This is a genomic window from Streptomyces sp. NPDC041108 (assembly GCF_055592645.1).
Genome location: NZ_JBVIYK010000004.1, coordinates 455,073 through 512,743, shown reverse-complemented (window position 1 = coordinate 512,743; position 57,671 = coordinate 455,073). Strand labels below are relative to the sequence as shown.

The window sequence follows — 57,671 nt, the reverse complement described above, 5'->3', positions numbered from 1 at the left end:
CGCGGAATCGCTCCACTGAGACGCCGCGGACTCTCGGGGTGTCCGGTCGGTACAGCCGGGTCGTCCGGCCATGGGTAGTGTGCTGAGCATCGCTAGTTTTACGAGCCGGAGGTTGTCCCATGGCCGCGCCCGCGAAGTCGCCGTCCTTCGACCCCGCCGATTTCCTCGGCCTCGACGAACTGCTGGACCCCGAGGACCTCGCCGTGCGGGACACCGTGCGGAGCTGGGCGGCCGACCGGGTCCTGCCGCACGTCGCCGACTGGTACGAGCGGGGGGAGCTGCCCGGCATCCGGGAACTGGCCCGGGAGCTGGGCGCGATCGGCGCGCTGGGGATGTCGCTGGAGGGATACGGGTGCGCGGGAGCCAGCGCCGTGCAGTACGGGCTGGCCTGTCTGGAGCTGGAGGCGGCGGACTCGGGGATCCGGTCGCTGGTCTCCGTGCAGGGGTCGCTCGCGATGTACGCCGTCCACCGCTTCGGCAGCGAGGAGCAGAAGCAGGCGTGGCTGCCGCGCATGGCCGCCGGTGAGGTCATCGGCTGCTTCGGGCTCACCGAGCCCGACCACGGGTCCGACCCGGCGTCGATGCGTACGTACGCCAAGCGGGACGGCGGCGACTGGGTCCTGAACGGCCGGAAGATGTGGATCACGAACGGGTCCGTCGCCGGGGTCGCCGTGGTGTGGGCGCAGACCGAGGACGGTGTGCGGGGGTTCGTCGTACCCACGGACACGCCTGGGTTCTCCGCGCCGGAGATCAAACACAAGTGGTCCCTGCGTGCCTCGGTCACCAGTGAACTCGTCCTGGACGACGTGCGGTTGCCGGCGAACGCCGTACTGCCGGAGGTCAAGGGACTGAAAGGCCCGCTGAGTTGTCTCTCGCACGCCCGTTACGGAATCGTGTGGGGCTCCATGGGGGCCGCGCGGGCCAGTTTCGAGTCGGCCGTCGCCTACGCGAGGACCCGCGAGCAGTTCGGTAGACCGATCGGCGGATTCCAGCTCACCCAGGCCAAACTCGCCGACATGGCGGTCGAGTTGCACAAGGGGATTCTGCTCGCCCACCATCTGGGGCGGCGGATGGACGCGGGACGGCTCCGGCCCGAGCAGATCAGCTTCGGCAAGCTGAACAACGTGCGGGAGGCGATCGAGATCTGCCGTACCGCCCGGACGATTCTCGGCGCGAACGGGATCTCCCTGGAGTACCCGGTGATGCGGCACGCGACGAATCTGGAGTCCGTGCTCACCTACGAGGGCACCGTCGAGATGCACCAACTGGTGCTGGGCAAGGCGCTCACCGGTCTCGACGCCTTCCGGTGAGCCGCGCCGGATGACCAGGGCACCGAGAGGCAGGGCCGACGAGCGGCCCTGCCTCAGCTCTGGTTGAAGAAACCGTCGACCGGACGGCTCGCGACCTCGCCGCTGACGATCTCCGTGTCGGCCGGGGTCAGCAGGAACACGCGGTTGGACACCCGCTCGATCGAGCCGCGCAGACCGAAGATCAGGCCGGCCGCGAAGTCGACGACCCGCTTGGCGTCGGCGGGCTCCATGTTCGTGAGGTTCATGATGACCGGGACGCCGTCCCGGAAGAGTTCGCCGATGTGCCGGGCGTCACGGAAGCTGTCCGGCGTGACCGTGCCGATCCGGCGGCCGTGGTCCTGCGCCGACTCGGACGCCACCTTGACGCGAGGGTCGGTGACCCAGGCCTCGCCGGAGCCGGCCTCCCGCTCATCGGCGTAGTCGTCGTCGTAGTAACGCTCGTCATCGTTGTCGTCGACGAGGCCAAGCCAGGCACTCGCCTTGCGCACCGATCCCATGGACGCCTCCTCTCGCAGCGGTCTTTCGTGCTTTCCGCATCCCTATCGTCGTCCATGATGCGGATGTCTCGCCAAGTGGATAGACGCCGCACGGGGGTTTCGTGACGGTACTGGTGCAGAACGAATTCGTCGAGAGTCCATGTGCCCCAAGGGCTCCGCTGTACACACCTGCTGACAGGGAGTGAAATAATATTGTTCGTGGCGTTTGGGTGAGTCGGGGGCCGTCCGGGTGAACGTTCCGGCGGCTACGATGCCGCGACGCCGGCGAGCGCGCGGCGACAGGGCGAGACACGGGGGAGTGTCGTGTTCGGAATAGTGAGGCCCTGCGGTCATCGCCTCGGCGAAGGGCTGCGCACCCAGTGGATGGCGCATCTGTGCGGTCTCTGCCTCGCATTGCGCACGGACCACGGGCAGTTCGCCCGGGTCGTCACCAATTATGACGGTCTGCTGGTCTCGGTTCTGACGGAGGCTCAGGCCGAGCGCGCCACCGCCGGGCGGCGCACCGCCGGGCCCTGTCCGCTGCGCGGGATGCGCACCGCCTCCGTCGCACACGGCGAGGGCGCGCGGCTCGCCGCCGCCGTCTCGCTGGTGCTCGCCTCGGCCAAGGTCCGTGACCACGTCGCCGATGGGGACGGACTGCTCGCGCGCAAGCCGGTGGCGCGCGCCGCGCGCCGGATCGCGACGAACTGGGGGCGCGCGGGGGCGCGTACGGGATCGGACATCGGGTTCGACACGGCCGTGCTGGTCGACGCGGTGGACCGGCAGACCGGCGTCGAGGCGCTGGCCGGACCGGGCACCCCGTTGCTCGCGGTCACCGAACCGACCGAGACTGCCACGGCGGCGGCCTTCGCGCACACCGCGGTCCTGGCCGGACGGCCGGGCAACGCCGAACCGCTCGCCGAGGCCGGACGCCTCTTCGGACGGCTCGCCCATCTGCTGGACGCGGTGGAGGACCGGGCCGCCGACGCCGCCGCCGGAGCCTGGAACCCGCTGACCGCCACGGGGACCTCTCTCGCCGAGGCCCGGCGGCTCGCCGACGACGCCCTGCACGGCATCCGGCTCGCCCTGCGCGAGGCCGACTTCGTCGACGGCGGGCTCGCCCATCTGCTGCTGGTGCACGAGTTGCGCAGGTCGGTGGACCGGGCGTTCGGGGCGGTGCCGGTGTGTGCGAGCCATCAGCACGGCGGGGTGCCGGGTCCGGGAAATCCGTACGCGGGCGGCGCCGGTGACCCGTATGCCGGAGCCGGCGGCAATCCCTACGCCGGCGGCGGTGGGAACCCCTTCGGCGGTGGCAGCGGTGGCGGGGGCGGTGGCTTCGGTGTGCCGCAGCCGCAACCGCCGCGGCGTCGGGGGCTCTGGGCGGGGTGCGGGATGTTCACCCTGCTGTGCTGCACCTGTCAGCTGTGCTGTGCGAAGGAGTACGAGGGTCCCTGGTCCCGGAAGAAGCGCGAGGGCTGCTGCCGGGACTGCGACTGTGACTGCTGCGATGCGTGCGAGTGCTGCGGTTGCGACTGCTGAGGAGAAAGAGGGAACGCGAGGGGAGGGGTGCGCGTGTGAAGGCCAAGAGGGAGAACACGAACGGCGCCCCTCGGGGATCGGGGCGCGCGGTGGGGTCGGCTCAGCTCAACAGGAGGAGGACCACACTCGACCGAGGTCGATGTGGGAGCGCTTGACCAGCCACTGCTGCGGATGCATGGAGCAAGTGGAACAGGCATCCGAAGGCGAGTCAACCGACCTGAGAGGTGACGCTCACAGTTCGGACACCCTTGACAGCGAGGGGAAAGACAGCCGTACTCTCGGCGCAGACCGCTGCTGAGGGGCTCGGTCCCCCGCGTCCGTCCCCTCGGACGCGCCCGTGTGAAGGCACCCGTGTTCGCCTCGGACATCACGGAGCCTTTCGCATGCCGTCTGCCTCTTCCTCTCACTCCCCCCTGCCCCTCCCGCGCCCCTCCCTGGTGATCGTCGGGGCCGGACCGCGCGCCACCGGACTGATCGAGCGGATCGCCGCCAACGCCGGTGCGGTGTACGCCGGCGCGGGCTTCGACATCCATCTCGTCGACCCGCATCAGCCGGGGGCCGGGCGTATCTGGCGGGCGGACCAGTCGCCGCTGCTGTGGATGAACTCGCAGGCCGAGGACATCACCATGTTCACCGACGAGTCGGTGCGGATGGACGGACCCGTCCGGGAGGGGCCCACGCTGCACGAGTGGGCGGGGCTCGACGGGCGGCTCTTTCCCGACCGGCGCATCCAGGGCGAGTATCTGCGCTGGGTGCACCGCAACGCCGTCGCCGACCTTCCCGAGGGAGTCGCGGTCCACCACCACCCGCGGCGGGCGCTCCGGGTGAGCGGACCGGCCGAAGGGCGTCAGCAGGTGTGGCTGGACGGGCACCCCCGCCCCCTGCTCGCGGACCTCGTCATCCTCGCGCTCGGTCACCTGGACGCCGAACTCGACGACGAGCAGCGGGAACTGGCGGAGTACGCCCGCGCCCACGGACTGGTCCACATGCCCCCGGACTTCACCGCCGACAGCGATCTGTCGCCACTGGCCCCCGGGGAACCGGTGCTCGTGCGGGGCTTCGGGCTCGCCTTCGTCGACCTGCTGGTGCTGCTGACGGAGGGGCGCGGCGGACGGTACGAGGGCGACGGGGCGGGGGAGTTGACGTACCGCGCCTCGGGGCGGGAGCCCGTGCTGTACGTCGGGTCGCGGCGTGGGGTGCCGTACCACTCCAAGATCGGGTACGACCTGGACGGGGAGCGGCCGCCCCTGCCGAGGTTCTTCGGGCCGGCCGAGGTCGACGAACTGCTGTCGCGGGCGGCCGGGTTCGACTTCCGGGGCGATGTGTGGCCGCTGGTGGAGAAGGAGCTGGGGTTCGCGCACTACCACCGGCTGTTCACGGCCCATCCCGAGCGGACGGCCATGGCCTGGGCGGACTTCGAGGAGAAGTACGCGGCGGTGGAAGCGGGGGAGCGCGCGGTGCTGGTGGCGTCGGCGGTGCCGGACACCGCCGACCGGCTGGACCTGGCCGCGCTGGACCGTCCGCTGCAGGGCGTGAGATACGCATCGCACGAGGAGTTCCAGGCCGGGCTGCGCGGCTATGTCGAGGCGGACCTGGCACGTCGCCACGACGATTCCTTCAGTGCCGACCTGGGGGTCTTCTTCGGACTGCTGTCCGTCTACGGGCAGTTGATCCGGCTCGGCGACGTCGGGACCTGGTGGCACGGGTTCTTCAGCTTTCTCGCCTCCGGACCGCCGGGTCCCCGGCTGCGGCAACTGCTCGCCCTGTCGCGGGCCGGTGTACTGAACTTCGTCGGCGCGGACATGGGGGTGGCCGCCGAGGGCGGGGTGTTCCGGGCGTCCAGTCCCACCGTGCCCGGGGTCTCCGTCGAGGCGCGGGCACTGGTCGAGGCGCGGCTGCCGGAGCCGACGGTGGCGCGGGTCCGCGACGGGCTGCTGCGCGAGCTGTACGACGCCGGGGGGATCGTCGAGACGGCGGAGGGGCTGGTCGCCGTCGACCCCGCGGACGGACGCGTGCTCGACCGGGCCGGACGCCCCCACCCCCGGCGCTTCGCGCTCGGGCCCTACACGAACAGCCGTACACCGGGGGCCTTCACCCGCCCGCGTACGGGCGGTCCCGCCTTCCGGCAGAACGACGCCACGGCTCGGGCCGTACTCGCGTTCCTGCGCGACCTGGAGTGCCGTGCGGCGGCGTGAGGGGGCCGGGGGTTTGTCGGGTGCGGGACGGCGGAGCAACGGAGAGGGGTCGGTCGGTATGGGGTCGTCGTACGGTCGGGGGCGGCTGCACCTGGCCGCTGCCATGGATCAGCGTCCGGGGCGTGACGCGGGGGCGTTCGTGGAACTCGCCCGGCTCGCGGAGCGGGGTGTGCTGGATTTCGTGACGCTCAAGGACATGTTCGGGCGGGCGGGGCCGGACGCGTCCGCGGTGCTGGCGCGGGTGGCGCCGGAGACGGGGCGGGTCGGACTGGTGCCGGCCGTGGCGACGGGTCACACCGAGCCCTCGCCGCCCCCGGACGCCGTGGCGACGCTCGACTGGGTCAGCCGGGGCCGCGCCGGGTGGTGGACCGAGGTGCCCGGCCCGCGGGAGGGGCCCCGGGCCGGCACCGGTGCCCGCGTCGACGGGAGCGGGCGGTTCGCCGGCCGGGAGGAGGCGCACCACCTCGCCTTCGAGGGTGCCGAGGGTGCCGACGGCTCCGCGGCTTCCGTGCGGTGGCCCTCGATGGTGCCCCGGTCGCCGCAGGGCCACCCCGTACGGGTCGTCGACGCGACCGAGGGGGAGAGCCGTGACACCGCCGCCCGTCACGCGGACGTGGCCCTGCTGAGGGTCGCCGATCCGGCTCGCGCCGACGCCGTACGGGAGGAACTGCGGGACATGGCGGTCCGGTTCGGGCGGGACCCCGATGAACTGCGGGTTCTGGCAAGTCTCGGAGTGGATCTCGGTGGCGGCGAGCACGCGGCCGTGCCGGGGCACGGCGGGGGAGGGCCGCGGCAGACCGCCGCCGGTCCGCTGTACCGGGGCGGGCCCGTCGACCTCGCCGAGCTGGTCGCCGCCTGGCACCGGGCCGGGGCCGTCGACGGCTTCCACCTCGTCCCCGTCGAGCCGCGCCGGGACCTGGAACGGCTCGTCAACGGGACGGTGGCGCTGCTTCAGCACCGTGGCCTGTTCCGGACCTTCTACCCGGGCAGCACGCTCCGCGAGCACCTGGGCCTGGCCCGGCCCGCGGACCGGTACGACGTCAGGGAGAGAGCGGCGGGAGGCGGGGCGGGGAAGGCGAGGGGGGCGGCGAAGGGCTGAACGGCCCAACGGACGACTTCCGGACACCCCCGGGCGGTGGACCCGCGTACTCCGACCGGGCGCCCCGGAGGGTGTCCCGCGCCGCGGCCGACGATAGTGGTGCTCGACGCTCCCGGGCCCTGCGGCCTGCTCCGACGACCCGTCATCCGGCCCCGCCGGGAGCCGATCAGGATCTGCACATAACCCGCACATATGGCCTGACGGGGTCAACTGGAGTGGAGGGCGCGCCGGTTGGGCTTCCGAGAGGCCGAAAGGCACCCTTGCGTGGGTCGGCGGTACGGCCGAATACTTCCCCCCAGCGCCTTGTCAGGGACACGGCGTGTCCGGAATCCGGACCGTCGCCCTGATCTGCGCCTCACGGGCCCCGACCCCACGCGGGCCCCCGACTTCCCTTTGGAGGGAACGAACAGTGAGGATCAAGCGCACCACCCCCCGCAGCGGCATAGCGAGACGTACCCGGCTGATCGCCGTGGCCACCGGACTCGTCGCCGCGGCCGCCGTCACGGTCCCCACCGCCAGCGCGGCAGGCACCCAGACGTTCAGCGCGTCCGAGCTGAAGAGTGCCAGCTCATCGGTGCTCAAGGCTGACATCCCGGGTACCGCCTGGGCGATCGACCCGGCGACGGACAAGGTCGTCGTCACCATCGACAGCACCGTCTCCCAGGGCGAGCTGGCGAAGATCAAGGAGGCGGCGGGCGGGAACGCCGGCGCCCTGACGATCAAACGGACCCCCGGCAAGTTCAACAAGTTGATCAAGGGCGGCGACGCCATCTATGCGAGTAGCTGGCGCTGCTCCCTCGGCTTCAACGTCCGCAGCGGGAGCACCTACTACTTCGTGACGGCAGGTCACTGCACCGACGGCGCGGGCACCTGGTACTCCAACTCCGGCCGCACCACGGTCCTCGGTTCGACCGCCGGGTCGAGCTTCCCGACCAACGACTACGGTCTCGTGCGCTACAGCAACACGTCCGTCGCCAAGGACGGCACCGCGGGCAGCGTCGACATCACCAGCGCGGCCACCCCGAGCGTGGGCACCAACGTCATCCGCACCGGCTCCACCACCGGTACCCGTACCGGACGTGTGACCGCCCTCAACGCGACCGTGAACTACGGTGGCGGCGACATCGTCTACGGCATGATCCAGACCACGGTCTGTGCCGAGCCCGGCGACTCCGGCGGTCCGCTCTACGGCAGCAACGGCGTGGCGTACGGTCTGACCTCCGGCGGCAGTGGCAACTGCACCTCCGGTGGCACGACCTTCTTCCAGCCGGTCACCGAGGCCCTGAGCGCATACGGAGTCAGCGTCTACTAGGCCGAACGGGATCAGGCCGAACGCAACCGGCGCTCTTCCCCCCGGCGCCGGACCCCCCACCCGGCGGCAGCCGGCGACAGGCGAGCCCCCGCACACCATGTGTGCGGGGGCTCGCCCTCGTTCGGGCGGCGGAGTTACCTTCGAGATGCGTGCGGGACGCGTGCGGACGCGCGCCGAGGCGTGAGCGCCGCCCACGAGTACGTCCTCCCGTGCGCCCACTTCGGACCCTGGGGGCCGTGATGGTCGAGGAGCTGGTGACGGCGGGGGTGGCCCTCGTGTCCGTCGGCGCGGTGTACGTGGCGTCGGCGGCGCGGGTCGTGAAGCAGTACGAGCGGGGGGTGGTCTTCCGGCTCGGCCGGCTGAGGCCGGCGGTGCGTGGGCCGGGCTTCACGATGGTCGTGCCGTTCGTCGACCGGCTCCGGAAGGTCAACATGCAGATCGTGACGATGCCGGTGCCCGCGCAGGAGGGCATCACCCGGGACAACGTCACGGTCCGGGTGGACGCCGTCGTCTACTTCAAGGTGACCTCGCCGGCGGACGCGATCGTGCGGGTGGAGGACTACCGGTTCGCCGTCTCCCAGATGGCCCAGACCTCGCTGCGGTCCATCATCGGCAAGAGCGAGCTGGACGATCTGCTCGCCGACCGGGAGAAGCTCAACCAGGGGCTGGAGCTGATGATCGACAGTCCGGCGGTGGAGTGGGGCGTCACCATCGACCGGGTCGAGATCAAGGACGTGTCGCTGCCCGAGACCATGAAGCGGTCCATGGCGCGGCAGGCCGAGGCCGACCGGGAGCGGCGGGCCCGGGTCATCAACGCGGACGCGGAGCTGCAGGCGTCGAAGAAGCTCGCGGAGGCGGCCAAGGAGATGTCCGAGCAGCCTGCCGCGCTGCAACTGCGGTTGTTGCAGACCGTGGTGGCGGTGGCGGCCGAGAAGAACTCCACGCTCGTCCTGCCGTTCCCGGTGGAGCTGCTGCGGTTCCTGGAGCGGGCCCAGCAGCAGGCTCCGCCGGTGGGTGAGGGGCCGTCCTAGGCAGGGGTCGTCCGCGGGCGGGGGGGCTTCTCGCGCAGTTCTCCGCGCCCCTGAGAGGCAGGGGGTGCGCCCCGCGCCTTCCCCGTTCTTTCCCCCTGCTTTCCCTCCGCTTTTCACCCGGCCCGCACCGGACCCGCGGATGAAGGAAGCGATGCGGAAGCAACTTCCGCCCCGTCCGGCACGTTCCCATCCGGACTCCCGTAGGGCGAATTTCAGACAGGACTAGACCTCGCTCGGTGCGAAGGAGGTCGTTGCTTCCTGTGTTTGCAGTGTGAATTCCCGTGTGTGCGGGGTGGTGCGTTACCGGACGGTAATGACATAGGGGGCGTGCGCCCTCGTGGTGCGGGCGGCCGGAAGTCGACCTTGTGTGCCCCCTGTGCGCCTAGGAATAGTGGGCGCCGCACAGTTGGCATGGACGCGGCGTTTTCCTTCGTTCACCGCCTCCTTGCCCGCATGAATTCCGGCCGAGCCGGGCCCCCACGCCCGTCTCGGTCAACCCCCCACAGGAGGACACGAGTTGAAGCACCGACGCATATCCAGGCGCCGTGCCGTCGTGACGGGTGCCGGTATCGCCGCACTGGTCGCCGCGGGAGTGACCTTCCAGACTGCGAACGCCAGTGAGACCGCGCCGACCGTCGAGCCGAAAGCGCTCTCCGTTCTGGCGGCCGGAAAGCTCGCCCGGACGCTCGGCACGGACCTCGGCGCCGACGCGGCGGGAACGTACTACGACGCGAAGAGCAAGCTCCTCGTGGTGAACGTGCTCGACGAGGCCGCCGCCGAGACGGTCGAGGCGGCCGGCGCCAAGGCCCGCATCGTCGAGAACTCCCTCGCCGAGCTGAAGGGTGCCCGGACGACCCTCAAGGCGGACGCCACCATCCCCGGCACCGCCTGGGCCACCGACCCGACCACCAACAAGGTCGTCGTCACCGCGGACCGCACCGTCTCCAAGGCCGAACTGGCGAGACTCACCGAGGTCGTGGACGGCCTCGGCGCCAAGGCCGAACTCAAGCGCACCGAGGGCGAGTACAAGCCCTTCGTGGCGGGCGGCGACGCCATCACCGGTGGCAGCGGCCGTTGCTCCCTCGGCTTCAACGTGGTCAAGGGCGGCGAGCCGTTCTTCCTGACGGCCGGTCACTGCACCGAGGGCATCTCCACCTGGTCGGCCGGCGGACAGGTCATCGGCGAGAACGCGGACTCCAGCTTCCCGGGCGACGACTACGGCCTGGTCAAGTACACCGCGGACGTCGACCACCCGAGCGAGGTCAACCTCTACGACGGTTCCACGCAGGCCATCTCCGGGGCCGCCGAGGCGACCGTCGGTATGAAGGTCACCCGCAGCGGCTCGACGACCCAGGTCCACAGCGGCACGGTCACCGGTCTCGACGCCACCGTGAACTACGGCAACGGCGACATCGTCAACGGCCTCGTCCAGACCGACGTCTGCGCCGAGCCCGGTGACAGCGGCGGCTCGCTCTTCTCCGGCGACAAGGCCATCGGCCTCACCTCCGGCGGCAGCGGCGACTGCACCTCGGGCGGCGAGACCTTCTTCCAGCCCGTCACCGAGGCACTGTCGGCGACCGGCGCACAGATCGGCTGACAGCCGGTCAGCCGACCGGCCGACCGGATGCCGGCGGATCCGCCGGTCTCCTCTTCAGGGCCGCCATCACCACGGTGATGGCGGCCCCCGCCACTGCCCAGGCGGAGAGCACCAGAAGCGGGCCGGTGGTGTCGTTGCCCTCGAAGTAGGCGATCGAGCGGGCGACCCAGACACCCGCGCCCGGGGGCAGCGCCGGGCCGATCGCCGCCCAGAACGGTGGCAGCAGCGGCGGCGGCAGCGCGCCGCCGGCGCTCGGGTTGCCCGCGATCACCACCAGCAGGACGGCCACGCCGATGCCGGCGATCCCGAAGACGCACTGGAGCGCCAGCGTGGCCGCGCCCACCGCGAGGACGACCAGCGCCCCCAGTCCCCACAGCGCCGCCACGCTGCCCGGCAGGGCGGTCAGGACCGGCCCGGCGATGACCGCGCCGCCGAGTCCGCCGACGATCGCGAACACGGCCAGGGCGGCCAGCCGGATGATGCCGCGACGGATGTTGGTGGGCCGTGCCCCGGCGCTCATCGCCAGCGCCGACGCGCACAGATAGCCGCCCACGCACCAGCCCACGACCAGGTAGAAGGACGTGAGCCCGTTGGCGTCCCCGGTGTCGGCCGGGGCCACGTCCACCGTGCGCAGGGTGCGGCCCTCGGACCGCTCCAGCGCGGTGACGAGCGTGGCCAGTGCGGTGGCGAGGGTGCGGCCGCCCCCGGAGGCGACCAACAGGGTGTCGGTGGTGCCGGCCGGGTCGATCAGCAGGGCGCCGTCGATCTCCCGGTCCAGGATCCGTTCACGCGCCGCCGCCCGGTCGGTGACCGCGCGCGGGTCCAGCGGCTCGCCCGGCAGCCGCTCCAGCCGGTCCACCGCCTGCTCGGCCGCCGCGGCCCGCGGCGCGACCACGCCGAACGGCACGTCCCTGAGCTTCGGGTTGTGCAGTGCTCCCACGTACGAGGCGATGAAGAGCAGTTGCAGGGCGGGGACCCCGACGACGAGCAGAGTGGCCCGCGGCGTGATCCCGTCCTTGAGTTCCTCGACCAAGGATCTGGGGGCGGGACCGGCCGTCTGTGTCATGTCCCCACGGTCCGGGGCGGGCGGTGTTTGCGCAGGTGGGACGGGGCCGAATGGTTGTCGTACAGAAGTTCGAAAAGTGGTCTATGGTGGAGGCGAGGGAGCTGTGAACTGATGTTCGAGTCGAGTGGCTGACCAGGGACCGGGCGAGTGGCCGGTCGAGTGGTGGACCGAGTGCGGGAGGTGTGTGTGCCGGGGTTCACGCATCTGCGCACCGCCTCCGGGTTCTCGTTGCGCCACGGGGCCTCGCATCCGGAGCGGCTGGCCGAGCGAGCCTCCGAGCGGGGCATGGACGCCCTCGCGCTCACCGACCGGGACACCCTCGCGGGTGCCGTCCGGTTCGCCAAGGCGTGTGCCGGGGCCGGGATCCGTCCGTTGTTCGGGGCGGAGCTGGCGGTGGAGGTGCCCGCGGCCGCCGTACGTCGGGCGCGGCGGCGCGCTCCCGTGCGCGGGGGCGCCTTCATCGACGAGTCGACCCCCCGGGTGACGTTCCTCGCGCGCGAGGGCGCGACCGGCTGGGCCGAGCTGTGCAGAATCGTTTCAGCGGCGCATGCGGACAGCCGCCCGGGCGGCGGCGGGAGCGAGGTCCCGCCACTGCTGCCCTGGTCGGAGTCGGCCGCCGAGGGCCTGACCGTGCTCCTGGGCCCCGCCTCCGACGTGGGGCGCGCGCTGGCCGCCGGGCGCCCCGACCGTGCCGCGAAGCTCCTGGTGCCCTGGCGGGAGAGGTACGGCGACGCGCTGCGGCTGGAGGCGGTGTGGCACGGCCGCGAGGGCACCGGCCCCGGTTCGCTGCGGCTGGCCGCCCGGACCGTCGGCTTCGCCGCCGAGCAGCGCGTACGGCCCGTGCTCAGCAACGCCGTCCGGTACGCCGACCCCGGCATGGGCCCGGTCGCCGACGTCCTGGACGCGGCCCGGCGGCTCGTCCCCGTCGACCCCCGGGGCGAGCTGGACTCCGGCGAGGCCTGGCTCAAGGGCGCGGACGCCATGCTGGGCGTCGCCGAGCGGGTCGTCGAGGCCGCCGGGTTCCGCCGCGACACCGCGCACCGGCTGCTGGAGCAGACCCGGGCCACGGCCGCCGAGTGCCTGGTCGACCCGGAGGACGACCTCGGACTCGGCACCGTCCACTTCCCCGAGCCCCACCTCGTCGGCGCGGCCCGCCGCACCGCCCAGCGGGCGCTGGCCTCACGGGCCGCGGCCGGGATGGTGCGGCACGGCTACGGCGCCCGGCGCGCCTACTGGGAGCGGATGCACCAGGAGCTGGACGTGATCGCCCACCACGGCTTCGCCTCCTACTTCCTCACGGTCGCCCAGGTCGTCGACGACGTACGGGGGATGGGTATCCGGGTCGCCGCGCGCGGCTCGGGCGCGGGCTCCCTGGTGAACCACCTCCTGGACATCGCGCACGCCGACCCCGTCGAACACGGCCTGTTGATGGAGCGGTTCCTGTCCAAACGCCGGGTCGCGCTGCCCGACATCGACATCGACGTGGAGTCCGCGCGCCGCCTGGAGGTCTACCGCGCGATCATCGGCCGCTTCGGCACCGAGCGGGTCGCGACCGTCGCGATGCCGGAGACGTACCGGGTCCGCCACGCCGTCCGGGACGTGGGCGCGGCCCTCTCCCTGGACCCCGCCGACATCGACCGGATCGCCAAGTCCTTCCCGCACATCCGGGCACGGGACGCGCGGGCCGCGCTCGAGGAGCTGCCCGAACTCAGGCAGCTGGCGGGCGAGAAGGAGCGGTACGGCCGGCTGTGGGAGCTGGTCGAGGCACTCGACGCCCTCCCGCGCGGAGTCGCCATGCACCCGTGCGGGGTGCTCCTGTCCGACGCGTCCCTGCTGAGCCGCACGCCGGTGATGCCGACCAGCGGCGAGGGGCTGCCCATGTCCCAGTTCGACAAGGACGACGTGGAGGATCTCGGGCTGCTCAAGCTCGATGTGCTGGGTGTGCGGATGCAGTCGGCGATGGCGCACGCGGTGGCGGAGGTGGCGCGGGCGACGGGGGAGCGGGTCGACCTGGACGCGCTCGACTTCGAACGCGGCGAGGGCGACCCGGCGACGTACGAACTCATCCGCTCCACCGAGACGCTGGGCTGCTTCCAGATCGAGTCGCCGGGGCAGCGGGACCTGGTGGGGCGCCTCCAGCCCGCCACCTTCCACGACCTCGTGGTGGACATCTCCCTCTTCCGGCCCGGTCCGGTCGCCGCCGACATGGTGCGGCCGTTCATCGCGGCCCGGCACGGGCGGGCGCCGGTCCGCTATCCGCACGACGATCTGGCGGAGCCGCTGCGGGAGACGTACGGCGTGGTCGTCTTCCACGAGCAGATCATCGACATCGTGCACCTCATGACCGGCTGCGGCCGGGACGAGGCGGACCGGGTGCGGCGCGGGCTGTCCGACCCCGGGTCGCAGGGGCGGATCCGGGTCTGGTTCGCGCAGCACGCGGCCGCGAAGGGGTACGACGCCGAGACGATTCAGCGGACCTGGGAGATCGTCGAGGCCTTCGGGTCGTACGGCTTCTGCAAGGCGTTCTTGGGGCACTTCAGATCTGTCTCACCGGTTGCCGCGTGACTCTTTCGGGTGACTGCGGGGTCGGTTGCCTCCCTGCTTCTCTACTGCTCAGGGATGTCGCAGGAGAGGAGCAGGCATGCACTTGTTCGCAGTTGACTCGGGGGTGGTCCGAGCTGACTTAGACAGCCCGCTGTTGACTGGTGAGGACGCAGCGGCGTTGCTTGAGTACCGCGCGATCTCGGATGGCACGCCGGTCTTCCTGGACGACGAGACGATGATGCCGGTGGAACCCCTCTGTTCCTGGGGCCGCGGACTGTCCTATGCAGATCTGGCTGAGGGGACGCTCAAGGAGTACGGCCGCATCTTGGCCCGCTTCGCCCTCCACCAAGAGAAGCGCGCTGGGGACGTCGTGGCAGCCACCGAATCGGACGTCGTGGCCTACAAGAGGTTCCGCACCGAGGAGCAGCGCAGGCCGGTCGGCGTATCGGCGTGGTCGAGGGAATCAGGGCTGCTCGATCAGTTCTTCGGGTTTCTGGTCGAGCGCGGGCATCTGGCTCGTCGACCAGTGCGGGTGGCTTCCAGAGGGCGTAACGCACTCACTCCACGGCTTCGGCGAACCATGGATATCCGGCACCTGACGTTCGACCAGTTCAGGTACTTCCGCGACGTCGGGCTTGGCGGCCAGCACCCTGATTCCCGGGTCAATCGTTCGTTCCGGGGCAGCGCTCCGCACCGAGGGCGGGCAGCGGCTGATCTCGCTCTGGGAACAGGGATGCGCTGGCGGGAGTGGGCAACCCTGCTTCTGCCGGAGCTGGGGTTGGGGCTGGGACGCCCAGGAGAGGCCTGCGAGTTCACGGTTCAGGCGTGCGCGAAGTACGGCAAGGCACGCACGATCTATGTCCCCGAGGACTCCATCGACACGGTGGAGACCTATTGCCTGTTGGAGCGTCCGGAACTGGCCCAACAGTCAGCGGCGAATCTTGGTCGGCGTAAGCGGGACCTGTTCGTGGTTTCGCAGGTCGAGCCCGAGTCCGGCGTACTGCGCGGTGAGCTCGACGGCGTAAAGCGCGAGTTCATCATGGCGGCGATGCCGCCGAAGCTGCGGCGGATCACTGTGTGGGAAGGGGAGTTCGGTCTCGAGGCACTCACGGTGTTCATCTGCCGGGGTGGCCTCATGCCAGGGGCGGATTCCTGGAAGCGCTATCGGCACGCCGCCTGGCGGCGAATGCTGGACCTTGCGGACGACACCACGCCGCGCTTGCCGGCGAAGAGATGGCGCTGGCACGACCTGCGGCACACATACGCACTCCAACTGCTGAGCTACCTGGAGCGACAGTTGGACGGGCACGAGCCTGAGTACGAGGCCCGCGCACGACGACACCGCTCCTACCTCACGGGCCACATCCGCTACAACCCGTTGCTGATCGTCAGCCGTCGACTGGGGCACTCCAGTCCGCAAACCACGTACGCATACCTTGAGTACACGGACGACCTGGTGCACGAGTTCGAGGAGGCCTTCAGCGGTTGGTTGGGCGAAGACGGTGAGGCGGCGACATACGCGCAGATTGCCGCGCACGCATTTAAGGTGGACCGACCTGCGTTGAACGGAGGCCGGTAATGGCATCGCGTCCTTACAGTGAAGAAGCACTGCAGCGGGCACTCAACTCACCTGGTCCTGCGGGTCGGCTGGGCCTGCGGGTTGTGAGCGCACCGACGGAGAATGGTCGATACTCGTTGCACTATCTCGCCCCGGCGGATTATCGATGCTCGCGTTTGGTTGCTCAACTGGCGGATGAGTGGGTCGAGTATGTTGCGGTGACCAATATTACTCGCGCACCGGTGGCTACTTATCGACGTGCAGTCGACCGGTTAGGCAAGTTCGTGGACGCCGCGCCGGAGGTGTCTTCGGATTCGCTCTCGTTGGAAAGTGAAGGGATGGTCCGGCTGTTGGCCAGATGGGAGCGGAGCCTGCCTGAAAGCTACTCCGATCGGTCGAAGTGGCCAAGTTCCTGGCTGACGCAGTGCGAATCTTGATCGTGTGGCGTGATGACCACGCGGAGCGTGGCGTGGAGGCAGGGCTAGCCAGCTTCGTCCGGGGTAAAGCACTGATCGCCGCTGGTGAGTCTGCGGAACGCGATGAGTTCACTTTCGCGGAGAAGCGCGCGATGGTCCGTGCAGCGTGGAATGCGGTGATCATGCTGGAGAAGCGACTGGCTGAGGGCTGGGCCATGGCTGGTCGGGGCCGTCACCCTGATCAGGGGAGTTGGTCCAGTGTTGCCGATCTGCTGTGGGGGCTTTCGCGCCGCGAGATCGATCTCAAGGACATCAGTTCTGCCTTACCCGTGCTCGAAAAATGGCCTCCTGAACTGCAGGCGCTAGTCCAACGCGAGGACGGCTGTCCCGTTTACCCGAGAACAGCGAAGCTCAGACTCAATTCGAAATTGGTTGCCCAACTTTATCCTACGACTCAGGACCTTCACGCGTTCCGCGTTCTTCTGGTCGACGCAACCGGCCGCGCGTCGGAGGAGGTGACCTCCTTCGGTGAAGGCGATGTGGAATTCCTGCCCCACGGAGTGCGGCTCACCCTTGTGAAAAAGCGGGCCGGACTGGTGCGGCACCGCGCTTTCCGTGACAGCGCTACTCCACCCGCTGCGGAGAGCGGCGCAGACGATCAGGCGAGTACGTACGACATCACGGATAGGCCGCGATGCGAGGCCAGTGCCGTCGTGCGACGCCTACTTGCCGTGACAGCAAAAGCCCGAGAGAGGGCCCCGCATCTCAATGGCACATTGTTCGTAGCGGCCAGAGTGAATGCAGGCCACTCCTTGGTCATTGATCGCTGGGCCCCCAACGGAGGGGCCAGCGCAACGTTCGAGGGTTGGCTGACCTCGGTCGGAGTGGAGGTGGCCGGCGAGAAGCACATCGGGCGACTGCGCAAGTCCACCAAGGTCGAGAAGGCCATTGCCTCGGGAGGCAGGATCAGCGCGGCTGCCGACGACCATGTGGAGGAGACCTTCGCCGGGCATTACGCCCAGGGGACGACTCTGCGCATCCTGTCCGGGCAGGTGATCGCCACAGCCCAGGACCACTGGTTCCACAAGGCGGTAGAAGGGCCGACTGTAATGGCCGCAGACGCTCACGACAGTCTGCAGGACAAGCAGGCGCTGCAGTCGTTGGGGCTGGAAGAGGAGCAGGCAGAAGCCATCATCCAGGGAGAACTCGACATGGGTGTCTCGCATTGCAAGGACCCCTACGACTCGCCGTTCAGCCCTCGGGGAGAGCTGTGCGCGGTGGCACCGCTGCGGTGCCTGGAATGCCGCAACGCTTGGATTTTGCCAGGTCAGTTGCCGCAACTGCTGTTGTTCGAACGGCATTTGGAGAACTTGAAACGCCGCATGCCACCGAAGAGCTTCACGGCCGTGTGGGGCCAGAGCTACGTGAATCTCCGCGCGGTGCTGGCCGCCCGGAGCGACCAGGAGATTGCTCTCGCGCGGGCGAGCATTGAAGTTGGCCGGGCGGAGCTGGATCTACCGCTGACGGCGCAAGTGGGGTTCGACCAATGATTATTAACGATCCCGCCGGGCGCCCCACTTCGTTGCTGTTCCGAGACGACGAACCGGTCTTGCAGGGACGTTCCCTGTTGAGTGCGGCTCGCCGGCCCGACGCCCGCGTTCCACTCTTCGGTGACACCGAATCCTGGGATTGCAATGGTGTGCTACGGCGGCCTGCCAACCTCAAAGCCAATGAGTGGCAGGTTCCCTTCACGGTGGAACTGGCAGACCCGTTCTGGAATCTGTTGGCCAGAGAGATGGCCATGGTGATGGCCAATCCGCAGCACGAAGCGCTGCAGGAAGCGGGCATTTTCCTGGGCGATACCCCGGCCTCGGTTACAACGTTGCGAGGGGCGGTCTACCAGCTGCGTGCCGTGATCAACTGGGCCGACGAGGCAGGGCTCCCGCCGAATCCGCAGAGGTGGACATCGAATGACTTGAAGCGCCGCGTGAAGACTCTGGACGCCTCGCTGAGCGCAGCCAGTGTCATCGGAACTGTGTCCTTCATTCGCAGGATGGTACGGATGAGCCCAGCGCTGAGCGGCGGATGGCCCGCAGAGGAACCTTGGCCGGGGAAAAGCGCCAAAGCTGTGGCCAAAGCAACCAGAACCGATGCGGTCTCGACCAAGCCCATCCCGCCCAAGATCTGGTTCGCACTGGTGCGCGCGGCATGGGCCTATGTCCACACGTTCGCCCCCGATGTGCTCCGCGCGATCCGGCGCCGGGACGAACTCCTCCAATCGGCCAGGGCATCCATCATTGACGCCTCACACACTCTCGATACCTGGCTGGCCAATCCAACCAACCAGGTCCCGGTCTACTACGCACGGGACCTGGCCGCAGGTCAGCCACCGGCCGTCAACTGGCCGCTGATGACGCTGTACCTGGGAATCGCCTCGACGCTTCAAGGAGCCGTCTTCGGAGCGCGCCAAACTGTCCTGGCTCGGAGTAGGCGAGCGGCCGTGCTCGAGGCGGTGGAGCAGGGGCGGTACACACACCAGGGGTTGGTCGAGGATCTCGCCCAGGTCACTCGATCCGACGGCAGTACAGGGCCTTGGCACCCCGGCATTCAGCAAGGTCACATCGAGCCCCTTCGGACCGCGTTGCGGAATGCTGCGTTTGTACTGGTCGCAGCGTTGTCGATGATGCGAGACTCCGAACTTCACGAGATCGGGAGGGGGTGCATCGTCGAGCACTACAACACGCCGGCCGTCGCCTCCACTCTGCAGAAGGGCCATCCGAACCGGCCCCGGAAACACTGGTGGATCACCGAGCCGGTGGTCGAGGCCATCGAACTTGCCGAATCCCTCTCTCTGCACGCCGAGCGAGTCTTCGCCCCGTTCAAGAAGCCCAAGACCAGCGAAGCCATCGATGGCGCCCTGATGATCGATTCCTTCACCCGCTTCGTCAACGCCCACGCCGCATGGGCGGGACTTGAGCCGATTCCCACAGGCAGGGTCAGACCGCACATGTTCCGTCGCACGATGGCCATGCTCACCGACCAGTTCGCCGGCTCCGAGATCGCGCTTGGCATCCAGCTCAAGCGCATCGCTACCCGGGCCTTGGCCAACCGCTCCACTCGTGGATACGCGGCCCCCGACGAAGCCTGGGCCAAACATCTGGAGGGGGCAATTGAAGCCGCTCGCTTCCGCCGCCTACGGACCCTCTACAACGAGCACAAGGATGGCAAAATGATCGGATACGGCCCCGGCGCCGACCGTGTCAAAGCGACCTTCGACCATGTCAAGGACACCGTTCGAGCTCGTGGAGGGGATGCCCGCGTTGAGGAGGACCTGCTGCGCAAGGCCCGAATCACCATCCGTTTCGGGGCCTTGAATAACTGCCTCTTTGACCCGGCAAACCCTTCAGGCGCGGTCTGCCTGGAGAACACGGTTGTCCCCGAGGGCCATACAGGCCCGTTGGACTGGCGCTGCCGGCCCGACCGCTGCCACAACTCCATGATCGGCGTGGAGCATGTCCCGCTTTACGATGCGCACCGCCGCACACAACTGAAGTTGTTGCAGACGCCGGGGTTGCCGACCGTTCGCAAGGAGCTGATTTCGCGGGAGCTCGAACGCGCCGAGGACGTCTTGAAGTTGACCTCCCAGGAGCGGACATGAGCAGCGATACGCACGCTGTCGAGGACCGCGTCTCCCTCAAGACCGCGCTGGCTCTGGAGTCCGCGATGGAGAGGCTGTTCGCCGGTAAACCTCAACGGACCGACGGGCGATTGACGAAAGAGAACCTATGGCGGGAAGCCCAGGTCAGCCGGGCCACCATGAACAGAGCTGCTGGCATCCTCGCGCGGTGGGACGAACACATCGCCCAATATGGGAAAACCACGCCCGGAGAGGCTCGCCGCGACGAGGAGATCACCAGCATCCGCCGAAAACTCGCGGACAAGAACCAGGAATGCACCGCACTGAAACGCAAGCTCCAAGCTGCTGCCACCGCCATCGCCGCCCTCCATCACGACAACCAAGCCCTGCGCGAAGAACTCGGAAGGCATGGGGGCACCGTGTTGCCGCTGCGTCGAGGGGACCCGTGAGAGAAGCAGTCCCAGCAGCAGTCCTGGCCGTCGCTCGGAGATCTGCAGTTATCGCGCCGTGTGGCTCTAAACCTGCATGCCAAGTCGGCGCGCCTCTGAGTTGATCCAGGCCGCTCGCCGACCTGCCTCGACAGCACAGTCGTACGCATCGCCACTCAGATGGTCCGGGATGGGGAGCGGACGTCCCCAGCTGTCCAGAAGCAAGCTGGCTTTCCACGGCAGCGGGTACAGGTCCGCGGAGGCGTAGCAGTCGTCCCACGATATCCAGTGGCCTCGTGGCGAGCAGACGCGGTCCGCATGTGCGGTGGCGAGGAGGTGGTGTGCTTCCTCGCCACCGAGGGCTTCCTCATGCTGAGGACTCTCCAGAATGCGGCTCACGAACTTGGCCGAGCTGACTTGGTGATGGTTCATCAGTTCTCCGCGAACTGTCAGGCCCCGCGCTCTCTAGCAACGGTAGGGCCATCTCCGTGGCCGAGTTGAGTGAGGAAGCTCACACTTCGCCCTCGTCGCCACCATGAGATGAGTTCTGACGCCCACAAGGATGGTCGTCGATCCACGACAGGCCACCGAGGTCCAGCTGATGTCGGGCGCGGGTCACGGCGACGTAAGCCAACCGAGCGTCGGCGTCTCGGACGGGTTCGGGGACCGGATGCCCATGGTTGTCGAGTTCGTGGCTGTCCTTGGGCGGCGGAAAGTCGTCCGCGATTCTGACGCTGGACCATTCCCGGCCCTTGGCCTTGTGGGCGGTGGAGACGGTCACGTCGGCGGAGGATTCGTCGCTGAGCTGATCCACTGCGCCGAGGATGGCCTCCGTCCCGTGCTGGTCGATGAGATCGATCAGCGGCTGCAGATCGCTGCCGGCGGGGTCGTACTCGGCGTAGTCCTGGAGATCGCCCCAGGAGGAGAAGAGCACAAGCTCGGGATGGGCGGTGCGGCGTCCCTCTTTGAGGTCTCGGGCGGCCAGGGCCAGGGCGCGGAGGGCCTGACCGCCGCCGACAAGCGCGACGCGGTGGCCGTCTGCGAGCAGGCGCATGACCTCCGCCATGGCTCCCACGTTGGTGCGGCTCAGCACCGCCTTCGGGAGGGCGACCGTTCCGATGTCCGTGGTGATGGCCTCGGTGCCGGACAGGCGGATCGGGGCGTCGGCGATGGCGAGCCAGCGGTTGGCCTGTTCGGCGAGGTGCGGGCCGAACCTGAACGAGCGTGTGAGGGTGAGGGGCACGCCGTCGAAGCGGGACATCACGTCCCGCGCGCCTCGCCAGCCGTAGATGGCCTGGGCGGAGTCGCCGACCATGACGAGTTGGGCGTGGTCGCGCTGGGACGCGAAGACCTGTTCCAGAACGGGGTTGGTGTCCTGGGCCTCGTCGAGCATGAGGAAGTCAGCCTCGATTTTCGGGTCCTTGAGGGACCAGATTTTCAGGTAGTGGTCGTGTTCGAAGCGCACGACCCCCTTATCGGGGTTCTGTAGGTCGGACCAGGCCCGGGTGGCAAACGGCAGGATGAAGCCGACGAGTTGGTTGTGTGAGGACTGCGATTCCAGTCTCCTCAGCGGTGGTACGTGATGGCCAGCGAGAACCCTTTCGGCGGAGTGGCAGAAGCGGGTCACCGTGCGCAGCATCGTGTGGGATAGCGTCCGGTGGCTGATGTTGTGGTCACCGATGCGTACGGAGCGGGTGATGCCCAAGTTTTCGCCGATTTTCCAGGCGGGCTGACGGGGGCTGTTGAGGCGGTTGGCGTAGCGGTGGCCGACGGCGGCGTATGCCGTGGCGTGGGCGGTCGTGCACCGCACGGTGCGAGGAAAACGGGCAGCGGCGTCCCGGGCGATGACTTTGTTGAAGGCGAGGTAGCGACCGCGGCGCTCCGTGCTGGCGGCGAGCAGGGTGAGGGTAGTGGTCTTGCCGGTGCCGGCACCGGCCTGGAGAACCAGGTGGTGCCCGGCGTGGAAGGCGTCGGCGGCTGCGGTCTGTTCGTCTGTGAGCGTGGTCAACAAGGGCTCCGCATACGTGAAGGCGGTGAATTAGGTGGTGGGCTCAAAGACCGCTATGGCTGTGAAGCCGTGCTAGCGCGGTGGCTGCCCCTGAGGATGTCGGCTGCGGTCAGCAGCACCTCTTCGGCAGTGTTCTCGGTGAGCAGGCTTTCCAGTCGAACCCTGAGGTGTCGGAAGCGTTGGTGCTCATGGCGGTCGACGGCTGCGGTTACTGCCTGGCTCAGGAAATCCTGGGGCCGTTGTCCCAGAGTTGCCGCGTTGTGCTGGATGGCCCTACGGACGGCGTGGCTGAGGGCCACGTTGAGCAGGATCTGGCCGCGCCTGTCCGGGTAGTGGGTGGTCATGACGTCGATGGGCAACTGCGTGTCCAGCAGGCGGCGGAGGGTCTGGAGAGCCCGGCCAGGGCTCTTGGCCGGCTGTACAACCAGGAGCCGGGTGAAGTTGGCGTTCGTGGCCAGAGGAACGCGACGGCCGGCCCGTTGCAGTTCGCGGGGCGTGGCCGGCCGGGTCAGCGTGATCTCGACGGCGTGGTGACGTGTCACGGCTGGTCGGCCCTTCGACAGGTGCCGCTGGGCCGGGTACGCCGGACCGCTGTGGGCAGGCGGCAGTAGATGTGCTCATGGTGAAGGAGCGGGTCGAACACCTCCCACTCTGCCACCGCCATGTCTCCGGCCGTAGGCAAGGCGGCGTGCTGTGGGCACCGCTGGGCTCGCCAGCGCAACTGTTCCCCGTAGGGCAGGCCGGTGAGGTCGTACACGGCCATGACCTCTGCGGGCAGGGCGAGTTGGCCGTGAGCTCCCGTGGTGGGCATCAGGGCCCAGGTGCCGGCGGGCGCATTCGGCGAGAGTAGTGCGTTGCCGCAGCGGTGCCTCCGCCTGGTCTGCGCCACGCATCGGATCTCGTCGACGGGCTGGGCGGCGAGGTAGCGGATGTAGAGGAGCTGCACGATAGGGCGGCTCGGACGGCAGTTGACCGGGGCCGAGACCTCGGCATCGGAGGTTGTCGAAGACGGAGTGAAGGCGCCGGCGTCAAGCAGGCGGCGAGTATTGAGGGCCAGAGCGCGGCGGAGCGGGACCAGTTCGGGCGAGGCTGGCGAGGTCCCGCGGGTGGGGCACACGACGGCATGCGGCATGCGGCACCAGCACGTGCCGTCGTCCGACGGATACGCGACGCCTGAGCTGACGTGCCAGCGGCAGGTGACGGGAACGCGTGAGGTCGGCAGTTCCTGGGGGTGCAGACGGATGGGCCGGCTGTCACTGCGGTGATACCACTCGATCCGGTTGCCGCAGTCACGGCATCGGTCGTTCTGGCCGCAGCGCAGCAGTCGGCTGACGCCGTCGGGTGTGACGCGGAGGGAGCGTCGCGTTCGGACGTCGGTGTGGCTGCCGTCCCAGCGGCGCCTCGGGGGCGGAGGTGTGGAGTGCATGCGGGCGAACCTGCCAGCCAACACGCCGCAGCAGACGTATCGCTGCTGTGATGTCCCTCGGTCAGCCCTACCAGGGCCTACTGGAGTACGAGTGGGCGCTCATGTGTTCGGGTGTGCGTCGCCGGTTCGGGTGGTCGCCGAGGGACATTCCGCCCGGGCTTCAGCTCTGGGTCTCCCCGGGCGGCTCGTGCCCGCGGCACAGGTTGCTGAAGAGCGCGTCCAAGGGGGTGTCCAGTGCGTGTGCGAGGGCGTGCCACGTCTTCAGGGTGCCGACGGTGCGGCCCTGCTCGATCTCGATGAGTGTGCGTCTGGCCAGGCCGGTGCGGGCGGCGAGCTCGTCGTACGTCCACCCTCGCACCGCCCGCAGGCGCGCCAGCTCCAGGCGCAACGCCTCGAAGTGCGGGTCGGGCGGCAAGATCGTCATCCCACCATTCGGCGGTGCAGACCCCTGCCCTGTCAGTGCAGGCCTCTGCCCTATTTCCGCAGATGGCGGTGAGAGCGAGAGGGCAGACATCTGCACTACCGTTTGCCGCCGCCCCCGCTCTCGGCGGTCGGCGCTGAACACGATGGGAGGACCAAGAGCCTGATGAGGCTCCGCACAACATGCCCCGCGGTGCGGCGCATCTGGACGGTCGAACTGCGCCCACAGGCTGGTGGGCCAGTGCTTGTTTGCCAGCAGTGTCCGGCGACCAGCAGACCTCTTGCTGCTGGAGCCGCCCGCTCGGCGGTCCTGGCTCACCTTGCCGGGCATGCTCGGTGTGATGTCTTGCCGGTGCACATGCGTACCTGTCAGTGTCACGAGCGCGGCTGTCGATGGCATCCCCGCCATCGCGGGTGCGCCGGCCCCATCCGGTTGCTTCTGGCGCGGGAGTGTGGTGGTCGGGTGTGGCGGCTCGCTGATTCCTGCGCTGCTTGCGCCGCGGCCACGGACCAGGCAGCCGTCGTACCCGATACGATCTTGTCCGCGCCAAAGCCATGGCTTTCCGGATCCGGCCGCAGCCGTCGTGGACGGCTTCCTCGTGGGCCAGGTGAACAAACTCGGGTCCGGGAGATGCTCAGCTACCTTGCCGCCGCCCTGCCGGCGGACACAGGGGCCGCCGCCCGCCTCCTCGCCCTGCAATGTGCCTTGCGGATGAACGCGGCCGCGGATGTCCGAATGCCGACGGGGTTGCTGCGTGGTCTTCGCCTGGAGGACCCCTCCGATCCGTGGCTTGAGCTGGAGCAGGCTTGTTGGCTGCGCAGAACTCCTAATACGGCGGTGGCCGACAACGCGGCAGTTGTCGCCCGGCTACTCGATGCCGCGCTCATGACTCAGTCCCCAGCACGCCCCGACCGCCGCCGCGCTGCCGACTGGGCTTTGCGTTCGGCCCGTCTCGGTCGAGTTGCTGCAGAGGGGGCGCTGGTCCAACTGGTTGCTGTCTGGGTGGCTGCGTACACCGGGAGGGAAGGCCACGGCCATACGGAATCTGACCGGATGGCGCGCGAGTGTGGTCTCGATGTGGCTGTTGTGCCGGATTGGCTCGATCAACTCGTGACAGCAGGGCTAATCGTGTCGTGGAGCTTGTGTCCGGACTCCGGAGATCTGCATTGGGGGGTGGCTCAGCAGCGGCTGACGGAGTGGCGGTCGGCTTCACCACACCGAGCCTGAGGGTCTGGGCGAGTAAGGCACGGAAGGCAGACGACCGGCGTCGAAGAACGGGGAGCGCGCCGGTGACGACGAGCGCCGCGAGGTGACCGGAGTGCTCGACGAGACGGTGTTTGCCACCAAGCCGCAACTGGCCGGCGGCATGCTCGCCGCCGCGCACGCCGCGGGCATCCGCACCGCCTGGGTCGCGGTGGACGAGGTCTACGGCGGCAGTGCCCTGCGCCGCCGGATTCGCACGCTGGGCTACGGCTACGCGATCGCCGTGCCCACCAGCCACCGTGTCACCACGCCAGGCGGCGGAAAGGAGAAGCTCACCGCGCTGATTCAGCGGGTGCCGAAGCGGGCCTGGATGCGGATGAGGACCGGGAACGGGACCAAGGGCGCGCGGCTCTACGACTGGGCGATGATCGACATGAGGGCCGACGACACCCCGCCGGGACAGGACGCCGGGCACAGCCAGGTTCTGATCCGTCGTCACCGCCGTACCGGCACCCTGTCCTTCTATCGCACCTGGCACCCCGACCCACAGCCGGTATCGGTGCTGGTCAGCGCGGTTTGCCGCCGCTGGCGGGTCGAAGAGGACTTTCAAGGAGCCAAGGGCCTCACCGGCCTCGACCAGGGCCAGGTCACCTGCTGGACCTCCTGGCACCGCTGGAGCCTGATGTCGATGATCGCCTACGCGCTCCTCGCCGTCGGAGCCCTCCGCGAGCGGCAGCGCACCACCTCCGGCGAGAGCGACGACGAGCTGGCCATGGTGCCCGTCAGTCCGCGTGAACTCCTCGCCCCGCTCCGGGTCTTCGTCCTTTACCGGCCCGCCAGGACGCCGATCCCGCGCACGCGCTCCACTGTTCCCACTGGCGCCGCCAACACCAGCAACGCGCAGCCGACTACCACCGCCGATGGAACAACGTCACGGCAGCAGCCGTCACATGACAGGGCAGGAACCTCACTGCTCACCAACTACAGTTGCCATGTCGGAACTCGCACGAATCGCCCGGTTATGTGCAGGTCGGCCTCGATGTGAGCAGCCGTGGCCCGCAGTTCCGGCAAGATGGTCGTGACGCACTCCGCGGCGGGGCGGCGACCGCTGTGCATGGTGACGTTGATCGCCGCCATGAGGCCGCCGTCGCGGTTACGTACCGGTACGGCGATCGAGCGAAGCCCTTCTTCCAGTTCCTCATCGACCAGGGCATAACCGTCCTCACGGACTCGGTCGAGAATCAGTTCGAGGTCGGTGGGCCGGGTGACGGTGCGAGCGGTCAGCGCCCCCATCCGCACGCGCGCCAGCCGGGGAGTGCGCTCCTCGGCCGGCAGCCCCGCCAACAGCACCCGGCCCGTGGAGGTCGCATAGGCGGGCACGCGCGCGCCCACGGCGATATCAGCGTCCATGATGCGCCCCGCGGCGACCGAGGCCGCGCACTGAACATCGTCACCGGCGAGCACTGCCAGGGACGTCGAGTCCTCCACCTTGCGGGTGAGGGCGGCGAGGTGGGGGTGCGCGATCCGGGTGAGTGTCGTCTTGGACAGCGGCGGGAAACCGAGGGCGAGGACGCGTGGAGTGAGCCGGAAGACCCGTCCGTGCCGCGTGACGTGACCGAGGTATCCCAGGGTTATCAGGGCACGGCGAGCCGTGGCGCGGGACAGCCCCGTGGCTTCGGCGACCTCGGTGAGGGTCAGCTCTGCACGGCCCTCACCGAACGCGGTGACCACGGTCAGGCCGCGGGCCAGGGATTCGATGAACTCCCCGCCCAGTTCCTGTTTGGACGCGCTCGTCCAGGTGGCGAGCCCGACGGGAGTGCTCTTGCTCGGCGGCTCCGGAGGCGGAGCGTCGGCCAACTTCCGCTCCATGACGGTCACGGCAGTACGGAGCCTGGGGAGAAGGGCGTCGCGCAGCGAGTCCGCGCTGTGCCGACTGGTATGGCTCACGACGCTCGCCACACAGGCGATCCGGCCGTCGGGGGCGCGAACCGGAACGGATGCGGCGACGAGCCCCGGCTCGATCAACTGGTCGTCCATCGCCCAGCCATGGGCGCGCGCCCGTTCCACCCGTTCTTCGAAGTCTGTCGTGGCGGTACGGTGCGATCGAGGGGGGACCGCCGCGAAGCCGAGGTCCTCGGGGTCGGCGTCCTGCCGCTTGTGCCACCGTGCCCAGTCCTCCGTGCTCCACTCGGTTGCCAGCAGCGGGCCTGGCGCGGTGCGTTCGGCGGGCAGCAGGTCGCCGATGCGGAAGCTCAGCGACAGGGCGCGGCGGCGGATCGCTTGGTGGATGAAGCGGATGCCGTCACCGTCCGCCACCGCGAGGGACACCGACTCGTCGAGTTCCTCAGCGAGGGTATCGGCGTGCGCACTCAGCAGCGCGGGAAGGCGCAGGGCGGCCAGGTATGCGTTCCCCAGCTCCATCAGGCGGGGGGCAAGGACGGCGTTGCTGCCGTCCATCCGCATGTACCCCATGTGAGCGAGTGTTCCGGTGACCCGGTCGATGGTGGCGCGGGCCAGGCCGGTGGCCCGTCCCAGATCGCTGAGGCCGGCCGTCCCTCCGGCGTCGGTGAGCTCGCGCAGCACGGCGATACCCCGGATGAGAGGGGCCACGGCTTCCTCGGGTGGCGCGGGAGCCGCCATGGGGTCGGTAGGCGTCAGGGCGTGGGGCGATGTCATGGGCTCTCCGCGGCGACTGGCTCAGCACTGCAGTGAATGATGCCTGGTGGGGGCAGAGAGCCGACAGGTCTGGGTGGCCGTGACGAGCCCACGGCAACGCCCGTCGCGCGGGGCGGTGTGTTCCGGCCGGTCGCCAGGGCCGGTGCTGCTCCGTGCTGCCGTCGCGGGGGCACGGCATCAGGACCGGCTAGCCGGGGACCTTCAGCTCGGCCTCGATGTCGGCGGCGGTGGCCAGGAGCGGCGGCAGCAGATCGTGGCGTATCGAGTCCGGCGTTCGCCGGCTGACGTGGGTGGAGAGGTTGATGCCTGCCACCACCCGTCGTGCTTCGTTCCGGATGGGTACGCCGATCGATATCAGGCCCTGTTCCAGTTCCTGGTCCACCAGACACCAGCCCTGTGCCCGCACGTGTTCCAGTTCGGCGGCGAGTGCCTCCCTTGAGGTGATGGTGCGGGGGGTGAGCGGCTTGAGGGAGGCGGTGTCCAGGTAGTGCCGCAGCCGGGGCTCGTCGAGGTGGGCGAGCAGGACCCGGCCGAGGGAGGTGGCATGGGCGGGGAAGCGGGTCCCGATGCTGATGGAGACCGTCATGATCCGCCGGGTGGGTACCCGGCTGACGTACACCACGTCTTCGTCGTCGAGCACCGCCACCGACGAGGACTCGTGGACCTCGGCGACCAGTTGCTCCAGGTGGGGCTGGGCGATCTCCGCCAGGGACATGCTGGACAGGTAGGCGTAGCCCAGTTCCAGGACCCGGGGCGTGAGGCGGAAGTGGCGGCCGTCGGTGGCCACGTACCCCAGGTCGGCGAAGGTGAGCAGGAAGCGCCGTGCGGTGGCACGGCTCATGCCGGTGATCCTGGCGACCTCCGAGAGGGTCATTTCGGGTGTGTCGGCGGTGAACGCACGGATGACGGCCAGTCCTCGTTCGAGGGACTGCACGAAGTACCGCCCGGGTTCGTTGTCGTCCATGTGCTACGGCCCTTGTGTCGGACGGTGTGTCAGGACTCGGACTTGTGCAGGGCGAGCTCGTCGCTGCGGTCGGCCACTGCTGCATGCGTGTCGCCGTTGTGGTGCTTGGCGCGCTGGATCTGCTCGTAGACGTGGGCGCGCAGTTCGGCGAAGCGGGTGCTGGAGCGGGTGTGCAACTGGTCGCGCTCGTCGGGGAGATCGATCGTCAGATCCTCCAGCACCACGGTCGGTGAGGTGGACAGGATGATGGTGCGCTGGCCGAGATAGACGGCTTCGTCGATGTCGTGGGTGACGAACAGGACGGTGACGCCCAGTTCGCGCCACAACCGCCGGATGAGGTCCTCCAGTTCGGCGCGGGTCTGCGCGTCGACGGCGGCGAACGGCTCGTCCATGAGCAGCACCTTCGGCTCGAAGGCCACGGCGCGGGCGATGGCGACGCGCTGCTGCATTCCGCCGGACAACTGCCACGGGTAGGCCTGGTGGGCGTCGGCGAGCCCGACCACCTCCAGCGCGTGGTCGACCAGTTCCTTCTCGCGGGCCTTGCCGAGCTTCTTGCGGCGCAGGGGGAGGGCGACGTTGTCGCGTACGTTCATCCAGGCGAACAGGGAGCGGCCGTATTCCTGGAAGACGACCGCCATGCCGGGCGGGGGTCCGTCGACCGGGCGGCCGTCCAGGCGTACTTCGCCGCTGGTCGGGGTGAGCAGTCCCGACATGCACTTCAGCAGCGTGGTCTTGCCGCACCCGGAGGGGCCGACCAGGCACACGAGTTCGCCGGCGCCGATGTGAAACGTCAGGTTCCGCAGTGCTTCGACGTTGCGGTTCCGTCCGGTGTAGATCTTCTGCAGGTTGCGTACGTCGAGCATCGACGTCTCCTTCTCAGGTGTTGCGCTGTGCCCGGCGCAGGCCGTGGTACCAGGCCAGGACCCGGTTCTCGGCGATGCGGAAGAGCAGGGAGAGGGCGAATCCGAGCAGGCCGAGCAGCAGGACACCGCTCCACATCTCGGGGATGGCGAAGGAACGCTGGAACTGCACGATGGTGAAGCCGAGTCCGTTGCTGGCGGCGAACATCTCGCTGATGACCATGAGAATGATCGCGATGGAGAGGGCCTGGCGCATGCCGGTGACGATCTGCGGGCTAGCCGAGCGCAGCACCAGGTGCCACAGCCGGGACAGGCCGCTGATGCCGTAGGAGCGGCAGGTGTCGCTGAGCACTTCGTCGACGGCGCGCACGCCTTCGACGGTGTTGAGCAGGATCGGCCACATGCAGCCGCTGACGATGACGATGACCTTCATGGTGTCGCCGATGCCCGCGAACAGCATGATGACGGGTACGAGCACCGGGGGCGGGATGGCCCGGAAGAGTTCCAGGACCGGCTCCAGGACGTCCCGCACGCCACGGTGCATGCCGACCACCAGGCCGAGTCCGACACCGACGGCGACGGCGAGGAGATAGCCGGCGAGCAGGCGGACCAGGCTGGGTACGACGTCCGACAGCAGTCGTTCGCCGGTCCACACCTCCCCGAACTTGCCCAGGATGGTGGACAGCGGCGGGAAGTAGAAGTCGGTACTGCTCGCGGTGGCGAACCACCACACGGCGAACAGGACCGCGGGCAGGCCCAGGACCAGCCCGGTCCGCCGGGCTAGTGTGAGGACGGTCATCGCTGTCCCTCCCTGCGCATCGATTGGTGCCAGTGCAGTGCCCGCCGCTCGACCGCCCGGGCCACCAGGTTGACCGCGACCCCGAGGAGTCCGGTGACCAGGACCAGGGCATAGACTCGCGGTACGGCGCCGGAGGTCTGCGCGACCGCGAGCTGGTTACCCAGGCCGGGCGAGCCGATGACGAGCTCGGCGGTGATCGTCAGGACCAGTGCCACGGTCGCGGCCAGCCGCACGCCGGTCATCACGTACGGCAGCGCGGTGGGCCACAGGACGTACCGCACCCGCCCCCAACCGCCCATCTGGTAGCTGCGGGCGGTGTCCTCGGCGACCGGGTCGACGTCCTGCATGCCTGCCAGGACCTGGACGAGCACCTGCCAGAAGGAGGCGTACACGACCAGCAGTAGCTTCGACTCCAGGTCGGTGCCGTACAGCAGCACCGCCACCGGGATCAGCGCCACCGACGGGATGGGGCGCAGGAACTCGATGGTGGAGGCGGTCACCGCCCGCAGCACCGGCACCGATCCGATCACCAACCCGGCCACCACCCCGGCCACCACCGCGATGGCCAGGCCCAGGCCCCAACCGGTGAGGGTGTCACCGAGCGCGGTCCAGAACGCGTCTTCGCCGAGCAGCTGCCACAGGGCCCGGCCCATCTCGGAGGCGGGCGGAAGGTAGTCGGCGGAGACCACACCGATGTGCGGCAGCACCTCGAGCAACACCACCAGCCCGGCCAGGCCTGCCAGTCCGCGCAACGGGGTGCGCGCTCTGTCCAGAGTGCGCCGCACGCGGCCACCGCCCACCCCGCCGGGACCTGTCGCGATCCCGGCGGGCTTCGTCAGCACAGGAGTGCTCCCGGACGCGCTCATGAGAACAGGGCATCCAGGTCGGGCTTCTTACCGCCGAAGATGCCGTCCTGCTCGCCGAGCGAGGCCAGCTTCTCCAGGGAGGCCATGTCGTACTCGGCCGGCCAGGTCGGCAGCGTCAGCTTCGTCAGCACCTCACCGTCGATCTTGGTGTAGGTCGTGACGATCTGACGTGCCTCGTCCGGGTGCTCGGAGGCGTATTTCAGCGACTCGGTCACCGCCTCGGTGAACTTCTTCACCAGGTCGGGGTTCTCCTGGGTCAGCTTGGTGGAGGCGAAGTACGTCGCGATGGTGAGGTTCGGGTCGGTCTCGGCGAACGGCGACGCCACGACACGGGCGCCCTGGCCCTTGGCGATGGTCAGCGCGGGCTCGCCCACCCAGGCGGCGTCCACCTGTCCGCCGTCCAGCGCGGCCGGCATCTGGTCGAACGGCATCTCGACGAACTTGACCTTCGAGGGGTCGCCGCCGTCCTTGCGCACGACCTCACGGACCGTGGTGTCCCCGATGTTCTGCAGGGTGTTCACCGCCACCGTCTTGCCGGCAAGTTCCTTGGCCGACTTGATGGGGCTGTCCTCCTTGACGGCCACCCCGCTGATGTCCTTTCCGGCGTCACCGGTGGAGGCGGTCCCGTTGACCACTGACTTGATTGGCACACCCTTGGTCTGGGCGATCATCAACGACGTGACGTTGCTGAATCCGAACTGGAACTGGCCGCTCACCACGCCGGGGATGATCGCGGCGCCGCCCTGGGCGGTCTCCATCTTCAGGTCGATGCCGCGGCTGCTGAAGAACCCCTTCTTCTGCCCCAGATACAGGGGGGCCACATCGACGATCGGGATGATCCCCACTTTGACCTGGGTGGTCTTGTTCCCGGCCGAGGAGGACGCACCACCGGTCCCGGAAGAAGATCCGCATCCGGCCGCGGCTGCGACCGTCACTACCGCTATGGCAAGCCCGAGAACGCGCCTTTGCATGGGGGCCTCCTGAACAGAAACGAGTACGTGCGCATTGCGAACATTCGTCCGCGTGCCGAACAAATGCAAGCGGAGATTATGTCCCTGCCCGAATCGCGTCAATAGGTTGCGCCGAGGCCCCTCCCGGAACCGCGCCCTGCCGCCTTCTCCAGATCCAGACATGTTCCGACGGGTGCACCCCGGCGGCAGCAAGCCTGAAGCGCGGACGCGTGCAGCGAAGACCCAGGAGTCCTGCTGCACGCCGCGGTCGACCACCTTGGTCACCCGCTCGTGGGGGTCCTCGCCCCGGGTAGGCCGGATACTTGTCGGCGTGGTGCACGCCCGCGCCGAGGACGTTCGTCACGGCGTCGGAGTTGTCGACCCGCACCTTGGTGTTCGTGCCCCCCCGACCGAGCCGCAGACCGTCGACGGCACGTGGGGCGAGACATACCCCTACCCGGTCACCCCGCACCCGCTCCCGCCGATGACCGGCGCCGACACCTTCGAGGGGACGGCGCTGGCCCCGTACTGGGAGTGGAACCACAACCCCGACACCGCCGCGTTCACCGTCAACAACGGGCTCACCCTCAGGACCGCCACCGTCACCGACGACCTCTACAACGCCCGTAACACCCTCACCCGCCGCATCCAGGGCCCCGCCTCCACCGCGATCGTCGTGCTCGACTGCTCCGGGATGGCGGACGGCGACCCGGCCGGGCTGGCGATGCTGCGGGACTCCTCCGCCTGGATCGGCGTCACGCGGCAGGGCGGCGTCAGCAGGCTGGTGATGTTCGACGGCCTGACCATGGACGCCAACTGGAACACCAGCAGCACCGGCACCGAGCAGGCCCGCGTCGACCTCCCCACGTCCGGCAGCCGCGTCTGGCTGCGCGCCACCGCCGACATCGGCCCGGGGCCGGGCAGCCAGGCGACGTTCTCCTACAGCACCGACGGCACCACCTTCACCCGGCTCGGCCCGGCCTTCACCATGAACGAGAGACCTCATTTCTTCATGGGCTACCGCTTCGCCGTCTTCAACCACGCCACCAAAGCCCTCGGCGGCAAAGTGTGGGTGGAACGCTTCGAGTTGCGCGCGTGCGCGCCGGCGGCGCAACCGGGCACTGTGGACACGAACGCCTGGTACGTCGTGGTCAACCGCAACAGCGGCAAGGCACTGGACGTGGCGGGCGTGAGCTCCGAGGACGGCGCCGCGGTCACGCAGTGGGCTCGGATCGACGGGACCAACCAGCAGTTCCAGTTCGTGGACTCCGGTGACGGCTACTACCGGTTGAAGGCGAGGCACTCCGGCAAGCTGCTGGACGTCTCCGGCTGGTCGACGGCCGACACCGCCGCCATCAACCAGTGGAGCGACCACGGTGGCGCGAACCAGCAGTTCCGGTTGGCGGACCTCACCGGACGGATACGTCCGGTTGATCAACCGCAACAGCGGGAAGGCCGTCGAGGTACCGGGCTTCTCCTCCGCCGACGGGACCGGCATCGTCCAGTACTCGGACTGGGGCGACGTGAACCAGCAGTGGAAGCTCGTCCGCGTCGGCTTCGCGGGCTCGCGCTCCTGCTGACACCGGTATTCGGTTCGAGCCCACCGAAACTCCCCTTGCCTCGCGCTGGACAAGGGGAGTTTCGGTCTGCGTGCGCCCGAGGTCGCACGGCCGACAGCGTCGTCCGAGAGGAGTGCTTTCAGGCGGCGAAGAACGAGTGCGGCTTGGACCAGTACGAGGTCCGTCGTTACATCGGCTGGTATCGGCACATCACCCTGGCATGCTCGCCCACGCCTACCTCGCGGTCATGGCGGCCGACGCGGCGAAAAAGGGGATGCAGATCCTTCGAGGTCGTGCGCGCCAAGCGAACGGGTCGGCACCGGCAGCTTCCACCTGACCGGCCCGACCGCGACCCGCAGCACAAACTGCCGGTGGTCGAGCAGCTGGAGGCCGCGCTCTGCACCGACGCCCTGGTCACCCTCGCCCCCACGCGCACCCTCCCGCCGAAGTAGCCGCCCCTCGGGGACGCTGATGAGCGCCATGCATCACGGCGTCCCCAACCGGCATTGGACCAGCCCGGAGCCGATCACCAATAGTGCTGGGCATGGGCGCAGACGCCGTGACGGAGGTTCACCGATGACCATCCCCCCACCACCCGGACCACCCGGAACCGCCGAGCCGGCCCGTGCCGCCTCGCCGTTGTCGATCAGCGAGCAAGGCGCGTTCTGGGTCGGTGTCGGGCGCAAGCCGACCGAGGCCGGGACCGCCGCCGAGGCCGCGATGTACGTCCAGTACCAGATCCCGGCCGATCTCCGGCATCCGCTGCCCGTGGTGATGGTCCACGGGGGCGGCGGCCAGGGCACGGACTACCTGTCGACGCCTGACGGGCGCCCCGGCTGGGCCACCCGGTTCCTCCAGGCCGGTTACGCCGTGTACGTGGTCGACCGTCCAGGTCACGGGCGCTCCCCGTACCACCCCGATGTCCTCGGGCCCATCGAGGGCGCGGCGCCGACGTACGAGTTCATCCGCTGGCTGTTCTGCGACGGGGCAGGACGACCTGGCAGCCAGTGGCCCGGCAGCGGCGAGGTCGGCGACGACTGCGCGCTGGACCAGTTGATGGCGAGCCAGGGCCCGACGCTGCCCACCTTCGCCGAGAACGAGGAGCAGATGCGGCGCTGCGGGGCCGAGTTGCTGGACCGTATCGGACCGGCCGTGCTGATCACCCACTCCATGGGGGCGCCGTTCGGCTGGCTGGTCGCCGATGCCCGGCCCGGGCTGGTGAAGGCCGTCGTCTCCATCGAGCCGATGGGACCGCCGTTCATCGAACTGCCCGGCCTCGGAAAGCTGGAGTGGGGGCTCACCGCGGCCCCGATCACTTACGAGCCGCCGGTACGGACCCCGGAGGAACTGCGCCTCCGGCTGCGCGAGGCGGGGGGCGACGGGCTGCAGGACTGTCTCGTCCAGGACGAAGAGGCAGGCGCCGTGCGGTCCCTGCCAGGGCTCCAGGGCTTCCCGATCGCCGTGGTCGCGGCCGACACCTCGCCGTTCGCGGCGTTCCAGCACGGTGTCGCCGACTACCTCGCCCAGGCCGGTGCGGACGTCGAGTTGCTGCGCCTGGCGGACCTGGGGCTCACGGGCAACGGTCACCTGCCCATGGGCGAGAAGAACTCCGACGACGTGGCCGAGGCACTGATGACCTGGCTGGACAAGCGGCTGACGGATGTGGAGGAAACGTCCCGATGACAACCGTGCCGACCGTGCCGACCGTCGAGACCGATGTGCTCATCGTGGGAAGCGGGCCCGCGGGAGCGAGCGCCGCACTGGCGCTGAGCACCTATGGCGTGCCGAACGTCATGGTCACCCGCTACTCACGCCTCGCGGACACGCCCCGGGCGCACATCACCAACCAGCGCACCATGGAAGTGCTGCGTGACCTGGGTGTCGAAGAGGATGTGATCGCCCAGGCCACCCCGCAGCACCTGATGGGCAACACCGTCTTCTGCACCGCCCTCGCGGGCGAGGAGCTCGGCCGGCTGAGGTCCTGGGGCAACGAACCGCTCGTGCAGGCCGCGCACGAGCTGGCGAGTCCCACCCGCATGTGCGACATGCCGCAGCACCTCATGGAACCGGTGCTCGTGAACGCGGCCATAGCGCGCGGAAGCCAACTGCGGTTCGGCACCGAGTACCTGTCGCACGAGCAGGACGCCGACGGCGTGACCGCCACGGTCCGCGACCGGCTGCGCGGCGACACGTACACCATCCGCGCCAAGTACCTGATCGGCGCGGACGGCGGCCGCAGCAAGGTGGCCGAGGACGCCGGACTGCCGATGGGCGGCCAGATGGGCGTGGCCGGCAGCATCAACATCGTCTTCGACGCGGACCTCAGCAAATACGTGGCGCACCGACCGGCCACCCTCTACTGGGTGCTGGCGCCCGGCGCGACCGTGGGCGGCATCGGCGCCGGCCTGGTGCGCTGCGTACGGACGTGGAACGAGTGGCTGATCGTGTGGGGCTACGACGTCGACGCCGGGCCGCCGGACCTCACCGAGGAGTACGCCCTGTCCGTCGTCCGCAAGCTGATCGGCGACGACGAGATCCCGGTGACCGTCAAGTCGTCCTCCGCGTGGACGGTCAACGAGATGTACGCCGAGACGTACTCCAACGGCCGGGTGTTCTGCGCGGGCGACGCCTGCCACCGGCACCCACCGTCCAACGGGCTGGGCTCCAACACCTCCATCCAGGACTCCTACAACCTGGCGTGGAAGCTGAAGCTCGTCCTGGACGGCACCGCGTCCCCGTCCCTGCTGGACACCTACAGTGACGAGCGGGCACCGGTCGGCAAGCAGGTCGTCACCCGGGCCAACCAGTCCATCGGTGAGACGGCACCCGTCTTCGAGGCGCTCGGCGGCCTGGCGCCGCAGACCCCCGAGCAGCTGTGGCGGAACATCGCCGCCCGCAAGGACGCCACTGCGGAGGCCGAGGAGCAGCGGGCGCGGCTGCGGGAGGCGATCGCCCTCAAGGCGTACGAGTTCAACGCCCACGGCGTGGACCTCAACCAGCGCTACACCTCCGCCGCGATCGTCCCGGACGGCACCGAGGACCCCGGCTTCGCACGCGACCCCGAGCTGCACTTCCAGCCGAGCACCCGCCCCGGCGCCAAGCTCCCGCACGCCTGGCTCTCCGCGGGCACCCGCGATCCGTCCACCCTGGACCTGGGCGGCAACGGCCGGTTCACCCTGATCACCGGCATCGGCGGCGAGCCCTGGACGGAGGCCGCCCGCATCCTCGGCAAGGAGTTCGGCCTGGAGATCGCCACGGCGGTCATCGGACCCGGCCAGGAGTACGAGGACCCGTACGGGGACTGGGCCCGGCTGCGGGAGATCGGCGACTCGGGCGCGCTGCTGGTGCGGCCGGACAACCATGTGGCCTTCCGCCGCCAGGACGCCTCCGGTGACGTCACGGCCGCACTGGGCGACGCGCTGCGGCAGATCCTCGGGCGGGGCTGAGCGGCCATGGACCTCACCGCGAAGACCACGAAGACCACGAAGACCACGAGTTCCGCGAGTTCCGCGAATTCCACGACGACGGCGGTGCTGGAAAGCTTCGCCCACACCTCCGATCCCCGACTGCGCGAGGTGCTGGCCTCCCTGACGCGTCATCTGCACGATTTCGTACGGGACATCGAGCCGACCCAGGCCGAGTGGGAGCGGGCGATCGACTTCCTCACCGCGACCGGACACATGTGCGACGACACCCGGCAGGAGTTCATCCTGCTGTCGGACGTCCTGGGTGTGTCGATGCTCGTCGAGACGATCAACGACCACAAGGCGGCCGCCGCGACCGACTCGACGGTGCTCGGCCCCTTCCACATGACCGAGTCCCCGGTCCGTGAACTCGGGGCGAACATCGATCTGGTCGGCGGCGGCGAGCCGTGTGTGATCAGCGGACGGGTCGTCTCCGTCGGCGGCACCCCGCTGCCCGGTGCGACGCTGGACGTGTGGCAGGCCGACGACCAGGGCTTCTACGACGTCCAGCAGCCGGAGAAGCAGCCGCCGGGCAATGGGCGCGGGCTGTTCACGGCGGACGCGGAGGGACGGTTCTGGTTCCGCTCGTGCGTTCCGAGCCCGTATCCGATTCCGACGGACGGGCCGGTCGGCTCGCTGCTGGAGGCGACCGGCCGTCACCCCTACCGTCCCGCCCATGTCCACTTCATCGTGGGCGCCGAGGGGTACAGCCCGGTGACGACGCACATCTTCGTGGCGGGCAGCGACTATCTGGAGTCGGACGCCGTCTTCGCCGTGAAGGAGAGCCTGGTCGAGGAGTTCGTCGAGGTGGACTCCCCCGCGGAGGCCGCGGAGCTGGGCCTGGCCAACCCCTTCCGCCGGGCGCGCTTCGACATCGTGCTGCAACCGGTGATCCTGTGAAGGGCGAGGCCCTGGACTTCACCCACCAGGCACAGCCGATGCGCGTCCTCTTCCGGTCGGGTGCCGTCCCGGACGCGGTGCCCGACGAGGTCGCGCTTCTCGGCCTGCGCCGCGTCCTCGTGCTGTGCGACGACCATGGCCTGGACACGGCCCGTGCCGTCGCCGCGTCTCTCGGCGACGCCTGCGCCGGGCTGCACGCGGGAGCGGTGACGCACGTCCCGGTGGAGGTCGCCGACCTGGCCGTCGAAGCGGCTCGCGAAGCCCGGGCCGACGGCTGCGTGGCGGTCGGCGGCGGTTCGGTGACCGGTCTGGCCAAGGCCGTCGCGCTCAGGACCGGCCTGCCGATCGTCGCCGTCCCGACGACGTACGCCGGGTCGGAGATGACACCCGTCTGGGGCCTGACCGAGGGCGCGGTCAAACGCACCGGGCGCGACCCGAAGGTGTTGCCGCGCAGCGTCGTGTACGACCCGCTGCTCACGCTCACCATGCCGCCCGTGGGGTCCGCGACGAGCGGCATGAACGCGATCGCGCACGCCGTCGAGGCCCTGTACGCCCCGGACTCCACTCCGATCGTCTCCCTCATGGCGCAGGAGGGTGTGCGGGCGCTGGCCGCGGCCCTTCCCGAGATCGTCGCCGACCCCTCGGGGCATGACGCGCGCAGCCGCGCGCTGTACGGGGCGTGGCTGTGCGGTGCCTGTCTCGGCGCGACCACCATGGGGCTGCACCACAAGCTCTGCCATGTGCTCGGCGGCACCTTCGACCTGCCGCACGCCGAGACACACGCCGTCGTCCTGCCCCATGTGCTGGCGTTCAACGCGCCGGCGGTTCCCGACGCAATGGCGGCACTGCGCCGGGCGCTCGATGTCCCGGATCCGGTACGGGAGTTGCACGAGCTGGGCGAGCGGCTGGGCATCCCGCGATCGCTCGCCGACCTCGGCCTGACCGCCGCCGACGTGGACCGTGCGGTCGACGTCGCTCTCGGGGCGCCGTACGCGAATCCCCGCCCGGCCTCCGCCGACGATCTGCGCGCCGTCCTGCACGCGGCCTGGGCGGGCGAGCCGCCGTACGGCGGCTGACCCCTCCTACCGGGAGATCTCGGCGTACGGAACGCCGCTCGCACGTCGGGCCACCCGGCGTGCGACCTCGGCGAACGCCGGGGCGGCGGGCGAGTGACCGGCCTCCGGATAGACGACCGCGGCCACCGCGCCGAGGGACTCTTTCGGAGCGACGGCCTCCACTCCCGGGTGTGGCGGGAACATCCGGGCGCCCGACAAGGGCATCAGTCCCACCATGTGCTGGTAGGCGATCTTCAAGGACATGTCCAGGGCCGAGCGGGCGTGGGAGCCGACCCTCGGGGCGTCGTGGTCCCCGTGGCGTCCCCCCACCCACAAGTCGTCGCCCGGGTGGGGGGTGACCCAGGGCTGGTCGTAGACCTCGGTCACGTCCACCGCGGCGGCCGAGGCCAGCGGATGCCCCTTCCACAGCGCGAGGGAAACGGGCTCGGTGAAGATCGGTACGCGTGTCAGGCCCGGCATGTCGACGTTCAGACACAACAGCGCCACGTCGCACTCGCCGGCCAGCAGCGGGGCTTGCCCCTGGTGGAAGTCCGCTTCGTGCACCCGGATCGTCGCTCTGGGATACCGCTCGCGGAACGCCTCGATGACCGGATGCGTCAGCTCCGCGAGAGCCACCCCGTAGAGCGCGACCCGCACCTCGTCCCGCCGCCTGGCCCTCATGGCGCCCGCGGCGGCGGCGAGCCGGTCGGCATCGGCCAGCACCTCGCCCGCCCGTACGAGCAGCTCCGCGCCGTCGGCGGTGAGCGCCACATGCCGTTTGTCGCGGTCGAACAGCTGGACGCCCAGCTCACGCTCGAGGGCGGCGATCGAGCGCGTCAGCGCGGGCTGGGTGAGGTGCAGACGCTCGGCGGCGACCCGGTAATTCAAGGTCTCGGCGAGCGCCGAGAAGTGGCGCAGGCTCCGGAGTTCCACTCAGCCTCCAGAAAGGCGTGGTCCACGGCGTTGTGGTGCGCCAGGTTACAGCGCGCTTCCCCGCGCGTCACCAGGCAGAAATGTGCGGCATTCCCGTCACCCCTTCCGACCTGCTGTGATGCACGGCACTCATCAAGGCCACGGTTACCGGCATTGGACGGTCCTTCGCCGCGCTGCCGACACTCCCTTCAGGCCGACCCAGAACAGCAGCCGGATGGGGTGCGAATTGTCCGAGACAACCGAGGCAGCCGAGAAAATCATCGAGATTCCGCAGCCGGAGCCGGACCTGACACCGGAGGAACTGGTGCGCCGGGCCGCCGGCATGAGGTCCTGGCTACGTGATCATCAGGACGAGACCGAACAGCGGACCGGTATCTCCGAGGACACGCACAAGGCGTTCCTGGAGGCGGGTTTCTACCGGTCCCTCCAGCCACGCCGCTTCGGCGGGTACGAGTTCGACCTGCGGACCTACTCCCGGATGGTCACCGAGGTGGCCCGCGGCTGCCCGTCCAGCGGCTGGAACCTGTGTCTGGCCGCCTCTCACAGCCTGGTGGTGGCCGGCCGCTTCCCCGAGAGCACCCAGCGCGAGGTGTTCGGTCCGGACGGTGACTTCCGGGCTCCGCTGCCGATGGCCCCGAGCGCCACCGCGACGAGGACCCCCGACGGGTACCGGGTCAACGGCCGCTGGGACTACTCCTCCGGAGTCAACGTCTCCACGCACTTCCTGGGTGGCGTGCTCATCATCGACGAGGAGGGCGGCATGCCCACGCCGGGCCTGGTGCTCGTGCCCTCCGGCTGGCGGATGCTCGACAACTGGGGCGAGATCCTGGGCTTCCGCGGCAGCGGCTCCAACAGCGTCGTGGCCGAGGACGTTCTCGTACCGTACGAGTACGTGTCCAGGACCTACGTCGCGGCGAACGACGCCACCGACGGGCCGGGGGTGGAACTGCACGGCAACCCGATGTACGCGGGCCGGCTGATGACGTTCTTCAACATCCAGCTGTGTTCGATCGTGGCGGGCACCGCCCAGGCCGCGATCGACGAGTACCAGCGGATCATCACCACCAAGAACAGCCCGCTGCCGCCCTTCAAGCCGCGCAGCCACGATCCGGAACACCAGCGCAACCTCGGCCTGGCCACGGCCCTGGCCGACAGCGCGCAGCGGATCATCCTGTCGGTCGCCGACGACTACACCGCCTACGCGGCCCGGGGCCTGGCAGGGGGCGAGCCCTTCTCCGAACTGGACGACCAGGCCCTGTCCCTCACGGCCCGGCAGTCCGGCCAACTCGCCTGCCAGGCCGTCGAGATGCTGGCCTCGGCCAGCGGCTCCAGCGCGCTGGCGAACGGCCAGCGCATGCAGCGGTACCTGCGCGACGTCGCCACGTACAAGACGCACATGAACGCCCAGCACAGTTGGTGGGCCACGGGATACGCCCGCTTGCTGCTCGGCGTGGAGAACCCGGCGTGAACCGGTCGACGTCCGCCGCGACGGCGCCCGGCGGCGGCCCGGCGGACGACCCCGGCCGGTTCCGGCACGTGCTCGGCCACTACCCGACAGGTGTCACGGTGGTCACCGCGAAGGAACCCGACGGCACCCCGGTCGGCATGGTCATCGGCTCGTTCACCTCGGTGTCCCTCGACCCCCCGCTCGTCGCGTTCTTCCCCGGCCGCTCCTCCACCACCTGGCCCAGGATCATGGCCGGCGGCTCCTTCTGCGTGAACGTGCTGGCCGCCGGCCAGGAGGGCCTCTGCCGGGACGTCAGCGCCAAGGCCCCCGACGTCTTCGACCGCCACCCGTGGCGCGGCGCGCCCTCGGGCAGCCCCGTCCTGGCGGGCGCCGCCGCCTGGATCGACTGCGACATCGCCGACGTGTGGCCCCTCGGCGACCACTACTTCGTCCTCGGCCGCGTCCGGGAACTCGGGGTGGAGAAGACCGGCGTCTCGCCGCTGGTCTTCTCCCGGGGGCGGCTCGCCCCGTTGCCGCCCCGCCGGGACCACGACGAATCGGCCGACTACACCTGGCCCGACTGGCTCTGAGAGATCTAAGAGAAGAGAGACGCACCATGCGCAATCAAGGGCTCGGCTCGTGGCCCGCGCGGCGCGCCCGCATGGCACCGGAGGCCACCGCCGTCGTGCACGACGGCGGTGGATCCCTGTCCTACGGAGAGCTGGCCGCCCGCGTGACGCGGCTCGCTCACGCCCTGCGTGCCCTGGGGGTCGGCCACGGCGACCGGGTGGCCTACCTTGGCGCGAACCATCCGGCCCTGGCGGAGACCCTGTTTGCCGCGAACGCGCTGGGCGCCGTCTTCGTACCGCTCAACACCCGCCTCGCGGCACCTGAGTTGGCCTTCATCCTGGGCGACTCGGGAGCGCGGGTGCTGGTGTTCGGGGCCGAACTCACCGACATAGTTGACGCGTTCAGGGACGACGTCGAGGTGAAGCACTACGTCGAGGTGGGGAAGGCGTACGAGGAGCTGCTCGCGAGCGCGTCGGACAACCCCCTGGACGAGGCTGTCGGCCTCGATGAGGTGTGCATGATCCAGTACACCTCCGGCACCAGCGGCCGTCCCAAGGGCGTCATGCTCACCCACGCCAACATCGCCTGGAACTGCTTCAACATCCTGCTGGACGTGGACATCGCCTCCGACAACGTCGCTCTGGTGGTGGCACCGATGTTCCACACCGCCGCCCTCAACACCGTCTTCCTGCCGGGCTTCCTCAAGGGAGGGACGTCGGTGCTGATGCGCGGCTTCGACCCGGAACGGGTGCTCGACGTCATCGCCGAGCACCGGGTGACGAGGATGTTCGGCGTGCCCGCGATGTACCAGGCCATGGCCCGGTCGCCGCGGTGGGCGACGGCCGACCTGTCGTCGATCCGGATCCTGCAGTGCGCGGCGGCACCCGTACCCAAGGACCTCATCCACACATACCAGGACCGGGGCCTGACCTTCCTCCAGGCGTACGGCCTGACCGAGACCTCTCCCGCCGCGCTGGGCCTGCGCGCACAGGACAGCATCCGCAAGGCCGGCTCGGCCGGCACGCCCTGCTTCTTCACCGACGTACGCGTGGTGCGGCCCGACCTCACCGATGTCGCACCGGGCGAGGTCGGCGAGGTGATCATCGAGGGCCCCAACGTGATGAAGGGATACTGGCAGTGGCCCGAAGCGACCAAGGACGCCTTCGCGGACGGAAGTTGGTTCCGCTCCGGAGACGCGGCCACCGTCGATGAGGAGGGGTTCGTCACGATCGTCGACCGGATCAAGGACATGTACATCTCCGGCGGGGAGAACGTCTATCCGGCCGAGGTCGAGCAACTCCTCTACCAGCATCCCGCGGTCACGGAATGCGCGGTGATCGGCGTACCCGACGAACGATGGGGCGAAGTGGGCAGAGCGCTGGTCGTGCCCCGCGCGGGCTCCGACGTGTCGCCCGACGACATCATGGACTCCCTGTCTGGCCGACTCGCCAAGTACAAGCTCCCCAAGTCGGTCGTCCTTGTGGACACCCTCCCCCGCAACGCCACCGGCAAGATCCTCAAGGCCCGCCTGCGCAGCCAGTACGGCTCCGTGCCGGCCCGCGGCGCCGAGTAGGCATGACGCCAGGCTCCGTGCGTAGGACGCGGGCCCAGCCCCGGCCACCGCACGGGATCTTCTCGATGCCTCCAGGCGCATGCAGTTCACCAGTCGGAGACCACGGCGGGCCGAAGGACAAAAGTCGAAAGGCCGGCGTAAGGCCAGCAGCCTCGACGGCAAGGCCTCACGCGCCGCCCGGCTGAGGCGCGGGTACAGGGAAGTCCTGTACTGCGCCGCTGCCAGTGCCAGGAGTCGGCTGGCGGCGGCGGTCGAGGACTGCGGCTTGGTCTGCCAGCCGTGTACGTAGACGAGCAGGTCAGTGGCCCAACTGGGAGGGGCCAGTTCCTCGGCGAAGTGGTCGTCGAGACGGTCGGCGGGGACAGGGCGTGGGCCGGCGGGGGTCTCTTCAAGGAGTCGGCCGTCCGGTCCGAGGTCGACGATGTGCGGCTGGGCCACGTCGTGCTGGAGACACGCGTGTTCGCCCGGGCCCTGGACTGGTACCTGGACACCCTCGGCATGATCGTGTCCGACTTCCTGTTCCTGGACGGCCAGCGCGACCGCGGCCCGACGATGGCGTTCATCCGCTGCGACCTGGGCGGTGTGCCGGCTGATCACCACACCCTCGCGATGCACCTGGGGCCGGGAACGGAGTACGTCCACTCCGCCTACCAGGTCACCGACCTCGACTCCATCGCTGCCGGTGGCGAGTACCTCAAGGAGCGTGGATACAAGCGTAGTTGGGGCATCGGACGGCACATCCAAGGCAGCCAGCTCTTCGACTACTGGCGCGACCCCGACCACTTCATGCTGGAGCACTTCTTATGGACAGGGTTTGGTGCTGTCCGTTGTCCACCTGAGTATGTCGATGAAGGACAGCAACACCTGTCGGTGAGTGCCTGTCCTACCGAACGGATCGTTGGCCCGTCATGAGCACGGTGGTCGAGCGGTTGCGGGCGAAGCCCGCGCGGACGTGCGGACGGTGCGGTCACCCCTGGGGCCTCATCAGAAACCCGATCCTGAGCGGGGTGTGCCGCGCTTCCCGCCGACGGCGTGCAAGGTGAAGAGCGGGTGCGCCTGCATCCTGTTCCTCCCGGCCGACGAGGTCTGCGACCTGAAGGTCAGCGGGTGTGAGTAGTTGAGATACTGGAAATCCCGGTGAGGATGATCATGGGCTTAATCGGCGAGTTCTATACGTCTCGAACGTGAGCTGTCCGGAGGCTTCGAGTGATGCGCGGCGGGCTCGGCCCGGGTGCGGGCGTGGTGGTCCTGGTCGTAGTTGAGGTGGCAGCCCTGGCGCATGGCGCGGAGGTTGGCGGGGTCGCAGTTCTCCGGCGTGTGGTCGAGGTGCGCGGTGGTCAGGACGACCTTGGAGCTGGTGCCGTACGCGGGCTGTCCGTTGGGGGTTGGGGCAGCGGCCGGTGTGGGTGCCGGATCGGTGAACGAACCCCCTGCTCGTGGTGCAGCTCCGGCCGATTCGAGCGGTCGCCGCGCTTCAGCGGCGTCCGGTGCGACTTTCTCAACTGCCTCGCCGGCTGTGTGCGGCGTCGAGCGTCGGGGTTGATGGCTGAGGGGCCGGTATGGGCAGCAGCCGGTGCAGCAATGACTGCTCCAGTTCGATCAGGATGTCTTCGCTGCTGGTGTGGTGACCTGGCAGGGTGTGCCAGAGGACCAGTTGGCCGTGCAGGGCGGTCCACAGGTGGATGCCGACCGTCTCCGCTTCCGGTCGACGGGCGGGCGCGATCGCCGCGAGATAGGTGTCCACGGCGTGGGTCCATGCCTGGAGCACGGTGCCGAGGGGAGTCTCGGCGGAGGGCTGACGCTCGGGTTCGTATTCCAGGCTGAACATCAGCCGGTACCGGCGGGGCTTGTCGATGGCGAATCTGCGGTAGGCGGCGGTGGTGGCCCCTATCCGCTCCCACGGGGCGGCGCCGGCTGCGGCGGCCGCTTCGCCGGCCTCGCCCATCGCTGCGGCCAGCGCCCGGTAGGCGGCGTCGAGCACTGTGGCGACCAGTTCGGTCTTGTCCTTGAAGTGCAGATAGACGCTGGGCGCGGAGATGCCGACCTCGCGGGCCACTCCTCGCAGGGAGAGCGCGTCCTCGCGTCCCGACTCCTCCAGGATGCGGGTCGCCGCGTCGAGGATCTCCTGCCGTAGCCGTTCCCCCTCGCCCCGCACATTGGGCACCCGTCTGACCTGCTGCTTCATGGCCACCTCCTCGCTGTGTGCACCCTATCTACCCGCCCGGGCCCCCTACCCGTGCGGCCGGCGCCGCAGAGGCGGAAACAGAGGATGCGGCTTCACACCCTTCGACTAACGGTGTTAGTCTATCAAGCAGAACACCTAACGCTGTTAGTTGATGGTGGAGAGGAACGGCTATGCCCTCGTCTGCGTCCGTCCCCGCGTTCGAACTCGCCCGTCCGAAGGACGCGCCTCTTGATCCTCCGCCCCTGTATGCCGAACTGCGGACGGAGCGCCCGGTCACCCGGGTCTCCCTGTGGGAGGGGCAACTCAGCCCGTGGCTCGTGACCCGCTGGGAGGACGCGCGGGCGGTGCTCGGCAGCCCGGCGTTCAGCTCCGACCCGTCTCGGCCCGGTGCGCCCAACTTCAAGCCAGGCACCCCGCAGCCCCGGCGCGGCTTCTTCCAGGGCCATGACGACCCCGTGCACGCCCTGATGCGGCGCACCCTGACCCGGGAGTTCATGGTCAAACGTATCGACGCGCTGCGTCCGGCCATCGCCCGTCTGACCGACGAGCTCCTCGGTGACCTCACGGGGCGGCCGGGCCCGGCCGATTTCGTGGAGCGCTTCGCGCTGCCGTTGCCCTCCCTGGTGATCTGCGAACTGCTGGGCGTGCCGTACGAGGACCACCCCTTTTTCCAGCGGCACTCGAAGGTCTTCGTCGACCTGACCGCCACGGCGGAGGAGACCACCCGTGCGCAGCAGGCACTGGCCACGTATCTGCTGGAACTCGTGCGGACCAAGCGCACGACGCCTGGCGACGACCTGGTCACCCGGCTCGCCGAGCAGGTCGACGCCGGTGTCATCACCGAGCAGGACGCGGCCGACCTGAGCTCCTTCCTGCTGTTCGCCGGGCACGAGACGACGGCGAACATGATCGCGCTGAGCACCATCACCCTGCTGCACCATCCCGAGCAGATCCCGTACGTGCTCGGCGATCAGGACCAGGTGGCAGGCGCGGTCGAGGAGTTGCTGCGCCACATCTCGATCGTGCACGGCGGACTGCGCCGTACGGCCGTGGAGGACGTCACCATCGGCGGCGTCACCATCCGCGCCGGCGAGGGTGTGATCATCCCGCTCGGAGTCGCCAACCGCGACCCGGAGATCTTCGCCGCCCCCGACGACCTCGACCTGCAACGCGCCGACGCCCGCCGGCACCTGGCCTTCGGCTACGGCATCCACCAGTGCCTCGGCCAGCCGCTGGCCCGCGCCGAACTCCAGATAGTCCTGCCGGAACTCTTCCGCCGGCTCCCCGGCCTGAAGGTCGCCGTGCCGATGGAGGACATCGCTTTCAAGCGGGATTCCGTCGTCTACGGCGTCCACGAACTGCCCGTCACCTGGTGACCCGCACCCGCTTACCCACCCCACCGCCCCCCACAGGGAAGAACCGTCATGCGTGTAGAAGTCGATGTTCCCAAGTGCGTCGCCTCGGGCCAGTGCGTGATGCTCGCCCCCGACGTCTTCGACCAGCGGGACGAGGACGGCATGGTCGTCCTCCTCGAAGCTGCCCCGCCCGCCGAACTCCACGACGCCGTCCGTGAATCGGCCACCGTGTGCCCCGCGGCCGCCATCCGCCTGGGAGAGTCATGACCGCGGGCACGGCCGGTGAGCCGGCCGGCGCACCGGGCCGCGTCGTCATCGTCGGCGCCTCCGCGGCCGGTCTCGCCGCCGCCGAAACCCTGCGCCGGTCGGGTCACACCGGCACCATCACGCTCATCGGCGACGAGGCCACGGCTCCTTACGACCGGCCGCCGCTGTCGAAGGAAATCCTCCGCGGCGCCTGGACACCGGACCGGCTGCCCTTGCGCACCGAGGCCGAACTCAACGCCCTCGGCCTGGACGCCAGTTACGGCCGCGAGGCCATCGGAGTGGACCTCGCCGCCCGGACGGTGCTGCTGTCCGACGGCACCGAGGTGGCGTACGACGGGCTGGTCGTGGCCACCGGAGTCCGCCCCCGGCTGATGCCCGGCACCCCGGCCCACACCCTGCGCACCCTGGACGACGCCCTCGCCCTCAAGGACCGCCTCGGCCCGGGCCGCAGCCTGGCCGTGGTCGGCGCCGGGTTCCTGGGCGCCGAGGCCGCGGCGGTGGCGGCCGCTTCGGGCACCCGTGTGACCCTCATCGAACCCGCGCCCGTCCCACTGGCTCACGCGGTCGGCGAGGACATCGGCCGCATCCTCGCCCAAGCCCACCTCGCGCACGGCGTGGACCTGCGCACCGGGACAGGGGTCACCGAGGTCGTCTCCGGCGGCGTACGGCTGGCCGACGGCAGCACGATCGAGGCCGAGACAGTGCTGGTGGCCGTCGGCTCCCGGCCCAACACCGAGTGGCTGACCGGCAGCGGCCTCGCCCTCGACGACGGACTGGTCTGCGACGAGTTCTGTGCTGCCGCACCCGGCGTGTACGGCGCGGGCGACGTGGCCCGCTGGCACAACCCGCTCTTCGACACCTCGATGCGCGTCGAGCACCGCACCAACGCCACCGAACAGGGCATGGCCGCCGCCCGCAACCTCCTGGGCGCCCGGCGGCCCTTCGCGCCCGTCCCTTATTTCTGGTCCGACCAGTACGACATGAAGATCCGTGCCTACGGCTACCTGCGCGGTCACGACGAGGTACGGATAGTCGAAGGCAGCCTGGCGGAAGCCAAGTTCACCGCGATCTACCGCTCCGACGACCGGCTCACCGGTGTCCTGGCCATCGGCATGCCACCCAGGCGCATCCGTCCCTGGCAGCAGGCCATAGCTGCCCGCACCCCATGGCGCGACGCCGTCTCGACACCCCCGTCCTTCCCTGAAGGAGCGGCGGCATGAGCGCCACCACCGGCCCGGAAGGTTTCGACGCCGCCGGCGCCGACGGGATCCCGAAACAAGAACAGGAGACACACATGACCGAGAAGGTCTGGTTCATCACCGGTTCCTCACGCGGCTTCGGCCGGCTGTGGGCGGAGGCCGCGCTGCAGCGGGGCGACAAGGTCGCCGCGACTGCGCGCGACGAGAGCAGGCTCAAGTCGCTGGCCGCGGCGTACCCCGACTCCTTGCTCGTGCTGCCGCTGGACGTCACCCGGCGCGGCGCCGTGTTCGACGCCGTGGCCGCCGCCCACGACCACTTCGGGCGGCTCGACGTGATCGTCAACAACGCCGGACACGGCCTGCGCGGTGCCGTCGAGGAGGTCCAGGAGGCCGATGTCCGGGAGCTGCTCGACACCAACCTGTTCGGGGCGCTCTGGGTGACGCAGGCGGCGCTTCCCTTCCTGCGCGCGCAGGGAGGTGGCCACGTCCTGTCGGTGTCCAGCCAGGGCGGACTGATGGGCGAGGCGACCCTGGGTCTGTACAACGCCTCCAAGTGGGCGCTGGAAGGGATGATGGAGGCCCTGTCGAAGGAAGTCGCCTACCTCGGCATCAAGGTCACCATCATCGAACCCGGGCCCTACGCCACCGAGTTCGCGTCCCCCGCCTCCCTCAAGGCGTCACCCGAGAACCCCGCCTACGACGAGGCCCGCCAGGCCCTGTACGCGGACTTCGACCCCGCGGCCGTCGGCGACCCCGCCGCCACGCCGCCGGCCGTGCTGGCGGCGGTCGACGCCGCCGAGCCGCCGCTCCGGCTGATTCTGGGCAAGTCGGCCCTGCCCAAGGTCCGCAGCCACTACGACGCGCGCCTGTCCACCTGGGACGCATGGGCCCCCGTCTCCGAGCGCGCCCACGGCAACCCGTAGTTGACCGACACGGCATTCGCCGCAGGGCGTTGCCCCCTGCCGTCCCACCCCCCAAGAAAGGCCCTGAAGAGTGAAGGCAGCTGTCTACCGCCGCAACGGCGGCCCCGAAGTGCTCAGTTACGAGGATATGCCGGACCCCGTCCCCGGCACCGACGAGGTTCTGATCAGGACGGAGGCCATCAGCATCGAGGGCGGCGACCTGATGTGCCGTCTCCTCGTACCCCCTCCGGCGGACGGGTTCGTCATCGGTTACAGCAGTGCCGGTGAGGTCGTGGCGGTGGGCTCCGCGGTCACGGGCTTGGAGGTCGGCCAGAAGGTCTGCGCTTTCGGGCAGGCCCATGGACTGCCGGCCGGTTCCCATGCCGAACTGCGCGTCGTACGCCCGGAGCACTGCTGGGTGCTGCCGGACGGTTTCGATCCGAAGGCGGCGGCCTTGGTGCCGGTCACCTTCTCGACCGCCTACGAGGCGCTGTTCGAGCGCGGCCGTCTCACGAGCGGCGACACCGTCCTGCTGCAAGGGGCGGCCAGCGGGGTCGGGCTGGCGGCGATGCAGCTCGCCAAGAAGGCGGGTGCCCGCGTGATCGGGAGCGCGTCGAACCCGGCGCGGTTCGAGGAGCTGCGTCGTTACGGCCTCGACGAGGGAATCGACTACCAAGGCGAGAACGTCCGTGACCGTGTCCTGGCCCTGACCGGCGGGCGTGGTGTCGATCTGGCCGTCGACTGCGTGGGCGGTTCGCTGCTCCAGCAGCTGATCGAGGCCACCCGTCACGGCGGGCACATCGTCCCGCTGGGCACGGCTTCCCGCGAAGAGAGCACGGTCGACGTCGTGAGCCTGATCCGCAGCAACACGACGCTCCACGGCGTCGGGCTCGCCTCCCTGCTCCATGAGCCCCGGGTCCACGCGTACATGGCGGACCTCATCCGCCGCATCGCGGACGGCGAACTGGAAGCCGTGATCGACCGAGTCTTCCCCCTCGCCGACGCCGCGGCCGCGCACCACTACGCCGAGCAGCGCGGCCGGATCGGCCGGGTCGTGATGGTGCCCTGACGTTCCCGGCGAGCACCAGCCGCACCAACCCGGGCCGGCGACGGCCCGCACCGCAGCAGACGATCAGAAGAGAGAAGGAGAAACACCATGACCTTGCTGATGGAAGTTCGCTACGAAGAAGCCGGCGTGAGCTCGGTGACGGTCGATGTCGTCGTGGAAGCCAGCGCGGAGTTCGCGTGGGATGCCGTGCGCGATGTCTATGCGGTGGACACCCGGCTCATCCCGGGATTCGCGCTCCACGTGGAAAAGGGACCGGACAGCAGGACGGTGACGTTCGCCGATGACATGAAGATCACCGAGCGCATCGTCGAAGTCGACGGTGGCGCCCGAAAGCTCACCTACCAAGCGACCGAGGGCGGTCCGCTGACACACCACCTGGGGTCACAGACCGTGCGGGAGGACGAGGAGGGAGTCCATCTCGTCTGGACGACCGAGTTCGCGCCCGCGTCGGTCGTCGACTACGCCACCAGCACCATGCGGACCACCGTGGCACTCATGAAGAAGACGATCGAAACGGCGTTCGCCGATCGGCGAGACCCCGCGGCAACAGCGTGACGAGGCCCGGCTCGCGTCGCTGGAGTCCGGGCGGTGGCCGCTCCCGGCGATCGGCGCGCTCACCGGTGTGGCCGGGATAGCGACGGGTGCGGTCGCCCTGTTCGGCCGCTGACGGCACCTGAGACGCCCCCCGGACTCTCTCCGCTCCGAGAGTCTGGGGGTCCTGCCATGCTTGGGGCACATCTACCTGCTCTTCAGCACGGCCCCCACCAACCAGCCCTCCGCCGCCCGCGCCCGCTGGCTCACCCTGGTCCTCACCGGCCTGACGACCCACACGCGAACCGGAGACACCGGAACTGCCTCATAACCACTGCCTTCCAGCAGGGGCGGCCAGGCAACCGTGTTGTACGGCCGTACGGACAGCCCGGCGCGGCGGTCAGGCCGGACAGCCCTACGTCGGCCCAGGTGCATCAGCCACGGTGGTTCAGGGCGCGAGTGAGGTCGCGGTTCGCGGCCCGGGCGGCATCGAGTTCTGCCTGCCGCTCCTCCAGAGCCTGAGCCGGTTCAATGTTGCGCTGTTCCAGCTGGAGCGGTGAGCTGACGAGAAGAGTGGGTCATCACGGGACTCCTTGGTGCACGTTCGGTCCGGCTGGTTGCCCGGCACGCGAACTCGATGCAAACTGTACTCAATACGTTTTGTATCGCAGGAGAGTGGAGCAGTGCGCGAGTCCGAGGTAGTAGCCCGGTCGGCTCCGTGCACGACTACCTGCACAGCGGCCCGCCTCTCAGTCAGGAGGCCGCCTCGCAGCTGCCGACGGAGAGGATGGCCCGATGAACCACCCGACCACCCCCGCGCCCGCACGTCCACCCCGCCAGCGCAAGGCGACCCGCGCGCAGCTGATCGCCGCGGCCGCCCACCTGTTCGCCGAGCAGGGCACCACCAACGTCAGCATCGGGGCGATCTGTGAGCGCGCCGGGTTCACCCGCGGCGCGTTCTACTCCAACTTCAAGACCGTCGACGACGTCTTCTTCGCCCTGTACGAACAGCGCAACGCCGAGGCTCAGCAGCGGCTGGAGGCGCTGACCGCCGACGCGCCGTTTTCTGAGCAGGCCCGCTGTTCCCTGGAGTCCGTCGTGGCCACGATATTGCGGGCGCTGCCGATGGATCCGCAGTGGGTGGCGATCCGCACCAGTTTCGCGGGGCAGGCCCAGCACCGGCCAGAGGTCGCGGCCGCACTGCGCGAGCATGCCGAGCAGCTCCGTCGGCATCTCCAGCCGCTGCTGTTGCATGTCCTGGAGCTCACCGGCCGTCGACCGCTGGACTCCGTAGAGGATTTCACCCGGGCCGTCATCACCGCGCACGTCGGCGCGATCACTCAGTCACCACTCCACGACGACCCCGAAGCCGTCCGCGAAGCCGTCGTCCGCGGCATCATTCTCGGCCTGACCACCGAGCAGTGAGCAACAGCACCTCCGCTCAGCTCAGCAGTCCTGGCTGTGGACGTGATGGCGGGCCACGCCGCGCGGGTCGCGGACGACGCACGCGACAGCCTCTCGATCCGATCGTTCACACGGGCCGGGTGCGTTTCAAAACCCGTTCCGCTCCAGCGGCTCAGCCGCCAAGGCGACCGTGCCCGCACGACGCGGGGCCCGTTTAGCCCTTTTAGTACGCATTAGTCGTTTCGTTCTTCAGGGCTCAGCGCTGCTGAGACATTCAAAACACGAAGGGAAAAGCTGAGGATGACAGAGATATCGGGTCAGTGCGACGACCGGTTCGCCGCAGTGAGGAAAGCCTTCGAACAGGCCCTGGACCAGAGCCAGGGCGGGGCATCGGCGGCGGTGTTCCTGGACGGTGAGCCGGTGGTCGATTTGTGGGGCGGCTACGCCGACCGTGCGCAGACCCGGCCCTGGACCCGCGACACCCTGGTCAACGTCTGGTCGGTCACCAAGACCATGACCAATCTCTGCGCGCTTGTGCTTGCCGACCGCGGGGAGCTGGACCTGTACGCACCCGTGGCGCGGTACTGGCCGGAGTTCGCCGCCGAGGGAAAGGACGCGGTCGAGGTCAGGCATCTGCTGTCCCACACCGCCGGGCTGGCGGGCTGGGACATGCCGCTGGCGGCTCCCGACGAGCTGTATGACTGGGACAGGTGCACCGACCTGCTCGCCGCGCAGAAGCCCTGGTGGCAACCGGGCACCGCCTCCGGCTACCACGCCGTGACCCAGGGCTATCTCGTCGGTGAGGTGGTTCGCCGGATCACCGGGCAGAGCGTGGGTCAGTTCTTCGCCGAGCAGGTGGCCACCCCGCTGGGCGCCGACTTCCACATCGGCCTGCCCGCCGAGGCCGACGATCGTGTCTCGAATGTCTTCAACATCGACGGCCTCCCCCTCCCGCCCGAGCTGGAGGAAACGGCTGCCAAGGTGTTCGGGCGCCCCAACGTGCTGGCCGACCCGGAACCGTTCGCGGCCACGCGCGCCTGGCGGGCTGCGGAGATTCCTGCCGTCAACGGCCAGGGCAATGCGCGCTCGGTGGCCGCCGTGCACTCGGTGATCGCCTGCGGCGGCGAGGCACGCGGTGTGCGAGTGCTGTCCGAGAAGGGCGTCCAGACCCTCTTCGATCAGCAGTCGGACGGCGCCGACCTGATCCTGGGAAAGCACGTGAAGTTCGGTATGGGCTGGGGGCTGGGCAACGACGATCTGCCCATGGCCGGGCCTCGTACCTGCTACTGGGGCGGCTCTGGGGGCCACATGGTCATCGTGGACTGCGACAACCGCCTGACCGTGGCGTTCACCATGAACCACATGAAGCTGGGCGGCAGTAACGGCAGCATCAACACCGGCGGCGACGAGCGGTTCCACCGCATTGCAGAAGCCGTCTATCAGGGCCTCGGCCGCCCGTAACGCCCGCACCGACCACAGCAAGCGTGCTCGACGGATCCGTCGAGCACGCTCCAGACCTAGGACCAACGCACAGCGTGATCTTGAGCTGTGCGCCTCGAACGGGAGCCTCGATCGGGAGATCGCCGCAGGCCGTGAGCATGAAGCAAAGCCGCTCCTCGATGTCCAGCATCGCGGATGGCGCTCTTCCTGTCTTGCGGCCAGGCCGAGGCCCCACCTCTGGCCTGGCCCGCTGAAGAGGGTTCGGAGTCATCCCGACGCCCACCAGGCCACCGCGAAACTCGCCACAGAGACGGCGCCAGTCTTCTTTGAGACCTCGCAGGTCAGAAGGAACTGAGGCATCCGCCCCACGTGCTTCCGTACCTAGCTCAACAAGCGGGTACGGAAGCACGTACGCACTGCATTAGAGGGTGGTTCTCCAGGAGTTCCTCGATCCGGGTGGCCAGGAGTTTCCGCTGGTCAAGCACTGCTTGGAGCGAGCCGGCGAGGTTGGGGACGATCAGGGCGGCCGCGTCGGTGCCCGGGACGACGACGGTCTGTTCGTCCAGGGCGGTGAAGATCTCTTCGACGAGGCGCTCGGCCATCCGCGGTGCCTTCGGGCGTATCAGCGCAATGAGCCGTCGGCGTCCGGCTTTGCGGATCTGGGCGGGCGAGCCGAACTGGTCGAGGAGCTTGAGCACGGCCGGGTGCTGGACGCGTGGGCCCAGGACACGTTCCAGCGACGGGTGGATCTGCGTCAGCAGGCCACGCAGGCGGTTGCTGACGCGGGTTGCTTCGCCGGCCAGGTCATCGTCGAAGCCGACGATCATCTCCAGCTCGGCGATGGTCTCGTCCTGGAGGTCGACCGAGCGGAGCGTGTGCGGCATGACGCCGGCCGCGTCCGCGATGACGAACGCGTCGCGGGCATCGGTCTTGGCCTCGCCGGGATAGAGGTCGGCGATCCGCCGCATCGTCAGGCCGGGCAGATAGGCGACCTGGCAGCCCATGTCCCGGGCCACGGCCAGCGGCAGGGCGCCGATGGAGGCCGGCTGGTCGACCACCACGAGCACGGTCCCGTGCTTGGCCTGCAGTTTGCCGAACACGTCGCGGAGTTTCGGCTCGCTGTTGGGCAGCCGTTTGTCGAAGGCCTTCTTCCCGGCCGGGGTGACAGCGGTGGCGTGGTGTTCGCCCTTGCCGACATCCAGGCCGAGGAAGGCTCCGATGTCACTGACGTCGATCACGTGCGTCCTTCGGTCGTCCTCGCCCGGCCGTCCCACGGCACCGATCGCCACATCCACATTACGAAGAGCCTCCCGACCTGCGAAGAAGCCGGTGGTCATGCCCCTAATCAGCGGTCTGTCGATGCCTCCGGAGCCGGTGACACCACCCCCCAAGACATGCGATCGACAGGGGGAGAAAGCCATGCCAACTCCGAAGGCCGGGCGCCCCATTGCGGGGCTACCAAAAAGGTAATGGGGAGATGCCGAGGGCGGGAACCGCGGCCGACGTGCGGTGGGTTGATGTGGATCCCGTATTGATCTTCCACACGCTGAACGCCTACGACGACGGGGAGCGCGTGGTTCTGGACGTGGTCACCCACCCCAGGACGATGTCCAAGGCCACAGGCTCCATCGAAGGCCACGGCACGCCCGCCCTGGACCGGTACACCCTCGACCCGGCCGCGGGGAAGGCCACCGTGCAGCGCCTCGACGACCGGCCGCAGGAGTTCCCCCAGATCAACGACCGGTGACCTCGCTGCCGTACCGCTACGGCTACACGGCGGCCATCACCGAGTTCATGGAGTCCTTCGCCGGCACCCGCGAACTCGACCAACTCGGTGACGACGCGTTCGCCAACCGGGTCATCAAAGACGACCTGCACCGCGGCACCCAGGAGATCCGCACATTTGGCCGGGGGCAGGCCCTCGGCCAGCCGCTCTTCGTGCCTGCGGCAGGCGGCGTGGCCGAGGACGACGGTCATGTGCTGGCGTTCGCGCACAAACCCGAGCGCTCCGCCACGGACCTGGTCATCCTGTCCGCCCAGGACATCACCGCGGATCCCGTGGCCACCGTTCGCCTGCCGGCCCGGGTCTCGGCTTCCACGGCAGCTGGATCCCCGACGCGGACTGACAAGGAGCCCTGGGGCGGCGCCCGCTTCGGAGGGCCCGAAGCGGGCGCCGCTCAGGCGTCCTGCGGGTAGGTCGTGAAGTAGTGCTCCCTGGTCTGCGCGAGCCGGGTGCGCGCGACGGCGAAGTCCAGGACGGCGGGGCGGCCGGCCGCGTTCTCCGCGAGGGCGCGCTTCAGGGCGTCAGGTACGGCGGCCGGGTCGTCGACGCGTTCGCCGTACGCGCCGCAGGCCTCGGCCAGGCGGGCGAAGTCGGGCTGGAAGGGGAACTCGGTGTCCTGGATGCGGTTGCCGTAGGTGTGTTCCTGGAGGTCCCGGATGGAGCCGAGGGCGTCGTCGTTGAGCACGCACCAGGTGACTGCGAGTCCGTACTGGGCGGCCATCGGCACGATGTTCATGACCATTTGGAAGGAGCCGTCGCCGACGAAGCACAGGGCGGGCCGCCGCGGGTGGACCAGGCGGGCGGCGGGCAGGGCGGCGGCCGCGAACCCCATGCCGTAGAAGCTGGACGGGGTGATGACGGAGCGCGGTTGGTAGACGCGGAAGAAGGGGAACGCGCCGCCGATGTGCTGGGCGAGGGCGCCGACGTCGACGCCGAGGACGGTGTCGCGGGGGAAGACGGAGCGGGCGGTGCGGATGACGCGGGCGGGATGGATCGGGGCCCTGTCGTCGAGTGCCATGTGGTCGACGGCGGCGTCGAGGGCGGTGATGTCCTGGAGGAGGCGCTCCGTGCGGCCGGGGGAGGCGTTTGTGCCCTCGGGCAGGGCGGTAAGGAGTTGCTCCAGGACTCTCTTGATGTCGCCGTTGACGGGGATGTGGGCCGGGATGGCGCGGCCCAGTTCGGCCGGGTCGATGTCGACCTGGATGTAGGTGGCGTCGGGGGACGGGAGGGCGGTGGGCTGCCAGTTGGTCTCCATCTCCTCGAAGCGGGTGCCGAGGCCGAGGACCACGTCCGCTTCGCCGAGCAGCCGTTTGGCGACCCGGTTGCGGTGGGCGCCGAGGCCACCGGCCGCGAGGGGGTGGTCGTCGGGGAGGCTGCCGCGTCCGGCGAGGCTGGTCAGTACGGGGGCCGGCAGGCGTTCGGCCAGGGCGCGCAGTTCGTCGAAGGCGCCGGAGGAGGCGACTCCGCCGCCCGCGATGATGAGCGGGCTGCGGGCACCGGCGAGAGCGGCTGCCGCGGCGTCGACGGCCGGTTGGTCGGCGGCGGGCCGGGCGGGCGGGCCGACCGGCAGGTACGGCTTGTCGGGGACGTCGAGGGTCAGCAGGTCCCGCGGGATGTCGATCAGGATGGGGCCCGGCCTGCCGCCGCGGGCGCG

At 69.4% G+C, this 57,671-nt stretch carries 46 protein-coding genes and 7 pseudogenes (2 of these 53 cut by a window edge); 36 read left to right on the top strand and 17 right to left on the bottom strand.

The genetic code is table 11. From position 1 onward, the window contains the following. Nucleotides 1–19, top strand: partial view of an MFS transporter gene (locus ACZ6BB_RS15470; RefSeq protein WP_471615687.1) — the 3' end only. It extends 1,592 nt beyond the left edge of the window; 19 of the gene's 1,611 nt are visible here — the last part of the coding sequence; its start codon lies beyond the left edge, outside the window; the stop codon is at nt 17–19. A gap of 100 nt (nt 20–119) precedes the next feature. Next, entirely contained in the window at nt 120–1,310 is a 1,191-nt protein-coding gene (locus ACZ6BB_RS15465; RefSeq protein ID WP_471615686.1) for an acyl-CoA dehydrogenase family protein, read from the top strand. Nucleotides 1,311–1,363: 53 nt separating this feature from the next. Here ACZ6BB_RS15465 and ACZ6BB_RS15460 read toward each other — a convergent pair whose 3' ends face one another. Next, entirely contained in the window at nt 1,364–1,807 is a 444-nt protein-coding gene (locus ACZ6BB_RS15460; RefSeq protein WP_383886526.1) for a cell division protein SepF, read from the bottom strand. Between the two features lie 303 nt (nt 1,808–2,110). On the opposite strand from ACZ6BB_RS15460, the gene ACZ6BB_RS15455 reads away from it, so the two are divergent. The 6 genes from ACZ6BB_RS15455 to ACZ6BB_RS15430 all read left to right on the top strand — a co-directional run bounded on the left by ACZ6BB_RS15455 (nt 2,111) and on the right by ACZ6BB_RS15430 (nt 10,559). Then, a complete protein-coding gene (locus ACZ6BB_RS15455; RefSeq protein ID WP_471615685.1) occupies nt 2,111–3,325 on the top strand; it encodes a DUF5685 family protein in 1,215 nt (404 codons plus the stop codon). 383 nt (nt 3,326–3,708) lie between these two features. Then, nucleotides 3,709–5,520 carry an FAD/NAD(P)-binding protein gene (locus tag ACZ6BB_RS15450; protein WP_471615684.1) on the top strand — a complete coding sequence of 604 codons (1,812 nt, stop codon included), beginning with the start codon at nt 3,709–3,711 and terminating at the stop codon, nt 5,518–5,520. 58 nt (nt 5,521–5,578) lie between these two features. Beyond that, nucleotides 5,579–6,619: an LLM class flavin-dependent oxidoreductase gene (locus ACZ6BB_RS15445; protein WP_471615683.1), complete on the top strand. Its 1,041-nt coding sequence runs from the start codon at nt 5,579–5,581 to the stop codon at nt 6,617–6,619. Between the two features lie 409 nt (nt 6,620–7,028). Beyond that, nucleotides 7,029–7,931 (top strand): S1 family peptidase, encoded by a 903-nt coding sequence (locus ACZ6BB_RS15440; protein WP_471615682.1) that lies wholly within the window; start codon nt 7,029–7,031, stop codon nt 7,929–7,931. 239 nt (nt 7,932–8,170) lie between these two features. After that, complete coding sequence (locus tag ACZ6BB_RS15435) at nt 8,171–8,962, top strand: slipin family protein (protein ID WP_471615744.1); 792 nt, start codon at nt 8,171–8,173, stop codon at nt 8,960–8,962. Between the two features lie 517 nt (nt 8,963–9,479). Then, complete coding sequence (locus ACZ6BB_RS15430) at nt 9,480–10,559, top strand: S1 family peptidase (RefSeq protein WP_471615681.1); 1,080 nt, start codon at nt 9,480–9,482, stop codon at nt 10,557–10,559. Nucleotides 10,560–10,566: 7 nt separating this feature from the next. Here the strand turns inward: ACZ6BB_RS15430 and ACZ6BB_RS15425 are convergent, their stop codons facing one another. Beyond that, nucleotides 10,567–11,625, bottom strand: a complete 1,059-nt coding sequence (locus tag ACZ6BB_RS15425) for an ABC transporter permease (RefSeq protein ID WP_471615680.1) — start codon at nt 11,623–11,625, stop codon at nt 10,567–10,569. A 186-nt stretch (nt 11,626–11,811) separates the two neighbouring features. Between ACZ6BB_RS15425 and dnaE the strand changes: the two are divergent. The 5 genes and pseudogenes from dnaE to ACZ6BB_RS15400 all read left to right on the top strand — a co-directional run. After that, a pseudogene (gene dnaE, locus ACZ6BB_RS15420) lies at nt 11,812–14,148 on the top strand (DNA polymerase III subunit alpha); the annotation flags it as partial. A 118-nt stretch (nt 14,149–14,266) separates the two neighbouring features. Next, the gene (locus ACZ6BB_RS15415) at nt 14,267–15,748 is read left to right on the top strand and encodes a hypothetical protein (protein ID WP_471615679.1); all 1,482 of its coding nucleotides are present in this window, start codon (nt 14,267–14,269) and stop codon (nt 15,746–15,748) included. A 379-nt stretch (nt 15,749–16,127) separates the two neighbouring features. Beyond that, on the top strand, nt 16,128–17,693 hold the full coding sequence (locus ACZ6BB_RS15410; RefSeq protein WP_471615678.1) for a hypothetical protein: 1,566 nt from the start codon (nt 16,128–16,130) through the stop codon (nt 17,691–17,693). Next, complete coding sequence (locus tag ACZ6BB_RS15405; RefSeq protein WP_471615677.1) at nt 17,690–19,801, top strand: integrase; 2,112 nt, start codon at nt 17,690–17,692, stop codon at nt 19,799–19,801. The genes ACZ6BB_RS15410 and ACZ6BB_RS15405 overlap by 4 nt, the downstream gene beginning before the upstream one ends. Beyond that, nucleotides 19,798–20,229: a hypothetical protein gene (locus ACZ6BB_RS15400; protein WP_471615676.1), complete on the top strand. Its 432-nt coding sequence runs from the start codon at nt 19,798–19,800 to the stop codon at nt 20,227–20,229. The genes ACZ6BB_RS15405 and ACZ6BB_RS15400 overlap by 4 nt, the downstream gene beginning before the upstream one ends. Before the next feature lie 490 nt (nt 20,230–20,719). Here ACZ6BB_RS15400 and ACZ6BB_RS15395 read toward each other — a convergent pair whose 3' ends face one another. From ACZ6BB_RS15395 to ACZ6BB_RS15375, 5 genes and pseudogenes are all read right to left on the bottom strand, one after another. Continuing rightward, nucleotides 20,720–22,216 carry a UvrD-helicase domain-containing protein gene (locus ACZ6BB_RS15395; protein ID WP_471615675.1) on the bottom strand — a complete coding sequence of 499 codons (1,497 nt, stop codon included), beginning with the start codon at nt 22,214–22,216 and terminating at the stop codon, nt 20,720–20,722. A 53-nt stretch (nt 22,217–22,269) separates the two neighbouring features. Further along, nucleotides 22,270–22,758 carry a hypothetical protein gene (locus ACZ6BB_RS15390; protein ID WP_471615674.1) on the bottom strand — a complete coding sequence of 163 codons (489 nt, stop codon included), beginning with the start codon at nt 22,756–22,758 and terminating at the stop codon, nt 22,270–22,272. Then, a complete protein-coding gene (locus ACZ6BB_RS15385; RefSeq protein WP_471615750.1) occupies nt 22,755–23,162 on the bottom strand; it encodes a hypothetical protein in 408 nt (135 codons plus the stop codon). The genes ACZ6BB_RS15390 and ACZ6BB_RS15385 overlap by 4 nt, the downstream gene beginning before the upstream one ends. 93 nt (nt 23,163–23,255) lie before the next feature. Further along, a pseudogene (locus ACZ6BB_RS15380) lies at nt 23,256–23,642 on the bottom strand (DUF6083 domain-containing protein); the annotation flags it as partial. 160 nt (nt 23,643–23,802) lie between these two features. Further along, nucleotides 23,803–24,066, bottom strand: a complete 264-nt coding sequence (locus ACZ6BB_RS15375; RefSeq protein WP_469500651.1) for a helix-turn-helix transcriptional regulator — start codon at nt 24,064–24,066, stop codon at nt 23,803–23,805. Between the two features lie 1,294 nt (nt 24,067–25,360). Here ACZ6BB_RS15375 and ACZ6BB_RS15370 point away from each other — a divergent pair. Then, nucleotides 25,361–26,311, top strand: a pseudogene (locus ACZ6BB_RS15370) (IS701 family transposase); the annotation flags it as partial. Here the strand turns inward: ACZ6BB_RS15370 and ACZ6BB_RS15365 are convergent. From ACZ6BB_RS15365 to ACZ6BB_RS15340, 6 genes are all read right to left on the bottom strand, one after another. Continuing rightward, nucleotides 26,248–27,942 (bottom strand): IclR family transcriptional regulator domain-containing protein, encoded by a 1,695-nt coding sequence (locus tag ACZ6BB_RS15365; RefSeq protein WP_471615673.1) that lies wholly within the window; start codon nt 27,940–27,942, stop codon nt 26,248–26,250. The pseudogene ACZ6BB_RS15370 and the gene ACZ6BB_RS15365 overlap by 64 nt on opposite strands. Before the next feature lie 187 nt (nt 27,943–28,129). Next, nucleotides 28,130–28,906 carry an IclR family transcriptional regulator gene (locus ACZ6BB_RS15360; RefSeq protein WP_289937530.1) on the bottom strand — a complete coding sequence of 259 codons (777 nt, stop codon included), beginning with the start codon at nt 28,904–28,906 and terminating at the stop codon, nt 28,130–28,132. Nucleotides 28,907–28,935: 29 nt separating this feature from the next. Then, nucleotides 28,936–29,769 carry an ABC transporter ATP-binding protein gene (locus ACZ6BB_RS15355; RefSeq protein ID WP_469500656.1) on the bottom strand — a complete coding sequence of 278 codons (834 nt, stop codon included), beginning with the start codon at nt 29,767–29,769 and terminating at the stop codon, nt 28,936–28,938. 13 nt (nt 29,770–29,782) lie between these two features. Further along, on the bottom strand, nt 29,783–30,565 hold the full coding sequence (locus ACZ6BB_RS15350) for an ABC transporter permease (RefSeq protein WP_471615672.1): 783 nt from the start codon (nt 30,563–30,565) through the stop codon (nt 29,783–29,785). Beyond that, nucleotides 30,562–31,431, bottom strand: a complete 870-nt coding sequence (locus ACZ6BB_RS15345; RefSeq protein ID WP_471615671.1) for an ABC transporter permease — start codon at nt 31,429–31,431, stop codon at nt 30,562–30,564. The genes ACZ6BB_RS15350 and ACZ6BB_RS15345 overlap by 4 nt, the downstream gene beginning before the upstream one ends. Beyond that, on the bottom strand, nt 31,428–32,402 hold the full coding sequence (locus ACZ6BB_RS15340) for an ABC transporter substrate-binding protein (protein WP_471615670.1): 975 nt from the start codon (nt 32,400–32,402) through the stop codon (nt 31,428–31,430). The genes ACZ6BB_RS15345 and ACZ6BB_RS15340 overlap by 4 nt, the downstream gene beginning before the upstream one ends. A 160-nt stretch (nt 32,403–32,562) precedes the next feature. Between ACZ6BB_RS15340 and ACZ6BB_RS15335 the strand changes: the two are divergent. The 7 genes and pseudogenes from ACZ6BB_RS15335 to ACZ6BB_RS15305 form a co-directional block, all read left to right on the top strand. After that, nucleotides 32,563–33,946 (top strand): annotated as a pseudogene (locus tag ACZ6BB_RS15335) (RICIN domain-containing protein); the annotation flags it as partial. 122 nt (nt 33,947–34,068) lie between these two features. After that, a pseudogene (locus tag ACZ6BB_RS15330) lies at nt 34,069–34,277 on the top strand (IS701-like element ISCARN75 family transposase); the annotation flags it as partial. Beyond that, a complete protein-coding gene (locus ACZ6BB_RS15325; RefSeq protein ID WP_471615669.1) occupies nt 34,234–34,392 on the top strand; it encodes a hypothetical protein in 159 nt (52 codons plus the stop codon). The pseudogene ACZ6BB_RS15330 and the gene ACZ6BB_RS15325, both read left to right, overlap by 44 nt. Before the next feature lie 124 nt (nt 34,393–34,516). Beyond that, nucleotides 34,517–35,623, top strand: a complete 1,107-nt coding sequence (locus tag ACZ6BB_RS15320; protein WP_471615668.1) for an alpha/beta hydrolase — start codon at nt 34,517–34,519, stop codon at nt 35,621–35,623. Next, entirely contained in the window at nt 35,620–37,386 is a 1,767-nt protein-coding gene (locus ACZ6BB_RS15315; RefSeq protein ID WP_471615667.1) for an FAD-dependent oxidoreductase, read from the top strand. The genes ACZ6BB_RS15320 and ACZ6BB_RS15315 overlap by 4 nt, the downstream gene beginning before the upstream one ends. 6 nt (nt 37,387–37,392) lie before the next feature. Further along, the gene (locus tag ACZ6BB_RS15310; protein WP_471615666.1) at nt 37,393–38,304 is read left to right on the top strand and encodes an intradiol ring-cleavage dioxygenase; all 912 of its coding nucleotides are present in this window, start codon (nt 37,393–37,395) and stop codon (nt 38,302–38,304) included. Then, a complete protein-coding gene (locus ACZ6BB_RS15305; RefSeq protein WP_471615665.1) occupies nt 38,301–39,380 on the top strand; it encodes a maleylacetate reductase in 1,080 nt (359 codons plus the stop codon). The genes ACZ6BB_RS15310 and ACZ6BB_RS15305 overlap by 4 nt, the downstream gene beginning before the upstream one ends. A 6-nt stretch (nt 39,381–39,386) precedes the next feature. On the opposite strand, the gene ACZ6BB_RS15300 is transcribed toward ACZ6BB_RS15305, so the two are convergent. After that, nucleotides 39,387–40,292: a LysR family transcriptional regulator gene (locus ACZ6BB_RS15300; protein WP_471615664.1), complete on the bottom strand. Its 906-nt coding sequence runs from the start codon at nt 40,290–40,292 to the stop codon at nt 39,387–39,389. A gap of 226 nt (nt 40,293–40,518) precedes the next feature. On the opposite strand from ACZ6BB_RS15300, the gene ACZ6BB_RS15295 reads away from it, so the two are divergent. From ACZ6BB_RS15295 to ACZ6BB_RS15280, 4 genes and pseudogenes are all read left to right on the top strand, one after another. Continuing rightward, nucleotides 40,519–41,760, top strand: a complete 1,242-nt coding sequence (locus ACZ6BB_RS15295; protein WP_471615663.1) for an acyl-CoA dehydrogenase family protein — start codon at nt 40,519–40,521, stop codon at nt 41,758–41,760. Beyond that, nucleotides 41,757–42,329: a flavin reductase family protein gene (locus ACZ6BB_RS15290; RefSeq protein ID WP_471615662.1), complete on the top strand. Its 573-nt coding sequence runs from the start codon at nt 41,757–41,759 to the stop codon at nt 42,327–42,329. The genes ACZ6BB_RS15295 and ACZ6BB_RS15290 overlap by 4 nt, the downstream gene beginning before the upstream one ends. Nucleotides 42,330–42,355: 26 nt before the next feature. Then, nucleotides 42,356–43,882 carry an acyl-CoA synthetase gene (locus ACZ6BB_RS15285; protein ID WP_471615661.1) on the top strand — a complete coding sequence of 509 codons (1,527 nt, stop codon included), beginning with the start codon at nt 42,356–42,358 and terminating at the stop codon, nt 43,880–43,882. A 426-nt stretch (nt 43,883–44,308) separates the two neighbouring features. Beyond that, a pseudogene (locus tag ACZ6BB_RS15280) lies at nt 44,309–44,683 on the top strand (VOC family protein); the annotation flags it as partial. A 697-nt stretch (nt 44,684–45,380) separates the two neighbouring features. Here the strand turns inward: ACZ6BB_RS15280 and ACZ6BB_RS15275 are convergent. Then, nucleotides 45,381–46,067: a TetR/AcrR family transcriptional regulator gene (locus ACZ6BB_RS15275; protein ID WP_470790048.1), complete on the bottom strand. Its 687-nt coding sequence runs from the start codon at nt 46,065–46,067 to the stop codon at nt 45,381–45,383. Between the two features lie 170 nt (nt 46,068–46,237). Between ACZ6BB_RS15275 and ACZ6BB_RS15270 the strand changes: the two genes are divergently transcribed. The 9 genes from ACZ6BB_RS15270 to ACZ6BB_RS15230 all read left to right on the top strand — a co-directional run bounded on the left by ACZ6BB_RS15270 (nt 46,238) and on the right by ACZ6BB_RS15230 (nt 54,255). Beyond that, entirely contained in the window at nt 46,238–47,443 is a 1,206-nt protein-coding gene (locus ACZ6BB_RS15270; protein WP_470790046.1) for a cytochrome P450, read from the top strand. 48 nt (nt 47,444–47,491) lie between these two features. Beyond that, nucleotides 47,492–47,689 (top strand): ferredoxin, encoded by a 198-nt coding sequence (locus ACZ6BB_RS15265; RefSeq protein ID WP_470790044.1) that lies wholly within the window; start codon nt 47,492–47,494, stop codon nt 47,687–47,689. Further along, the gene (locus ACZ6BB_RS15260; protein WP_471615660.1) at nt 47,686–48,909 is read left to right on the top strand and encodes an NAD(P)/FAD-dependent oxidoreductase; all 1,224 of its coding nucleotides are present in this window, start codon (nt 47,686–47,688) and stop codon (nt 48,907–48,909) included. The genes ACZ6BB_RS15265 and ACZ6BB_RS15260 overlap by 4 nt, the downstream gene beginning before the upstream one ends. Then, the gene (locus ACZ6BB_RS15255; RefSeq protein ID WP_471615659.1) at nt 48,906–49,811 is read left to right on the top strand and encodes an SDR family NAD(P)-dependent oxidoreductase; all 906 of its coding nucleotides are present in this window, start codon (nt 48,906–48,908) and stop codon (nt 49,809–49,811) included. The genes ACZ6BB_RS15260 and ACZ6BB_RS15255 overlap by 4 nt, the downstream gene beginning before the upstream one ends. 70 nt (nt 49,812–49,881) lie before the next feature. After that, the gene (locus ACZ6BB_RS15250) at nt 49,882–50,859 is read left to right on the top strand and encodes a quinone oxidoreductase family protein (protein ID WP_471615658.1); all 978 of its coding nucleotides are present in this window, start codon (nt 49,882–49,884) and stop codon (nt 50,857–50,859) included. An 87-nt stretch (nt 50,860–50,946) separates the two neighbouring features. Continuing rightward, nucleotides 50,947–51,414: an SRPBCC family protein gene (locus ACZ6BB_RS15245; protein ID WP_471615657.1), complete on the top strand. Its 468-nt coding sequence runs from the start codon at nt 50,947–50,949 to the stop codon at nt 51,412–51,414. Nucleotides 51,415–51,586: 172 nt separating this feature from the next. Then, nucleotides 51,587–51,721, top strand: a complete 135-nt coding sequence (locus ACZ6BB_RS15240) for a hypothetical protein (RefSeq protein WP_471615656.1) — start codon at nt 51,587–51,589, stop codon at nt 51,719–51,721. 464 nt (nt 51,722–52,185) lie between these two features. Further along, nucleotides 52,186–52,815, top strand: a complete 630-nt coding sequence (locus ACZ6BB_RS15235) for a TetR/AcrR family transcriptional regulator (protein ID WP_471615655.1) — start codon at nt 52,186–52,188, stop codon at nt 52,813–52,815. 279 nt (nt 52,816–53,094) lie between these two features. Continuing rightward, a complete protein-coding gene (locus tag ACZ6BB_RS15230; RefSeq protein ID WP_471615654.1) occupies nt 53,095–54,255 on the top strand; it encodes a serine hydrolase domain-containing protein in 1,161 nt (386 codons plus the stop codon). Nucleotides 54,256–54,629: 374 nt separating this feature from the next. Here ACZ6BB_RS15230 and ACZ6BB_RS15225 read toward each other — a convergent pair. Then, nucleotides 54,630–55,472 (bottom strand): annotated as a pseudogene (locus ACZ6BB_RS15225) (IS110 family transposase); the annotation flags it as partial. A 281-nt stretch (nt 55,473–55,753) separates the two neighbouring features. On the opposite strand from ACZ6BB_RS15225, the gene ACZ6BB_RS15220 reads away from it, so the two are divergent. Next, nucleotides 55,754–55,981 (top strand): carotenoid oxygenase family protein, encoded by a 228-nt coding sequence (locus ACZ6BB_RS15220; protein ID WP_471615653.1) that lies wholly within the window; start codon nt 55,754–55,756, stop codon nt 55,979–55,981. Continuing rightward, entirely contained in the window at nt 55,978–56,430 is a 453-nt protein-coding gene (locus ACZ6BB_RS15215) for a carotenoid oxygenase family protein (protein WP_471615652.1), read from the top strand. The genes ACZ6BB_RS15220 and ACZ6BB_RS15215 overlap by 4 nt, the downstream gene beginning before the upstream one ends. On the opposite strand, the gene ACZ6BB_RS15210 is transcribed toward ACZ6BB_RS15215, so the two are convergent. Continuing rightward, nucleotides 56,412–57,671, bottom strand: partial view of a thiamine pyrophosphate-binding protein gene (locus ACZ6BB_RS15210; RefSeq protein WP_471615651.1) — the 3' portion only. Its footprint extends 441 nt past the window's final position; 1,260 of the gene's 1,701 nt are visible here — the last part of the coding sequence; the start codon falls outside the window, past its right edge; the stop codon is at nt 56,412–56,414. The genes ACZ6BB_RS15215 and ACZ6BB_RS15210 overlap by 19 nt on opposite strands.

Coding starts and splice junctions, on each gene's coding strand:
- ACZ6BB_RS15400 (WP_471615676.1), top strand. CDS start 19,798: ATGAGCAGCGATACGCACGCTGTCGAGGACCGCGTCTCCCTCAAGACC.
- ACZ6BB_RS15260 (WP_471615660.1), top strand. CDS start 47,686: ATGACCGCGGGCACGGCCGGTGAGCCGGCCGGCGCACCGGGCCGCGTC.
- ACZ6BB_RS15415 (WP_471615679.1), top strand. CDS start 14,267: ATGCACTTGTTCGCAGTTGACTCGGGGGTGGTCCGAGCTGACTTAGAC.
- ACZ6BB_RS15345 (WP_471615671.1), bottom strand. CDS start 31,431: ATGAGCGCGTCCGGGAGCACTCCTGTGCTGACGAAGCCCGCCGGGATC.
- ACZ6BB_RS15270 (WP_470790046.1), top strand. CDS start 46,238: ATGCCCTCGTCTGCGTCCGTCCCCGCGTTCGAACTCGCCCGTCCGAAG.
- ACZ6BB_RS15445 (WP_471615683.1), top strand. CDS start 5,579: ATGGGGTCGTCGTACGGTCGGGGGCGGCTGCACCTGGCCGCTGCCATG.
- ACZ6BB_RS15285 (WP_471615661.1), top strand. CDS start 42,356: ATGCGCAATCAAGGGCTCGGCTCGTGGCCCGCGCGGCGCGCCCGCATG.
- ACZ6BB_RS15425 (WP_471615680.1), bottom strand. CDS start 11,625: ATGACACAGACGGCCGGTCCCGCCCCCAGATCCTTGGTCGAGGAACTC.
- ACZ6BB_RS15355 (WP_469500656.1), bottom strand. CDS start 29,769: ATGCTCGACGTACGCAACCTGCAGAAGATCTACACCGGACGGAACCGC.
- ACZ6BB_RS15450 (WP_471615684.1), top strand. CDS start 3,709: ATGCCGTCTGCCTCTTCCTCTCACTCCCCCCTGCCCCTCCCGCGCCCC.
- ACZ6BB_RS15315 (WP_471615667.1), top strand. CDS start 35,620: ATGACAACCGTGCCGACCGTGCCGACCGTCGAGACCGATGTGCTCATC.
- ACZ6BB_RS15310 (WP_471615666.1), top strand. CDS start 37,393: ATGGACCTCACCGCGAAGACCACGAAGACCACGAAGACCACGAGTTCC.
- ACZ6BB_RS15230 (WP_471615654.1), top strand. CDS start 53,095: ATGACAGAGATATCGGGTCAGTGCGACGACCGGTTCGCCGCAGTGAGG.
- ACZ6BB_RS15350 (WP_471615672.1), bottom strand. CDS start 30,565: ATGACCGTCCTCACACTAGCCCGGCGGACCGGGCTGGTCCTGGGCCTG.
- ACZ6BB_RS15435 (WP_471615744.1), top strand. CDS start 8,171: ATGGTCGAGGAGCTGGTGACGGCGGGGGTGGCCCTCGTGTCCGTCGGC.
- ACZ6BB_RS15235 (WP_471615655.1), top strand. CDS start 52,186: ATGAACCACCCGACCACCCCCGCGCCCGCACGTCCACCCCGCCAGCGC.
- ACZ6BB_RS15340 (WP_471615670.1), bottom strand. CDS start 32,402: ATGCAAAGGCGCGTTCTCGGGCTTGCCATAGCGGTAGTGACGGTCGCA.
- ACZ6BB_RS15265 (WP_470790044.1), top strand. CDS start 47,492: ATGCGTGTAGAAGTCGATGTTCCCAAGTGCGTCGCCTCGGGCCAGTGC.
- ACZ6BB_RS15365 (WP_471615673.1), bottom strand. CDS start 27,942: ATGACATCGCCCCACGCCCTGACGCCTACCGACCCCATGGCGGCTCCC.
- ACZ6BB_RS15275 (WP_470790048.1), bottom strand. CDS start 46,067: ATGAAGCAGCAGGTCAGACGGGTGCCCAATGTGCGGGGCGAGGGGGAA.
- ACZ6BB_RS15405 (WP_471615677.1), top strand. CDS start 17,690: ATGATTATTAACGATCCCGCCGGGCGCCCCACTTCGTTGCTGTTCCGA.
- ACZ6BB_RS15255 (WP_471615659.1), top strand. CDS start 48,906: ATGAGCGCCACCACCGGCCCGGAAGGTTTCGACGCCGCCGGCGCCGAC.
- ACZ6BB_RS15245 (WP_471615657.1), top strand. CDS start 50,947: ATGACCTTGCTGATGGAAGTTCGCTACGAAGAAGCCGGCGTGAGCTCG.
- ACZ6BB_RS15465 (WP_471615686.1), top strand. CDS start 120: ATGGCCGCGCCCGCGAAGTCGCCGTCCTTCGACCCCGCCGATTTCCTC.
- ACZ6BB_RS15460 (WP_383886526.1), bottom strand. CDS start 1,807: ATGGGATCGGTGCGCAAGGCGAGTGCCTGGCTTGGCCTCGTCGACGAC.
- ACZ6BB_RS15360 (WP_289937530.1), bottom strand. CDS start 28,906: ATGGACGACAACGAACCCGGGCGGTACTTCGTGCAGTCCCTCGAACGA.
- ACZ6BB_RS15320 (WP_471615668.1), top strand. CDS start 34,517: ATGACCATCCCCCCACCACCCGGACCACCCGGAACCGCCGAGCCGGCC.
- ACZ6BB_RS15375 (WP_469500651.1), bottom strand. CDS start 24,066: ATGACGATCTTGCCGCCCGACCCGCACTTCGAGGCGTTGCGCCTGGAG.